Annotated in this window: 73 protein-coding genes (2 of these 73 only partly in view); 48 read left to right on the forward strand and 25 right to left on the reverse strand. The window is 48.9% G+C overall.

Annotated features, from left to right (window positions below):
* On the forward strand, nt 1–148 hold the 3' portion of the coding sequence (locus HCN83_RS08000; RefSeq protein ID WP_168006131.1) for a hypothetical protein. The gene continues 14 nt to the left of window position 1, outside the view; 148 of the gene's 162 nt are visible here — the last part of the coding sequence; its start codon lies off the left edge, out of view; it ends in the stop codon at nt 146–148.
* A gap of 135 nt (nt 149–283) precedes the next feature.
* On the opposite strand, the gene HCN83_RS08005 is transcribed toward HCN83_RS08000, so the two are convergent.
* Both HCN83_RS08005 and HCN83_RS08010 read right to left on the reverse strand, forming a co-directional pair.
* Entirely contained in the window at nt 284–829 is a 546-nt protein-coding gene (locus HCN83_RS08005; protein ID WP_168006132.1) for a hypothetical protein, read from the reverse strand.
* A gap of 68 nt (nt 830–897) precedes the next feature.
* The gene (locus tag HCN83_RS08010) at nt 898–1,272 is read right to left on the reverse strand and encodes a hypothetical protein (RefSeq protein WP_168006133.1); all 375 of its coding nucleotides are present in this window, start codon (nt 1,270–1,272) and stop codon (nt 898–900) included.
* A 171-nt stretch (nt 1,273–1,443) separates the two neighbouring features.
* On the opposite strand from HCN83_RS08010, the gene HCN83_RS08015 reads away from it, so the two are divergent.
* Nucleotides 1,444–2,538, forward strand: coding sequence for an MBL fold metallo-hydrolase (locus tag HCN83_RS08015; RefSeq protein ID WP_168006134.1), 1,095 nt, complete (start codon nt 1,444–1,446; stop codon nt 2,536–2,538).
* Nucleotides 2,539–2,553: 15 nt separating this feature from the next.
* Here the strand turns inward: HCN83_RS08015 and HCN83_RS08020 are convergent, their stop codons facing one another.
* Both HCN83_RS08020 and HCN83_RS08025 read right to left on the reverse strand, forming a co-directional pair.
* On the reverse strand, nt 2,554–2,775 hold the full coding sequence (locus HCN83_RS08020; RefSeq protein ID WP_168006135.1) for a hypothetical protein: 222 nt from the start codon (nt 2,773–2,775) through the stop codon (nt 2,554–2,556).
* Between the two features lie 57 nt (nt 2,776–2,832).
* Nucleotides 2,833–3,462: a hypothetical protein gene (locus tag HCN83_RS08025; protein WP_168006136.1), complete on the reverse strand. Its 630-nt coding sequence runs from the start codon at nt 3,460–3,462 to the stop codon at nt 2,833–2,835.
* Nucleotides 3,463–3,691: 229 nt separating this feature from the next.
* On the opposite strand from HCN83_RS08025, the gene HCN83_RS08030 reads away from it, so the two are divergent.
* From HCN83_RS08030 to HCN83_RS08065, 8 genes are all read left to right on the forward strand, one after another.
* Entirely contained in the window at nt 3,692–4,228 is a 537-nt protein-coding gene (locus HCN83_RS08030) for a hypothetical protein (RefSeq protein ID WP_168006137.1), read from the forward strand.
* A 241-nt stretch (nt 4,229–4,469) separates the two neighbouring features.
* Complete coding sequence (locus tag HCN83_RS08035; protein WP_168006138.1) at nt 4,470–5,492, forward strand: ArsR/SmtB family transcription factor; 1,023 nt, start codon at nt 4,470–4,472, stop codon at nt 5,490–5,492.
* Nucleotides 5,493–5,507: 15 nt separating this feature from the next.
* Complete coding sequence (locus tag HCN83_RS08040; RefSeq protein ID WP_168006140.1) at nt 5,508–6,725, forward strand: MFS transporter; 1,218 nt, start codon at nt 5,508–5,510, stop codon at nt 6,723–6,725.
* A 183-nt stretch (nt 6,726–6,908) separates the two neighbouring features.
* Complete coding sequence (locus tag HCN83_RS08045; protein ID WP_168006142.1) at nt 6,909–7,148, forward strand: hypothetical protein; 240 nt, start codon at nt 6,909–6,911, stop codon at nt 7,146–7,148.
* 34 nt (nt 7,149–7,182) lie between these two features.
* The gene (locus tag HCN83_RS08050; RefSeq protein WP_168006144.1) at nt 7,183–7,335 is read left to right on the forward strand and encodes a hypothetical protein; all 153 of its coding nucleotides are present in this window, start codon (nt 7,183–7,185) and stop codon (nt 7,333–7,335) included.
* 15 nt (nt 7,336–7,350) lie between these two features.
* A complete protein-coding gene (chrA, locus tag HCN83_RS08055; RefSeq protein ID WP_343033679.1) occupies nt 7,351–8,517 on the forward strand; it encodes a chromate efflux transporter in 1,167 nt (388 codons plus the stop codon).
* Nucleotides 8,518–8,599: 82 nt separating this feature from the next.
* A complete protein-coding gene (locus HCN83_RS08060; RefSeq protein ID WP_168006146.1) occupies nt 8,600–8,962 on the forward strand; it encodes a DUF4440 domain-containing protein in 363 nt (120 codons plus the stop codon).
* A gap of 14 nt (nt 8,963–8,976) precedes the next feature.
* Nucleotides 8,977–9,729 (forward strand): phosphotransferase, encoded by a 753-nt coding sequence (locus HCN83_RS08065; RefSeq protein WP_168006148.1) that lies wholly within the window; start codon nt 8,977–8,979, stop codon nt 9,727–9,729.
* 351 nt (nt 9,730–10,080) lie between these two features.
* Here the strand turns inward: HCN83_RS08065 and HCN83_RS08070 are convergent, their stop codons facing one another.
* From HCN83_RS08070 to HCN83_RS18605, 4 genes are all read right to left on the reverse strand, one after another.
* Nucleotides 10,081–10,314 (reverse strand): hypothetical protein, encoded by a 234-nt coding sequence (locus HCN83_RS08070; RefSeq protein ID WP_168006150.1) that lies wholly within the window; start codon nt 10,312–10,314, stop codon nt 10,081–10,083.
* 305 nt (nt 10,315–10,619) lie between these two features.
* Nucleotides 10,620–12,338 (reverse strand): ABC transporter ATP-binding protein, encoded by a 1,719-nt coding sequence (locus HCN83_RS08075; RefSeq protein ID WP_168006152.1) that lies wholly within the window; start codon nt 12,336–12,338, stop codon nt 10,620–10,622.
* Nucleotides 12,339–12,427: 89 nt separating this feature from the next.
* Entirely contained in the window at nt 12,428–13,225 is a 798-nt protein-coding gene (locus tag HCN83_RS08080) for a class I SAM-dependent methyltransferase (protein ID WP_168006154.1), read from the reverse strand.
* Nucleotides 13,226–13,237: 12 nt separating this feature from the next.
* Entirely contained in the window at nt 13,238–13,366 is a 129-nt protein-coding gene (locus tag HCN83_RS18605; protein ID WP_281351706.1) for a hypothetical protein, read from the reverse strand.
* A gap of 166 nt (nt 13,367–13,532) precedes the next feature.
* Between HCN83_RS18605 and HCN83_RS08085 the strand changes: the two genes are divergently transcribed.
* Genes HCN83_RS08085 through HCN83_RS08100 form a run of 4 tightly spaced genes read left to right on the forward strand, consistent with a single transcriptional unit; the run spans nt 13,533 to nt 16,134 of the window.
* A complete protein-coding gene (locus HCN83_RS08085; RefSeq protein WP_246238153.1) occupies nt 13,533–13,967 on the forward strand; it encodes a MarR family winged helix-turn-helix transcriptional regulator in 435 nt (144 codons plus the stop codon).
* A 57-nt stretch (nt 13,968–14,024) separates the two neighbouring features.
* Nucleotides 14,025–14,594, forward strand: coding sequence for an NADPH-dependent FMN reductase (locus tag HCN83_RS08090; RefSeq protein WP_168006156.1), 570 nt, complete (start codon nt 14,025–14,027; stop codon nt 14,592–14,594).
* Nucleotides 14,591–15,535, forward strand: coding sequence for a ring-cleaving dioxygenase (locus HCN83_RS08095; protein WP_168006158.1), 945 nt, complete (start codon nt 14,591–14,593; stop codon nt 15,533–15,535). Before HCN83_RS08090 ends, HCN83_RS08095 begins: the two co-directional genes overlap by 4 nt.
* Entirely contained in the window at nt 15,532–16,134 is a 603-nt protein-coding gene (locus HCN83_RS08100; RefSeq protein WP_168006160.1) for an alpha/beta hydrolase, read from the forward strand. Before HCN83_RS08095 ends, HCN83_RS08100 begins: the two co-directional genes overlap by 4 nt.
* Before the next feature lie 44 nt (nt 16,135–16,178).
* Here HCN83_RS08100 and HCN83_RS08105 read toward each other — a convergent pair whose 3' ends face one another.
* On the reverse strand, nt 16,179–17,789 hold the full coding sequence (locus HCN83_RS08105; RefSeq protein ID WP_246238154.1) for a glutathione ABC transporter substrate-binding protein: 1,611 nt from the start codon (nt 17,787–17,789) through the stop codon (nt 16,179–16,181).
* A gap of 195 nt (nt 17,790–17,984) precedes the next feature.
* On the opposite strand from HCN83_RS08105, the gene HCN83_RS08110 reads away from it, so the two are divergent.
* From HCN83_RS08110 to HCN83_RS18610, 7 genes are all read left to right on the forward strand, one after another.
* On the forward strand, nt 17,985–18,407 hold the full coding sequence (locus tag HCN83_RS08110) for a pyridoxamine 5'-phosphate oxidase family protein (RefSeq protein ID WP_168006164.1): 423 nt from the start codon (nt 17,985–17,987) through the stop codon (nt 18,405–18,407).
* 175 nt (nt 18,408–18,582) lie between these two features.
* Complete coding sequence (locus HCN83_RS08115; RefSeq protein WP_168006166.1) at nt 18,583–19,062, forward strand: GNAT family N-acetyltransferase; 480 nt, start codon at nt 18,583–18,585, stop codon at nt 19,060–19,062.
* 60 nt (nt 19,063–19,122) lie between these two features.
* On the forward strand, nt 19,123–19,368 hold the full coding sequence (locus tag HCN83_RS08120) for a hypothetical protein (RefSeq protein ID WP_168006168.1): 246 nt from the start codon (nt 19,123–19,125) through the stop codon (nt 19,366–19,368).
* Nucleotides 19,332–20,024 carry a phosphotransferase family protein gene (locus HCN83_RS08125; protein WP_168006170.1) on the forward strand — a complete coding sequence of 231 codons (693 nt, stop codon included), beginning with the start codon at nt 19,332–19,334 and terminating at the stop codon, nt 20,022–20,024. The genes HCN83_RS08120 and HCN83_RS08125 overlap by 37 nt, the downstream gene beginning before the upstream one ends.
* A 138-nt stretch (nt 20,025–20,162) precedes the next feature.
* Nucleotides 20,163–20,756, forward strand: a complete 594-nt coding sequence (locus HCN83_RS08130; RefSeq protein WP_168006172.1) for a CHRD domain-containing protein — start codon at nt 20,163–20,165, stop codon at nt 20,754–20,756.
* A gap of 163 nt (nt 20,757–20,919) precedes the next feature.
* Nucleotides 20,920–21,486 carry a DUF4256 domain-containing protein gene (locus tag HCN83_RS08135; RefSeq protein ID WP_168006174.1) on the forward strand — a complete coding sequence of 189 codons (567 nt, stop codon included), beginning with the start codon at nt 20,920–20,922 and terminating at the stop codon, nt 21,484–21,486.
* A gap of 308 nt (nt 21,487–21,794) precedes the next feature.
* The gene (locus tag HCN83_RS18610; protein ID WP_281351707.1) at nt 21,795–21,926 is read left to right on the forward strand and encodes a hypothetical protein; all 132 of its coding nucleotides are present in this window, start codon (nt 21,795–21,797) and stop codon (nt 21,924–21,926) included.
* 19 nt (nt 21,927–21,945) lie between these two features.
* On the opposite strand, the gene HCN83_RS08140 is transcribed toward HCN83_RS18610, so the two are convergent.
* The 5 genes from HCN83_RS08140 to HCN83_RS08160 are packed head-to-tail and all read right to left on the reverse strand — an operon-like array spanning nt 21,946 to nt 24,213.
* Nucleotides 21,946–22,428: a hypothetical protein gene (locus tag HCN83_RS08140; RefSeq protein ID WP_168006176.1), complete on the reverse strand. Its 483-nt coding sequence runs from the start codon at nt 22,426–22,428 to the stop codon at nt 21,946–21,948.
* Between the two features lie 13 nt (nt 22,429–22,441).
* On the reverse strand, nt 22,442–23,023 hold the full coding sequence (locus HCN83_RS08145; RefSeq protein ID WP_168006178.1) for a hypothetical protein: 582 nt from the start codon (nt 23,021–23,023) through the stop codon (nt 22,442–22,444).
* Nucleotides 23,024–23,073: 50 nt separating this feature from the next.
* Nucleotides 23,074–23,277, reverse strand: a complete 204-nt coding sequence (locus HCN83_RS08150) for a permease prefix domain 1-containing protein (protein ID WP_168006180.1) — start codon at nt 23,275–23,277, stop codon at nt 23,074–23,076.
* Nucleotides 23,274–23,681 (reverse strand): helix-turn-helix transcriptional regulator, encoded by a 408-nt coding sequence (locus tag HCN83_RS08155; RefSeq protein WP_168006182.1) that lies wholly within the window; start codon nt 23,679–23,681, stop codon nt 23,274–23,276. Before HCN83_RS08155 ends, HCN83_RS08150 begins: the two co-directional genes overlap by 4 nt.
* Nucleotides 23,671–24,213, reverse strand: coding sequence for a sigma-70 family RNA polymerase sigma factor (locus tag HCN83_RS08160; RefSeq protein ID WP_168006184.1), 543 nt, complete (start codon nt 24,211–24,213; stop codon nt 23,671–23,673). Before HCN83_RS08160 ends, HCN83_RS08155 begins: the two co-directional genes overlap by 11 nt.
* A 191-nt stretch (nt 24,214–24,404) precedes the next feature.
* Between HCN83_RS08160 and HCN83_RS08165 the strand changes: the two genes are divergently transcribed.
* The 11 genes from HCN83_RS08165 (at nt 24,405) to modB (ending at nt 35,125) form a co-directional block, all read left to right on the forward strand.
* Nucleotides 24,405–24,782 (forward strand): GntR family transcriptional regulator, encoded by a 378-nt coding sequence (locus tag HCN83_RS08165; protein ID WP_168006186.1) that lies wholly within the window; start codon nt 24,405–24,407, stop codon nt 24,780–24,782.
* Nucleotides 24,779–25,555 carry an ABC transporter ATP-binding protein gene (locus tag HCN83_RS08170; protein ID WP_343033681.1) on the forward strand — a complete coding sequence of 259 codons (777 nt, stop codon included), beginning with the start codon at nt 24,779–24,781 and terminating at the stop codon, nt 25,553–25,555. The genes HCN83_RS08165 and HCN83_RS08170 overlap by 4 nt, the downstream gene beginning before the upstream one ends.
* 98 nt (nt 25,556–25,653) lie before the next feature.
* Nucleotides 25,654–26,367, forward strand: a complete 714-nt coding sequence (locus tag HCN83_RS08175; RefSeq protein WP_168006188.1) for a hypothetical protein — start codon at nt 25,654–25,656, stop codon at nt 26,365–26,367.
* Between the two features lie 221 nt (nt 26,368–26,588).
* On the forward strand, nt 26,589–27,404 hold the full coding sequence (locus tag HCN83_RS08180) for a GGDEF domain-containing protein (protein WP_168006190.1): 816 nt from the start codon (nt 26,589–26,591) through the stop codon (nt 27,402–27,404).
* 210 nt (nt 27,405–27,614) lie between these two features.
* On the forward strand, nt 27,615–27,842 hold the full coding sequence (locus HCN83_RS08185; RefSeq protein WP_168006192.1) for a hypothetical protein: 228 nt from the start codon (nt 27,615–27,617) through the stop codon (nt 27,840–27,842).
* An 18-nt stretch (nt 27,843–27,860) separates the two neighbouring features.
* Nucleotides 27,861–28,358 (forward strand): hypothetical protein, encoded by a 498-nt coding sequence (locus tag HCN83_RS08190; RefSeq protein ID WP_168006194.1) that lies wholly within the window; start codon nt 27,861–27,863, stop codon nt 28,356–28,358.
* Nucleotides 28,359–28,453: 95 nt separating this feature from the next.
* Nucleotides 28,454–28,909, forward strand: coding sequence for a MarR family winged helix-turn-helix transcriptional regulator (locus tag HCN83_RS08195; protein WP_168006196.1), 456 nt, complete (start codon nt 28,454–28,456; stop codon nt 28,907–28,909).
* 330 nt (nt 28,910–29,239) lie between these two features.
* Nucleotides 29,240–29,902 carry an NAD(P)H:quinone oxidoreductase gene (wrbA, locus tag HCN83_RS08200; RefSeq protein ID WP_168006198.1) on the forward strand — a complete coding sequence of 221 codons (663 nt, stop codon included), beginning with the start codon at nt 29,240–29,242 and terminating at the stop codon, nt 29,900–29,902.
* A 672-nt stretch (nt 29,903–30,574) separates the two neighbouring features.
* Complete coding sequence (locus HCN83_RS08205; protein ID WP_168006200.1) at nt 30,575–33,637, forward strand: YhgE/Pip domain-containing protein; 3,063 nt, start codon at nt 30,575–30,577, stop codon at nt 33,635–33,637.
* A 97-nt stretch (nt 33,638–33,734) separates the two neighbouring features.
* Entirely contained in the window at nt 33,735–34,475 is a 741-nt protein-coding gene (gene modA / locus HCN83_RS08210; RefSeq protein WP_168006202.1) for a molybdate ABC transporter substrate-binding protein, read from the forward strand.
* The gene (modB, locus tag HCN83_RS08215) at nt 34,472–35,125 is read left to right on the forward strand and encodes a molybdate ABC transporter permease subunit (RefSeq protein ID WP_343033682.1); all 654 of its coding nucleotides are present in this window, start codon (nt 34,472–34,474) and stop codon (nt 35,123–35,125) included. Before modA ends, modB begins: the two co-directional genes overlap by 4 nt.
* 198 nt (nt 35,126–35,323) lie before the next feature.
* Here modB and HCN83_RS08220 read toward each other — a convergent pair whose 3' ends face one another.
* On the reverse strand, nt 35,324–35,536 hold the full coding sequence (locus HCN83_RS08220) for a hypothetical protein (RefSeq protein WP_168006204.1): 213 nt from the start codon (nt 35,534–35,536) through the stop codon (nt 35,324–35,326).
* 107 nt (nt 35,537–35,643) lie between these two features.
* On the opposite strand from HCN83_RS08220, the gene HCN83_RS08225 reads away from it, so the two are divergent.
* The 4 genes from HCN83_RS08225 (at nt 35,644) to HCN83_RS08240 (ending at nt 39,480) form a co-directional block, all read left to right on the forward strand.
* Complete coding sequence (locus HCN83_RS08225; RefSeq protein WP_168006205.1) at nt 35,644–35,841, forward strand: hypothetical protein; 198 nt, start codon at nt 35,644–35,646, stop codon at nt 35,839–35,841.
* A 2-nt stretch (nt 35,842–35,843) separates the two neighbouring features.
* Nucleotides 35,844–36,875 (forward strand): CdaR family transcriptional regulator, encoded by a 1,032-nt coding sequence (locus HCN83_RS08230; RefSeq protein ID WP_168006206.1) that lies wholly within the window; start codon nt 35,844–35,846, stop codon nt 36,873–36,875.
* Nucleotides 36,876–37,056: 181 nt separating this feature from the next.
* Nucleotides 37,057–38,316, forward strand: coding sequence for a GntP family permease (locus tag HCN83_RS08235; RefSeq protein ID WP_168006208.1), 1,260 nt, complete (start codon nt 37,057–37,059; stop codon nt 38,314–38,316).
* A gap of 27 nt (nt 38,317–38,343) precedes the next feature.
* Nucleotides 38,344–39,480 carry a glycerate kinase gene (locus tag HCN83_RS08240; RefSeq protein WP_168006210.1) on the forward strand — a complete coding sequence of 379 codons (1,137 nt, stop codon included), beginning with the start codon at nt 38,344–38,346 and terminating at the stop codon, nt 39,478–39,480.
* A 43-nt stretch (nt 39,481–39,523) separates the two neighbouring features.
* Here the strand turns inward: HCN83_RS08240 and HCN83_RS08245 are convergent, their stop codons facing one another.
* Entirely contained in the window at nt 39,524–39,799 is a 276-nt protein-coding gene (locus HCN83_RS08245; RefSeq protein WP_168006212.1) for a hypothetical protein, read from the reverse strand.
* A gap of 78 nt (nt 39,800–39,877) precedes the next feature.
* Entirely contained in the window at nt 39,878–40,156 is a 279-nt protein-coding gene (locus HCN83_RS08250; RefSeq protein ID WP_168006214.1) for a DUF4190 domain-containing protein, read from the reverse strand.
* 178 nt (nt 40,157–40,334) lie between these two features.
* Between HCN83_RS08250 and HCN83_RS08255 the strand changes: the two genes are divergently transcribed.
* From HCN83_RS08255 to HCN83_RS08265, 3 genes are all read left to right on the forward strand, one after another.
* Entirely contained in the window at nt 40,335–40,880 is a 546-nt protein-coding gene (locus tag HCN83_RS08255) for a cysteine hydrolase family protein (protein WP_168006216.1), read from the forward strand.
* 81 nt (nt 40,881–40,961) lie between these two features.
* The gene (locus HCN83_RS08260; protein ID WP_246238158.1) at nt 40,962–41,813 is read left to right on the forward strand and encodes an STAS domain-containing protein; all 852 of its coding nucleotides are present in this window, start codon (nt 40,962–40,964) and stop codon (nt 41,811–41,813) included.
* Nucleotides 41,810–42,007: a hypothetical protein gene (locus tag HCN83_RS08265; RefSeq protein ID WP_168006220.1), complete on the forward strand. Its 198-nt coding sequence runs from the start codon at nt 41,810–41,812 to the stop codon at nt 42,005–42,007. The genes HCN83_RS08260 and HCN83_RS08265 overlap by 4 nt, the downstream gene beginning before the upstream one ends.
* 98 nt (nt 42,008–42,105) lie before the next feature.
* Here the strand turns inward: HCN83_RS08265 and HCN83_RS08270 are convergent, their stop codons facing one another.
* Both HCN83_RS08270 and HCN83_RS08275 read right to left on the reverse strand, forming a co-directional pair.
* The gene (locus HCN83_RS08270) at nt 42,106–42,807 is read right to left on the reverse strand and encodes an NlpC/P60 family protein (protein WP_168006221.1); all 702 of its coding nucleotides are present in this window, start codon (nt 42,805–42,807) and stop codon (nt 42,106–42,108) included.
* Between the two features lie 150 nt (nt 42,808–42,957).
* The gene (locus HCN83_RS08275; protein WP_168006035.1) at nt 42,958–43,116 is read right to left on the reverse strand and encodes a hypothetical protein; all 159 of its coding nucleotides are present in this window, start codon (nt 43,114–43,116) and stop codon (nt 42,958–42,960) included.
* A 115-nt stretch (nt 43,117–43,231) separates the two neighbouring features.
* On the opposite strand from HCN83_RS08275, the gene HCN83_RS08280 reads away from it, so the two are divergent.
* Nucleotides 43,232–43,606 carry a DUF1801 domain-containing protein gene (locus tag HCN83_RS08280; RefSeq protein WP_168006222.1) on the forward strand — a complete coding sequence of 125 codons (375 nt, stop codon included), beginning with the start codon at nt 43,232–43,234 and terminating at the stop codon, nt 43,604–43,606.
* Nucleotides 43,607–43,652: 46 nt separating this feature from the next.
* Here HCN83_RS08280 and HCN83_RS08285 read toward each other — a convergent pair whose 3' ends face one another.
* A complete protein-coding gene (locus tag HCN83_RS08285) occupies nt 43,653–43,940 on the reverse strand; it encodes a YggT family protein (protein WP_168006223.1) in 288 nt (95 codons plus the stop codon).
* Between the two features lie 490 nt (nt 43,941–44,430).
* On the opposite strand from HCN83_RS08285, the gene HCN83_RS08290 reads away from it, so the two are divergent.
* Complete coding sequence (locus tag HCN83_RS08290) at nt 44,431–45,624, forward strand: MFS transporter (RefSeq protein WP_168006224.1); 1,194 nt, start codon at nt 44,431–44,433, stop codon at nt 45,622–45,624.
* 38 nt (nt 45,625–45,662) lie between these two features.
* Here the strand turns inward: HCN83_RS08290 and HCN83_RS08295 are convergent, their stop codons facing one another.
* The gene (locus tag HCN83_RS08295; RefSeq protein ID WP_168006225.1) at nt 45,663–45,959 is read right to left on the reverse strand and encodes a hypothetical protein; all 297 of its coding nucleotides are present in this window, start codon (nt 45,957–45,959) and stop codon (nt 45,663–45,665) included.
* A gap of 114 nt (nt 45,960–46,073) precedes the next feature.
* A complete protein-coding gene (locus HCN83_RS08300; protein ID WP_168006226.1) occupies nt 46,074–46,313 on the reverse strand; it encodes a hypothetical protein in 240 nt (79 codons plus the stop codon).
* 111 nt (nt 46,314–46,424) lie between these two features.
* On the opposite strand from HCN83_RS08300, the gene HCN83_RS08305 reads away from it, so the two are divergent.
* From HCN83_RS08305 to HCN83_RS08315, 3 genes are all read left to right on the forward strand, one after another.
* Nucleotides 46,425–46,598 carry a hypothetical protein gene (locus HCN83_RS08305; RefSeq protein ID WP_168006227.1) on the forward strand — a complete coding sequence of 58 codons (174 nt, stop codon included), beginning with the start codon at nt 46,425–46,427 and terminating at the stop codon, nt 46,596–46,598.
* A gap of 75 nt (nt 46,599–46,673) precedes the next feature.
* The gene (locus HCN83_RS08310) at nt 46,674–47,273 is read left to right on the forward strand and encodes a CHRD domain-containing protein (RefSeq protein WP_168006228.1); all 600 of its coding nucleotides are present in this window, start codon (nt 46,674–46,676) and stop codon (nt 47,271–47,273) included.
* A gap of 138 nt (nt 47,274–47,411) precedes the next feature.
* Complete coding sequence (locus tag HCN83_RS08315; protein WP_168006230.1) at nt 47,412–47,774, forward strand: hypothetical protein; 363 nt, start codon at nt 47,412–47,414, stop codon at nt 47,772–47,774.
* On the opposite strand, the gene HCN83_RS08320 is transcribed toward HCN83_RS08315, so the two are convergent.
* On the reverse strand, nt 47,771–48,019 hold the full coding sequence (locus HCN83_RS08320; RefSeq protein WP_168006232.1) for a hypothetical protein: 249 nt from the start codon (nt 48,017–48,019) through the stop codon (nt 47,771–47,773). The two genes, HCN83_RS08315 and HCN83_RS08320, sit on opposite strands and share 4 nt — an antisense overlap.
* A 126-nt stretch (nt 48,020–48,145) precedes the next feature.
* Here HCN83_RS08320 and HCN83_RS08325 point away from each other — a divergent pair, with 126 nt between their 5' ends.
* The 3 genes from HCN83_RS08325 to HCN83_RS08335 are packed head-to-tail and all read left to right on the forward strand — an operon-like array spanning nt 48,146 to nt 50,523.
* Entirely contained in the window at nt 48,146–48,706 is a 561-nt protein-coding gene (locus HCN83_RS08325; RefSeq protein ID WP_168006233.1) for an RNA polymerase sigma factor, read from the forward strand.
* Nucleotides 48,696–50,111 carry a hypothetical protein gene (locus tag HCN83_RS08330; protein ID WP_168006235.1) on the forward strand — a complete coding sequence of 472 codons (1,416 nt, stop codon included), beginning with the start codon at nt 48,696–48,698 and terminating at the stop codon, nt 50,109–50,111. The genes HCN83_RS08325 and HCN83_RS08330 overlap by 11 nt, the downstream gene beginning before the upstream one ends.
* Nucleotides 50,112–50,115: 4 nt before the next feature.
* The gene (locus HCN83_RS08335; protein ID WP_168006237.1) at nt 50,116–50,523 is read left to right on the forward strand and encodes a GNAT family N-acetyltransferase; all 408 of its coding nucleotides are present in this window, start codon (nt 50,116–50,118) and stop codon (nt 50,521–50,523) included.
* Between the two features lie 93 nt (nt 50,524–50,616).
* On the opposite strand, the gene HCN83_RS08340 is transcribed toward HCN83_RS08335, so the two are convergent.
* Nucleotides 50,617–50,754, reverse strand: coding sequence for a hypothetical protein (locus HCN83_RS08340; protein ID WP_168006239.1), 138 nt, complete (start codon nt 50,752–50,754; stop codon nt 50,617–50,619).
* Nucleotides 50,755–50,769: 15 nt separating this feature from the next.
* Nucleotides 50,770–52,044 (reverse strand): helix-turn-helix transcriptional regulator, encoded by a 1,275-nt coding sequence (locus tag HCN83_RS08345; RefSeq protein WP_168006241.1) that lies wholly within the window; start codon nt 52,042–52,044, stop codon nt 50,770–50,772.
* A gap of 456 nt (nt 52,045–52,500) precedes the next feature.
* On the opposite strand from HCN83_RS08345, the gene HCN83_RS08350 reads away from it, so the two are divergent.
* On the forward strand, nt 52,501–52,807 hold the 5' portion of the coding sequence (locus tag HCN83_RS08350; RefSeq protein ID WP_168006243.1) for a response regulator transcription factor. The gene runs 341 nt beyond the window's last position; only the first 307 of its 648 coding nucleotides appear in the window; its start codon is at nt 52,501–52,503; the stop codon falls past the right edge of the window.

Genomic DNA, 52,807 nt, shown 5'->3' on the forward strand with positions numbered 1-52,807 from the left:
TGCCTTTTTCATCGTAGCAGTGATAATGGCAGCCGGCGCAAATTTGGCTGCGACAAGAGTAGTAAAAAAGCGTGGGATCGATGAGGACGGGATCGCATCCAAAGGAAAAAACGGGCAAAGGCCCGTTTTTGGTATTGCATGGTGTTAGTAAGCCGTACTCGTTTTCGCTTATTTAGTACGTTTTTTCGCTTTGCGGTCTTTATCAAAAAAAGTATAAAAAGCCGGCTGAAGCGGCCATTCCGAGAACGATGATAACTGCCTGCATGGTAACCCTCCTTTTGTATCATCCAACGTGAAACGCAGACCAGAAGGCCATCGCGAGACCTGCGCAAAGGCCTGCATCCATGTTGTCCGGACAGTCTGTTTCAATCGTGTACGTCGGGTTCAGTAAAAATCCGCTTCGTTTTGTTTCTCCGATCTTTTCCCCGTCACAGCAAATGTCGCCGGAACCGTTCCAAGAAGCGACGATGGAAACGGCGGGAAGGTTTCGTCCGTGCAGCTCGACGCGGTATTTTTCTCTGGGGCTGTAAACGCTGATAACTCTGGCGATCGCACGCCGGTCCTTTGAGATACGCCAGGAATGACCTTTTCGCACCGAAAACGACTCTTGAAAAAACTCATAGCTCGTATCAGTCGACTTGACGAGAAAATTAACATCATAGCGGGGATTTACCGACGGCCTCGTTTCATTGCGGTGAAACCAGCGGTGAATGCGTCCCCGCTGACCGTTTTCAAGTTCAACTGCAATTGGTTTTGTTGATGAGCCTATGAGCGGCCGGTCCATGACGATTCTCATCTCTTCCAGTCCTTTCTGTATCTGCTGCTGCATCAAATTCTGGGAATTGTCAGTTTCTTCTACGGAAAGGAAGAAGGAGTGGTTTCACCATTTTGAAAAATTCATAATCTGCTGATGCTGAACAATAGCGCCGCAATAATGATAACCGCATCGCACAGCGTTAAAGCAGCAATGCGCGGCTGCCCGCTTTTGTTGATGTCCATGTACATCTGCACGGCTGCATCGATCATCACGGCGATGACAAGCGCACCGAGTGCATAGAGCAGCAGTGCTTCATTCCAGATGCCGCCGGCAAATACGAAGGCGATGACGATATAGAGAGCCGCGGATACGTACTTCCATTTTTGATGCACCGAATCATATGGTGAACTGAAAAAACCGTTATCCGCGTCTTCGATCCGGAAGATTTTTTTCACGAGTTGGCGGATGATGATCCACGCCCCGACAATTGCTACAAGAATAAACAATAAAAACATGTTGATACGCTCCTGTTTTTCTATTCTCTTCCCAAAGCATATTCAGGCTAAACTACGGGGAAGAGGCACTGTTCCTGCCTACAGGAGAGCACGAATCCACATCGCTTGCAGAAGCAATTGATTTCCAGATAAGATAACATTAACTCTGACTGCAGAAAGGAACATTCGCTTATGCTGAAAAAAACGCTCACGGTAGGACTGGCTGCTGCAACAGCTGCTGCCATTGCCATTAACATGCACCCTGGTTTCGGCCAGGCCCCGGGGAAAGCACACCGGGAGTCGCTTAAAGGAGCACCGAATCTTCATAACGGCAGATTTCACAACAGGCAGACAGCGCCTATGTCGGTCAATCCGTGCGACCTTTATACGATGACACGTGATTTGTTCCGCGATCGTGATACGAGAAGTCCCTTTGCTCCGCTAGCGGTTCAGACTCCGGAATGGGATAAAGAAGAAAGCGTGACGTGGTTTGGTCATTCCTCCTACTACATTCATATCGATGACATCCGTCTTCTGATCGATCCAATGTTTGGCCCTGCTGCGGCACCGCTGCCGGGAACCGGAAGCAGGCGCTTTACGGGCGATCTGCTGTCGATGATCCCGTCGATGCCGGATATCGATGCTGTCCTGATTACACATGACCACTATGATCATCTGGACTACCCGACGATCCAGGCGCTGCTTCCAAGAGTGAAGCGGTTTATCGTGCCCCTCGGTGTTGCGTCACATCTTGTGCGGTGGGGCATGAGCCAGGAACGAATTCAGGAGCTGAACTGGTGGGAAGAAACGTATGTGAAAGATGTGCAGGTGGCACTCACGCCTTCTCATCATTTTTCAGGCCGCACGATGGCAGCGAGAGACCGGACGCTCTGGGGCGGCTGGGTTATCGCTGGAAACGAAAGCCGCATTTACGTTAGCGGAGACGGCGGCTACGGGAGCCATTTCAAAGAAATCGGAGACGTATACGGGCCGTTTGATCTGGCCATCATCGAAGGCGGGCAGTACGACAGTCGCTGGGAAGGTGTGCATATGACACCGGAAGAAGCGGTTCAGGCTTTTGAAGATGTGAGAGGCCGCAGCATGATGCTCTCCCATTGGGCTGGATTTACGCTGTCCTTCCACAGCTGGGAAGAGCCGGCTGAACGTGCGCTCGCAGAAGCAGAGCGCAAGGGTGTCAACCTGCTCACTCCTCATATCGGAGAAACCACGGCCTGGCTCGCTCCCGCTCCACAGACAAACTGGTGGAGACGGCCGGCTTATCAATAAGAACGAGAAAAGGCTTCAGGAGCTTTTATCCTGAAGCCTTTTTGATTCGTTTTTCATGTTAACATTGCGAATGATTCCATACACAATCAGCCCGGAAAACAAGAGCGCGAGAAGTGCAAAGACAATGCCGTAGCCGGTTTCCTGAGCTGAAAACTGCTCAACTGCCAAGCGCACCATCGCGATAACACTAATTCCGAGCGACACGAGAATCAATGGGTGAATGCTTGCTTTTTCCATCCTATCAGTCCTTTTCGTAAACGTGTGAATCAGGCGGGTACCGGTCATCTGTTTCAGTTACCCGTCTATAGCATCGGAAGCAGCCTTCTCGCGAAGGTCATCCGGGCTCATCGTAAGAGACCATCCGTCGGCGACAAAAAAGGCCACTTCAATGTCCCCATAGAGAAAGTGGATCTTCCACCTGCCTTCATTCGAAAAAACGAGGTTTCCTTCTTCATCAATCATGGCAGCCCCGGTCATGGATTTCCATTCCTGAGCGTTGATGCCGGAACTTTCAAATACAAGGTTTTGGATCACTGCATTATCAGGGTGTATACCTGCTTGCTCATCCTCTATCCATATATGAAAGGCGACGTTGGCTGCAACGGTTTCACTGTCGGAATCAGAATCGTCGCGAGAGGTGAGCGTTATAGGCTCCGTTTCGACGAGAGCCTCTTCTTCATTTGGCTCAGGAAACCGTTCCGTTCCTTGCAGGGAATCGTTTTCCAGGGAGTTTCCGATGTCCTCAAACAGCTGTTCCACCTGCTCACGATTCAAGCAAGGAGGAGCTTCGCGCTCCAGATCACGTTCGATCGTAAGGACCTCGAGACCATGCTCTTCTCCTATCTCAACGACGTCTTCCTCGTTTGGTTCTGAGCACGCAGCCAGGAAAAGGGAGGCCGGCATAAGTAAAATCCGTTTTTTCACGTGACGCTCCTTTCATCCACATTCCATTATTGTGAACGACCTGTCCGATGTGTAACAACGGGCGGTCAGCGGGTACGGGAGTAGCAGCGGCTCGATGACTAAACGTACGGCCGTAAAGAAACTGTTCCTCCATTGTACATGATATGGAAAGAGATTTCCTTTATTTTGTTTGACATATGATGGGAAGTTTGGAAAACTTAAAGCAGAGGAGCATAGAAAGGATGGCATCATGGGGAAGAAATTTATCACCGGGATCCTGCTGCTGATGATTGCAATTCTTGCTGTGGCAGCTGTAGTGAATATGTTGCCGGGAAGAGGAGCTTCACCGGAAGAAGCATTTTACGACTTTTCGGAGGAAGAGGGCTTTCAGTCACCGGATCTTGTGTATCAGGAGTGGAAATTTGATGGGACGGCTATTTACGCCTACCGGGAAAACGACATGCCGAATCTTGCGGTCTTCACCGAGGGGCTGCTCGGCTGGAGGATCGAGGGAACGCGGGAAAGTATTCCGTCACATACAGTAGCCGTCCCGATGCAAGTAGGAGACAGTGATTTGCTGTACGGTAGGATTCCGTTGGATACAGAGCCGGCGCCAGCGGCAGTCCATATTGGTTCGGACATCGTGCAGCTTGATGATCGTGCGCGGGAGACCGGCGTTTGGATTGCGGAGCGCCCGGATCGTCACGGCTTATTTATGGATCTGCAGGTAGTCGACACGGAAGAAGACGTTCTGATTGAAGAGGAAATACGATTAGATATGTTTTAACTGCTGCTGGATACGATTAAGAATCGTCCTCAACCTTTTTGCGGAGTAAAGCACTCGTTTTATGTTGAGTTCGCACTGGTTCATATTTCGCTTATTAAAGCCGGCTTCGTGCAGCGGCTTTTTTAGTTGACTTTACATTCGATACATATCGAAATAAACATTTGACATACATGAATAATTATAGTTTAATATAAATTAAATAACACATTCGATATAAATCGAATAAGTGAGGTGTAGTTTTATGGAGCTGAAAGTACACGTGTCAGAAGCGGTTGATTTAACGGGCTTTATGTTTGTCATTCATAATAGCGGCAGAAAAGAAGATGAAGAGCTGATTGAAAGGATGCTGAAACATGATCCGGCGGAGCAAAAGCTGGACCAGATTCGGCAGCGGCTTTCGGCAGCGGAGCACGAGCGGCTGGAGGTGTTTATGAATGAAGACAGCGCGATTGTCCCGGCACTGCTGCCAATTTTGCTGGAGGAGGAGCCAGAGCTTTCGGCAAGTGCGTTCAGCGAAAAGCTGCGGAAGCTGGATAATAGCGTCATCCGCAGCAGCATGTTCAGCCGTGCCTTCACGGACACCACGTATGATGGAACTGATATCGAACAGGGCAAACGGCTCGTCGAGCAGCTCGCTGTTCCGGCGAAAGAAAAATGGAAGCTGTTTTACTACCTGGACCGGCCTGAAGCCTTAAAAGACGAGCTTGCTGCGCTGATAGAGGAGATGTACGCCACCTATTACAAGCCGATGCGTGAGGAAGCATTCTCTGCAGCCGCTGCGTACCGCGCGGAGCTGCTTGAGCAGCCGAACGATCCGGAGCACCCCGTTAGACGGCTGGTAGCAGACTATGTGGACGTAGACAACGTGGACGTCATTCACGTCTATCCGTCCTTTTCGCTGAATATCGGCTTTATGCTGGCGGATGTGTCTAAAGAGCGCACAGTGCATTTCAGCATCGGCATTCAGCGGTTTTCTCTGATGGAATCGAAGCTGAATGAAGAGGAACTGTTCGGTCTGCTGAAGGTATTGACGGATGAGCGGCGGTTTCGATTGCTGCGCCTGTTGAAAAAGCGCCCGCACTACGGCTATGAGCTGGCGGAAGCGCTCGGTGTGTCGAACTCGACGATTTCTCACCATCTGGCCATTTTACTAAGTCATCAGTTCGTCACTTCAGACCGGGCAGAAAACAGGGTGTACTACAAAGTGAATACCGCGGAAATTAAACGTGTCATGGCACAGGTTGAAAGCATGTTTGCTACCTAAAGGAGGAGAACGGCGATGGAGCAGAAAACCCTCTGGAGAAATCGAGCTTTTTTCTTGTACTTCCTTACCTTTCTAGCATCCGGGCTCAGCGTCTCGTTTTTTCTGTTTGCGGTAAACTGGTACGTCGTCGACTCACTCGGACTGGAAGCGATGCTCGGTCTCGTCTTTTTTGCGAGCTCCGTGCCGCGCCTGGTGTTTATGCTGATCGGCGGGGCGCTTGCAGACCGTGTTAACCGTGCGGTAATCATGCTCGTTTCAGACTTAACAAAGGCCATTCTGCTGATCGGGATCATTGTCCTGCTCGTCTTTCAGCTCGTGAACATTTGGGTGCTCGTTGTGCTCGCTCTTTTGTTCGGATTGCTGGATGCGTTTTTCTGGCCTGCAAGTCAAACCGTGCTGCCTGGAATTGTTGGTAAAAAACAGTTAACGCGAGCAAACTCCGTTGTTCAGCTGACGAACAACGCGACGTTAATAGCCGGTCCAATGCTCGCTGGCTTTCTGATCGGGTTCGGCAGCTATGAGCTGATGTTTTTGGTCGTTTCCATTATGCTGTTTGCAGCAGCTGCGATCGATTGGAGATTGAAGCGGGACATTGAAGTACCTGAAGAATCGAATCGAGAAGAATCTGTGCTGCATGCTATTAAAAGTGGATTCAGCTACATGCGAAGCCGGCCTTTTCTGCTGACGCTTATGATGACGTCCGTCTTTTTAAATCTGCTCTTAGTCGGACCGTTCGTCATGGGGCTGCCAATTTACGCGAACCTGATTTTAGGTGGGGACGAGCTGACCTACAGCTACTTAAACGCAACGAGCGGAGCCGGTATGCTCGCTGGAGCGCTGCTCGTCGGGGTGCTGAACATTCAGCGAAAGCGCGGGTTGGTAGCACTGTCTGGTATCCTGCTGCTGGCACTTGCATTCTTAGGCTTTGGACTTGCGCCTGGCTTACTGTGGAGTCTCGTCTTTATTGCTTTCGTCGGCATGCTGATTTCGGTAATCGATATACCGCTCATCTCTGCCATTCAGGCGAACACGCCCGATGACTACCTTGGCCGTGTCATGAGCATGCTTACGTTTGCAGCACTGGGGCTGGTGCCGGTCAGTTATTTACTGACATCGCTGCTGCTTTCTGCAGGTCTGGCAATTGATACGATTATGATCGGCGGGGCCATTCTGATGGGCGTACAGGCTCTGGTCGTCATCACGTTCGCCAAATCGATTCGCAGCATCGATTAATTCGTGCTCCAGCCCTGTAAAAGCTGTCTCCATTTACATTGGGAGGCAGCTTTTTTGGATAGACAACCTCCTGCAGGTAAAAAAAGCTTCCACATGCCAAAATGTTAACCGATTTTTACAAAAACGTTTATTCTCTCATGATAAACTGGATAAAGCACAACTATGCGTCAGGAGGCAAAAGGCATGAATGCAGAAGAACTTATGACCGGTTTAACGATGTGTGCTGCACCGGAAGCACCAAAGAAAATCGAGCATCTGCGTCCGGATGTCGTAATCGATTTGCGAGCGGAAGCACCCACAACGGAGGAATCTGTTTCCTTCTCCCTTGTAAACGGCGGACCGACTGATCCACAAGAGCTGAAGCGAGCTGTAGAATATACCGCTGACGTGCTGCAAATCGGGAACCGCGCGGTGCTTCACTGACAAGGCGGAAAAAGCCGCTTTAGGCACGAAGGTCGTGCCATGTTATGCGGCAGCGGGAGTTCTGCTGGAAACGGGACTCGCTGGTTCTGTGCAGGAAGCGCAGCAAATTGTCTTGCGCTACCGGCCTGAAGCGGTTATTCAGGAGGAAGCACTCGATGTGCTCAGAAAACTGTATGAATCAACGTAGAAGGGATGTTACATAGTGAGAACGTGGCTTGAGATATTTATCGTATCGCTGCGGCTCGGACTGACCTCATTTGGAGGACCGGTCGCACACTTAGGTTATTTTAAAGAAGAATACGTGAACCGCAGAAAGTGGCTCACCGACAAACAGTACGCCGATCTCGTCGCATTGTGCCAGTTCCTGCCTGGACCGGCCTCCAGCCAGGTGGGGATCGGCATCGGGATGGCACGAGGCGGAACGCTTGGAGGATTTATCTCCTTCATCGGCTTCACAACCCCATCCGTACTGCTGTTAATGGCTGTGGCCGTCGGTTTTCAGCAGCAGGGCCTGATCGATCTTGGCATCATTGACGGCTTAAAAATTGTTGCCGTTGCTGTCGTGGCGCACGCCTTGTTAGGGATGGGCAAAAATCTGGCTCCGGACAGCCAGCGCGCCTCGATTGCGGTGCTCGGGTTTGTGGCGGTTCTGCTCGTTCCTGCTGTCTGGATTCAGGTAACGGTGATCATTGCAGCCGGTCTTATTGGCTGGTGGCTTTACCGCGATCAGGATTTACCGAAGGCAGAAACATTGCCGTTGAAGCTCTCAGGTAAATTTTCTGCGATTTGCCTTTCGTTGTTTGCTGGACTGCTCGCACTGCTGCCGCTTTTGCGCGCAGCAACGGACAGCCTGCACATTCAGCTTGCCGACAGCTTTTACCGGGCCGGAGCGCTCGTATTTGGCGGTGGACACGTTGTCCTTCCGCTGCTCGAGCGTGAAGTCGTACCGACCGGCTTGATTTCAGAAAGTGATTTTCTCGCTGGATACGGCGCAGCTCAGGCCGTCCCGGGTCCGCTGTTCACTTTCGCCAGCTACCTCGGCATGGTGATTGACGGAGCGCCGGGGGCTCTGACGGCAACGATCGCCATTTTCACACCGGCTTTTCTGCTCCTGCTCGGAGTGCTGCCGCTTTGGCTGAAGGTGCAGCAGGCGCCAGGGATGCGTGCAGCTGCAGCCGGCATCAATGCCGCTGTCGTCGGCATTCTTGCTGCAGCACTGTACAGCCCGGTCTTCACATCAGCGGTCGAAAACGGCAGCGACCTTGCCTTTGCTGCCGTATTGTTCATGCTGCTCGTCTACTGGAAGCGGCCGGCCTGGCTGATTGTCATCATAGGGATCTTCGGCGGGTGGCTGTTTTACGGAGTATAAGCTAAATCTGCACAAATATGACATAGGCTATACGGGCTTAAAAGGAAGCACTTCAGCCAACATCTGATTGGAGGAGTCTGTAATGAATGTTCAGTTAAGCGCACACATTCGCGAGCTCGAGGAAACCCATATCCGGCCTGACGTCAGGCGCGATATGAAACAACTTGGCGAGCTGCTCGCCGATTCCTTTATCGAAATAGGCAGCTCTGGCCGAAAGTACGGAAAACGAGAGGTAATGGAAAGCGGGGTGCACGAAACCGAGATGACGATTCATGACTATCAGGTGCGAAAGCTTGCGGAGAATACTGTACTCGCCGTTTATTACCTCGTGGATCATACCCAGCTAAAACAGACGTACCGAAGTTCGATTTGGAGTAAAATCGAGGGGCGCTGGCAGCTCGCCTTTCATCAGGGTACGCCGTCGGCCAGTCATAAAGCTGATTGAAGGAGGAGGGCGACATGGATTCTCACGAGGAAGAACCGTTAACTGGCGGTAACGTGTCGGACGTCGTCCGGATCGGGCACACGGTACGCAGAAGCCTTCGAAGCGGAAGCCGTGATGTGCACCGGCTCCTGCTGCATCTGGAACGGAAGCAGGTGCCGTTTACGCCGCGCTTTTTAGGGATCGACGATCAGAATCGGGAAATTCTGACCTTCATAGAAGGTGATGCGGCGGACTATCCGGGAGCTTCCTGGATGTGGCGGGATGAGGCGCTTATCCGGATCGCCGGCATGCTCCGCCAGTATCATGATGCTGTAAGCGACTTTCCGCTTGAGGGCAATTGGGAAACCATGCCACTGTCACCAGATGAGCCGGATATCATTTGTCACCGTGATTTTGCCTTCTACAATCTGATTTTTCACAATCAGCAGCCGGCAGGCGTGATTGATTTTGATATGGCAGGTCCTGGTACAGCAATGTGGGATGCTTCGTATACGGCCTATACGTGTGTGCCGCTCGGCAGCAGAAGCAGGACAGATAATAGTTACGAACGAATCCGGCGGCTCGACCTCTTTTTTGAAGGTTACGGTTCTCCTAAACCGGATGATGTTTCGGATATCCTTGTGCGGCGCCTGGAAAGTCTGTGTGCGACGATCGAAGCAAAGGCAGCTGCCGGTGAAGCTGCGTTCCAGCACATGAAGAATGAAGGCCATATCGATTATTATCAACAGGAAATACGTATCGTGAGAGCCCAATTGCAGCGCGCGTAGGTAATGCGGAAGCACACAGCATTCTGGAAAGTATGCAGCTACCCCTGTAAAATCGCTCCTGAAATCATGAACCTTCGCTTCCATAACGAGAACCATGAGCGGAAAACATTTAAGCGGACCAGACTGAAACAGCTGTAACGAAAACACGATCTTTTATGAAGTCAACGTTCGCCGCAATAGGAGCAATCGCAGGTGAAGCATATTAACCTGAAAAAGTCTTTCCACTTACATGTTTATTCGTTTGATTGTATTTCCCATCTGCTTACCTAGCCTGCCGTGGGCTGGCCTTCAGCTATTTCTCAGGGTGACTCCTGTATGGAGGGAAGAAAGGCACGGGAGGATGGCGCGGCTTCACTCGGACACAGGCATCTCACGAGAAGCCTTCAAAAACCGGTCCGGCTCCGCTCGTGCGTGGATGCCGTTCGCAGATCTGAACGGCACGGAATCTTCAAACTGCGCGGCTTCCACGTGCACGCCGGACACATCGGGAAAACGGCTCTGATTCGTGGAGAACAATGTCACGACAGGAAGACGCGACTGCTTTTTACGTTTATCATAAATTCGATGAAGGACTGGCATCTCCACTTAACATCGAAACGTTTCATGGAGAAGTTTTATCTTGTATGGAACCTGATCGTGCGTTCATAACCAGCACATGAAACGCACTGCCAGCTGCCGGCATCGAAGGATCTCGACTCCGAGAGGATCAGAACGAGGCGAAGATCCAGCGCTTCCGACAGCAGGAGGAAGCGGTTAGCTGAGCCCGTTCCCTCCGGAAAGCGAGTGTCCGCAGATACAGGCAGATGCAATCTTATTCACCTAAAATGACTTTATCAACACGCTGAAAAAGACAGTAGTCCCGAAGCGGGATGCTGTCTTTTTTCTCATGCTTATACAAACACCGTCTGTACGTCGTGAAGGCGCGCGTAGTGACCGCCGCGCTCCAGCAGCTCGCTGTGGCTGCCTTCTTCCTCAATCCCGTTTTCCGTGACAACAACGATGCGGTCGGCGTGCCGGATCGTTGCCAGCCGGTGAGCGATAATCAGCGTCGTCCGGCCTTCAGCGAGCTCTGTAAGCGACCGCTGTATCGACGCTTCTGTTTCCGTATCCAGTGCGGACGTTGCCTCATCCAGAATAAGAATCGGCGGGTTCTTCAAAAACATTCTCGCGATCGATAGGCGCTGCTTTTGACCTCCTGAGAGCTTTACGCCACGTTCGCCGACAACCGTATCAAGTCCGTCAGGGAGCGCTCTGATAAAGCTTTCAAGCTCAGCTCGTCTCGCCGCTTCCCACACCGCTTCATCGTCAGCCATTAAATCACCGTAGCGGATGTTTTCCCGGAGCGTTCCGGAAAACATAAAAACATCCTGCTGGACGATGCCGATCTGGCGGCGCAGAGAAGCGAGCTGCATGTCGCGGATATCGATGCCGTCAACGGTGATGCTGCCATCCTGGATCTCATAAAAGCGGGGGAGCAGGCTGCAAAGCGTCGTTTTACCGGCTCCGGACGGACCGACAAACGCCACGGTTTCCCCAGCCCGTATGGAAAGATCAATGCCATCCAGCACCGGGCGGGTATCCGTATAGCCAAAGCGGACATCATTGTACGAAATATCGCCCTGCACCTCGTCTACGGCTCTTGCGTCCGGTTTATCTGAAATATCCGGATTCGTATCCAAAATGGCCAGAAATCGTTTGAAGCCGGAGTAGCCCTTTGGATAGCTTTCGATAATGGCGTTAATTTTTTCAATCGGACGGAAAAAGACGTTTGTCAGCAGGATGAAAGCCATAAAGTCACCAATCGATAATGTACCCTGCACGATAAAATAAGCGCCGCAAAGCAGCACAAACAGTGTCATCACCCGCATCATCATATAGCTGAGCGAGTTGTTGATTCCCATAATGCGGTACGACCAGATTTTCGCTTCTTTAAATTTCAGGTTATCCTGCTGAAACAGCCTGCGTTCATGTTTTTCATTCGCAAACGCCTGCACGAGGCGGATCCCGCCGATCGTATCCTCTACGCGCGCGTTAAAATCAGCCATACGAACGAACATAGACTTCATCGCATGCGCCATCTTCCGGTTGCAGTAAACGACGATAAACACGAGCAGCGGCACGACGAAGAACGTGAGCAGTGCCAGCTCGACGTTAATATAGAGCATGACTGCAAATGAGCCAATGAGCGTCATAAACGCAATGAATAAATCCTCCGGGCCGTGGTGCGCGACTTCGCCAATTTCGAACAGATCGTTCGTCAAGTTCGAGAGCAGATGCCCTGTTTTGTGGTTATCGTGGTAGGTAAACGACAGCCTCTGCACGTGCTCAAACAGCTCGGCCCGCATATCGGTTTCGATATTAATGCCGAGGCGGTGCCCCCAGTACGTAACGACGTAATGGGCTCCTGAATTGAATATGTAAATGACAAACAAGGCAGCGCTAGCCCACATAATGAGCGTTAAGTTGCCGGTCGGGAGCAGCGAGTCCACCACGTAGTTGACGATTAGTGGAAACGCAAGCTCAAGCAGTGCCACAAATACCGCGCAGATAAACGTCACCGTAAACAGCTTTCGATACGGTTTATAGTAACGGATAAACCGTTTTAACATAAAGAATCCCTCCAGTCATCGGTATATATCATACCAGAAAACGGAGGGGAATCCTATACTAATTGAAAACGATTATCAATTAAAGGTGGTCATTTCGTTATCGGTTTACGCAGCATGGCAACGCTGCACGTGTGCGGGATGTTGTGCACCGCTCCCGGATACTCGCTGACGAGCATTTCCGCAAGCTCTTCCATCACATTTGTGCGAACCTCTTCTTCCTGGGATACGAGCCAGGAGATGGAGCTGATTCGTCCGCACCACTCGGTGTTCGTAAACGAGACGGTGTAGTCGAGAGAATAAAGCTCTTTTAGTGCAAGATGATGCGACTGCCATTCCTCGAACCACTCAACCGGAAAACCAAGAATCCGCTGCGTTGATTCCGCTTTAGCACCAGCAGGGGAGACAGAGGCCTCCGGTAGACGCTCTTTTAAAAACGTAATCGTCTTTTCGACAATGTCTGTTCCTGTCTGAAAGCCAGCGTCCATGACGAGCAGGTGACCATCCGGTCTGAGCACACGGCTGATTTCCTGCAGCGCTTTATCCCGGTCAAACCAGTGCCAGGCACGCATAACCGTGATTATATCTGCATAGTCGTCTGCAGCAGGAAGCTCTTCCGCAGATCCGGAAGCATAAAAGAGGCTTGTTCCGGCTTGACGCTGCATTTTTTCCGCTTCATTCAACAGCTCCGCTGAAGGCTCAACGCCTGTTACGACCGCCCCTTCCCGGGCAAGCGCCCGGCTGAGCACACCCGTTCCGGCTCCGATGTCCACCGTTACGGCGTTTTGAAAAGTAACGCCCCGCTGTTTTAAACTGGCAAAGAGGTCACCTGGCAAATCGTTTCGGTATTTACTGTAGGCGGAAGCTTCTTTTCCAAAGTGCATATACATTTCGATACCCTCCTATTTCTCCAAAAGCTTTCCGGCGATAAGACCTAGCAGAAAGTTCTTGACGAGATAAACTCCGGCCCCTCCAAGAAGGAAGGTAACAATCGCGGCTGTGATTCCAAACGACACTGCCTGTGAAGACATAAGGAAAACCCTCCATCGCTGTCTAGCATTGCTACCAGTATAACCCAATCGGACTTTGTTTCATACAATCTAAAAACTTACATAAAGTAAGTTGACAACAAATATTAAGCGTGATATTATTATCTTAGATTCAAGATATACAAATTAAAGATAATGGACTGGAGGGATGGCGATGGAGCCTGCTGCCTGTTTAAAAGCAGTGGCTGTGCTCGTTAAAGCACACGATTCGGTGCATGCGTGTATTAAGCGCGATGCGGCGAATGCCGGATTGAATCCGACTGAGTTTTCGGTGATGGAACTTCTGCTGCATAAAGGAACACTGCCGACGCAGGAAATTGGCAGGCGAGTGCTCATCTCAAGCGGAAGCATCACGTACGTTGTCGATAAGCTGGAAGCAAAAAAGCTTGTGAGGCGCACCCCGTGCCCGACTGACAGGCGGATCACGTTCACTGAACTGACGGAAAGCGGACGTACATTGATCGACGACGCGTTCTTCCGGCATCGGAAAAACGTGGAAAACTTATTTGCTGAAGTAGAGGCTGATCAGTTGGAAACGATGATCAGTACATTGAAGCAAATCGGTCGAAAAGCAGAAGGATAGTATTTTTTTAATCAATTATCTCGAATTCGAGACAAAACCTTGAGGAGGAATACAACCATGGAAAAGCGTAAAATCGGCATTATTTTAGGATCAACGAGAGAAGGACGTGTCAGCCCGCAAGTAGGGGAATGGGTAAAGGCTATTGGAGACGAAAGAGGAGATGCGGAATACACCATTCTCGATCTCGCTGATTACAAGCTTCCGCTGCTTGGCGAGCCAGGGGGAGACGCATCAGGAGCCGCAAAATGGGCAGAGGAGGTCGCTGCTCAGGACGGATTTGTGTTTATCGTGCAGGAATACAATCATTCCATCAGCGGGGCATTAAAAAACGCAATGGATTACTTAAAAACAGAGTGGAACAACAAAGCAGCAGGCATCGTGTCGTATGGAGCGGCAGGCGGTGCAAGAGCAGCTGAACATTTGCGCGGGATTCTCGGAGAGCTGATGGTAGCAGACGTAAGAGCTCATCCGACGCTCTCGCTGTTCACCGATTTTGAAAACGGATCTGCATTTAAGCCAGCAGACGTGCAGCGGAAAACGGTCGGCCAAATGCTAGATCAGGTAAACGACTGGTCGGAAGCAATGCGGTCTGTCCGAGCCAAAAAGAAAGAGGTGAAGCAGACATGAGAACAGAGGGAATCCATCATATTACGGCTATTGTCGGGCACCCGCAGGAGAATGCAGATTTTTATGCCGGCGTTCTCGGGCTCAGGCTCGTTAAAAAAACGGTTAACTTTGATGATCCAGGTACCTACCACCTTTATTTCGGTAACAAAACAGGTGAACCGGGTACGATCATCACCTTTTTTCCTTGGGCGAATGCCTTTCCCGGTAAAATTGGGAGCGGACAGGTCGGCGTCACGACCTATGTTGTGCCAGAAGGCGCATTGTCCTTTTGGGAAAACAGGTTGACGAATCTGAATGTGCACGTACAAAAAGAAGAACGGTTTGGCGAGACTTTTCTTGCGTTTGAAGATCCGCACGGCCTGCAGCTGGAAATCGTAGCGCGTTCCCGCGGCAGTAAAAGTGACTGGGAGACGGAAGATATTTCGTCTAACGAAGCGATCAAAGGATTTGGCGGTGCGATTCTGCTTTCCTCCCGTCCTGAACAGACCGGAAAGCTGCTCACAGAAGGCATGGGCCTGCAGCTCATCGGGCAGGAAGGCGACTATATTCGCTACGAAGCGCCAGCTGCGCTCGGGAACATCATTGATATTAAACAAACGCCGGTCGGAAGCGGCGAAATGGGCGTCGGCATGGTCCATCATATCGCCTGGCGTGCTGCGGACGACGCTGAGCAGATCGAATGGCAGGAGCACATCCGCAACCTTGGCTATGGTGTAACTGACGTGCGCGACCGCCAGTACTTTAACGCGATTTACTTCCGCGAGCGCGGTCATCTCTTATTTGAGATCGCAACCGATCCACCGGGATTTATGCGAGACGAGCCAGTTGAAGCGCTTGGCGAAGAGCTGAAGCTGCCGGAGCAGTTCGAAGCGCAGCGTGAAAAAATTGAGCAGCATGTGCTGCCGTTTACAGTACCTGTTCAGAAGGGAGAAAAAGCATGAAGCATATTTATCAGCAAGGCAATGAAAACAAACCGGTTTTATTAATGCTGCACGGAACAGGAGGGACGGAGCACGATTTACTCTCGGTTGCCTCTATGATTGATAAAGAAGCTTCCGTGTTAAGCGTGCGCGGAAACGTATCAGAAAACGGGATGACACGGTATTTCAAACGTCACGCACCGGGGATTCTTGACCAGGAGGACCTCGCTTACCGTACCGATGAACTTTTTGAATTCATTAAGCAGGCAGCGGACGATTATGGATTCGATCCGTCCCGCGTGGTGGCCGTCGGTTATTCAAACGGAGCGAATATTGCCGCTAATCTGCTCTTGAAAATCAAAGGCAGCCTCGCTGGAGCCATACTGTACCATCCGATGATTCCGAACAAGGATGCGGTCGTACCGGACCTTTCAGAAGTGCCCGTTTTTATCGGCGCCGGTATCAACGATCAGATGGTTCCTATGGAAGAGACAGAAAAGCTCCGTGATATTTTACAGGAAAACGGAGCAAACGTGTCAATGAAAGTTGAAACGAACGGCCATCAGCTGACCGGCACAGAAATTGACGCTTCGAGAGAGTGGTACGAGCAATCATTTTAACGAAAAACGACGCCCGGGGGACCATGCCCCAGGGCGTCGTTTTTTTATTCAGATCGTGTAACGGGGAACATATCGTACAGACTGCTTGGATGAATCACAAAGTTTTCTACGTCTTCCTGCAGGCCGGCGAGGTGTTCAATGTGATAAAGCGGCACGAGCGGCAGGTCATCCATAATGAGCTCCTGTGCGTCGAAATAAAGCTGCTCGCGCTCCGCTTCGTCGCTTTCCTGACGGGCAGCTTCCAGCAGGTCATCGACTTCGCTGTTCTCATAGAACGTACGGTTTCCGGAAACGCCGCGGCTCTCGGAGTGGAAGACCGGATACAACCCATAGTCAGCATCACCGGTCACGGTACCCCAGGAGCTGATAAACATCGGTGCGTCTCCATCATTCAGGTGATCGCGGTGAACGCCTGATTCCATCGAGATGATGTCTACAGTGATTCCGATCGGAGCGAGCTGTGCCTGAATTATTTCCGCAGCGTCCTGCCAGGCACGGGAGTCATCGACCCACAGCTCTGTCTCAAAGCCTTCGTCGAATCCGGCTTCTGCCAGCAGATCCTGAGCTGTTTCCATGTCCTGTACGATCTGTTCCAGCTGATCGGATGCTCCAAATACAATAGGGGCAAGCGGTCCTTTTGCAGGCTGGGCAGTTCCATTCATCACTGAATTCACAATGTCTTCTTTATTTACTGCAAGTGCGATTGCTTCACGTACAAGCGGATCGTCGAACGGCTCTTCCTCGTTCTGAAATCCTAAGTAGGCAAGTGACGCACTCTCATAGCGGGCAACCTTTGTTTCCTCATTGTCTTCGACTCGCTGTACATCGTTTGGATTTAAGTGTCCAATGATCTGTGCGGAGTCTGTTTCCAACTGGCCAACGCGGGTTAAATCTTCCGGTACAATCTCAAACGTCAGCGTTTCTGCCCCGGGTTCCCCGTTCCAATAGTTCTCATTTTGAACTAACTCATAGGAAGACCCAGGTTCCTGCTCTTCCAAAACGTAAAAACCAGTTCCGGTCGGATTTTCGTTCACAACGCTTCCAGGATCTGCCCCATCCTCCATGGCAGCGTAGTCTTCTTCAATGACAAGCGGACTAATCTGCTGGCCGGCAGGATGCGCAAAGTGCGTGCGCAGCGGCGCGAATGGATACTCAGTATGAATAAGCAGGGAATAGTCATCGACCAACTCCACTTCTTCGATCATGTCAAACATGAATGCGACGGGGGAGGCAAGGTCCGGATCAAGCATTCGCTCAATGTTCAGCTTTACCGATTCTGCATTCAGTTCGGCACCATCATGAAATTCAATACCTTCTTGAAGCACAACCTCCCACGTCGTGTCATCCACCTGTTCAAATGATTCTGCAAGACTCATCTCCAGCTCCAAGTTTTCATCTGTTGATACGAGCGTATCGTAGATCGTCCGTTTCACGTTCAGTGACGGATGATCATTACCAAAATGCGGGTCAAGCGAGCTTACATCCGATGCCATATTAATCACAAGCGCGTCCGGATCTGCTTGCTCCTCATTCGAAGCATCAGCTTCGCTCGCTTCGTTGTTCTCAGGCGCCTCTTCCGTATTGTTAACAGGCTCTCCTTCACCAGCGCAAGCCCCAAGCAGCACCAGCGCACTAAGTCCAATCACCTTTTTCATCGTCATCTCTCCTCTCATCTGTTATCTAGATTACCGTTTAATATATACAAAGTAAATAGATTTTGTCGGGATTAAAATAGTCAGATTATTGGCAGCCTTTTCACACTCTTTTTTTACAGTCTGCCTGGTTTACCCGAATTAAAAAACAGGAATGGGTTCTTTAGCAGGTAAACTAATGGAAAAGGGGTTTTACACATGAACCAGGACCAGCTGAAACAACGCATTGCAGAAATCATGGATGAGAATAAAACTGGCGTTTTGTCGACGGTCGAAAATCACCAGTCTTACGCCCGCTACATGACGTTCGTGTATAAGGATATGACGCTTTACACGCCAACCAACAAAGAAACGTATAAAACAGAAGAAATCGAGAACAACAAAAATGTGCATGTCCTGCTCGGGTATCAGGGGGAAGGCTTCGGTGACGAGTACGTGGAAGTCACCGGCAACGCTGAGATTCGCGATGATAAAAACCTGATTGAAGAGCTGTGGTTTGACGATCTCGATAACTGGTTTGACGGCAAGGAAGATCCGAAGCTGGTTTTTCTTGAAATCAAGCCAGAGAGCATTCGCCTCATGAACGGTAAGGGAGAACCTCCACAGACGCTTGATCTTTAATTTCATGAAGTGATTAACAGGCACGGAGAAAGGGGAAAGAACCTTTTTCCGTGCTTTTTTTGTAGAAGAATAAGCAGTCCATTACCACTGTCACTATTTTCACCAGATCGATCCGAATGATTCTGTCGATTTTTGATAGGATAAAGGCAGGCACACTGAATAAAGGAGGGCTTCAATGAACGACGAACTTGTATTAACACAGTTAACGCCGGAATCGGAAGGGGTAGATCATCTCCGCGCGCTTAACCGGCTCTTTGCAGAAGCATTTAACGAGCCTGACATGTATCTTGCAGAGCCGCCGTCGGATGCTTATTTGCTGCGACAGCTAAAGAGTGAAGACATCCTCATTTGTACAGCCTGTATTCAAGAGCAAGTTGTGGCCGGCCTGACGGCATATGTGATGCACAAGCTGGAGCGGGAAACGTGTGAAGTGTACATTTATGATTTGGCCGTTGATGCGGCTTATCGCAGGAGAAAGATCGGAACAGAGCTGTTGCAGTATGCGGTCGAGCAAGCAAAACAGCGCGGGGCTTCCGCTGTGTTCATTCAGGCAGACGAAGGAGATGAACCGGCGGTGGCGCTTTACGACAAGCTGGGTAAACGGGAAGTAGCTTATCATTATGATATCTTCGTTCAACAGAATGCAGGATCCTAACAGCGGCGGTCGCAAATTGCACCTGATGCATGAGAAAAATAACAGAAGAGGAGGGACGTGATGACAATAGAGAAAACAGTGAAAGCAGTGTTTGGGAACGATTATCACGTGAAGTCTGTCATGCCGGTAAGCGGGGGCACCCAGAAAACGATTCATCGTGTCACCTGTTCAAACGGCTTTTCGGTTTTACAATATGTGTGGGATGACGACAAGAATCTGTTTCAGGAGGAAATGGAAACAAGTACGAATCTCTTCAGCATCGACAGCTTTTGGACAATGATAAGCAGATCCGCGCTGCAGGTATAGCTGTTCCGGACGTGTATTATGCGTCAAAAGAAACGAAAACGGCATTTGTTGAATGCCTATCAGGACCGGATTTTCAGGCTGAACTGGACGTGGGGACGGAAGCGGATCAACGGAGAATTACTGCTGAAGCCGCTGACATAGCTGCTGCTCTTCACGGCATGACCCGAAAAACGTGGGGCAGTGTCCGCTATCCTGAAACGGGAAGCTGTATCGAGCCCCATGAAGAGGAAGCATCCGCCAACCTGCAGTTTATTTCCTCAAGAAGAAACATTCCATATGATACGATTCAATCCCGTCTTCGTCAGCTGGCTGCAGATATAGAACCTCGAAACGACTACGCGTTTGTGCACGGGGAGCTGGGACCGAACCATCTGCTGCGCTCTTCGTCAGGTGAGGCCGTATTAATTGATTTAGAAGGAGCGCGCTTTTTTGACCGTGAATACGAATTGTCCTTCATGTCATTTCGATACCCGTATTGGGAAACACCAGCTACCTGCGATCAGAGCAGATGCCGCTATTATTTGTTTGGACATCACTTGTCCCTGGCTGCTGGTGCCATTAAGCTTCAGGAGCGCGGATTTGAGGATCAGCACTTCGCTCGAACTCTCGAAGCATTTCATCTGAAGCGCCTGCAGCATTTCCCTGTTATTCCATAATGACAGACGAAAAAGGGAAGTAAATGGAAAAAAAGATTAAATTGGATACCTCTTCCTTTGAAAGCGTTTCATTTATCCGGTAAAGGATATAGTAGAAGCAGCCGGAGTTGTGCGGCAAATTGAAGAGGAGTGAAGAAGATGAAAAAAGCACTGATTGTGTCAACTGCTTCTGTTGTAGTATTTACCGGGTTTGCAGGGGCAGCATCTGCAGCTCACGAAGGAAAGTCGTTTATGGGAGAAATGACTCCTGAGCAGGAGGTACACGAAGTAGAGAGCGATGCCACCGGACACATTCATGTTGATGTAAGCGAAGACGGAGATTCCATCTACTTCGAAGTAGAGGCGTATGACCTGACAGATACGCTGGAGGGCCATCTACATAGCGGTCCGGCTGGAGAAAATGGACCTGTGGAATTGTTCCTCTTTGAAAACGATGAGCCGATGGATTATGACGGTGAAATCGCATCAGGCACACTGACAGAGGCCGATCTCGTTGGCGATCTCAGCTGGGAAGAGTTTTCAATGGAGCTCGTAGCTGGAAACATTTACGCAAACCTTCATACGGAAACATTTCCTGACGGTGAAATTCGTGGTCAGCTGGAAACAGCAGAAGAAGGCGATGCAATGCCGGATACTGCGACAAACGGGCTCCTCTATACGATGCTTGGACTTTCTGCCGCTGCAGGCGGGGGAATGCTTCTCGCAGGCCACAGAAAAAAGACGGCTCAATAAGCAGCCGTTAACGTTCCTTTTGAACCCTCGAGTTAGTCGCGAGGGTTTTTTACATAGGCGGGTAGTACGTGATAAATCGTATCCTCATTCTGGTCTACGACTTTTTATGAAAACGGTGTATACTTAAATGTGACACAAATCGACATGGCAGGAGGAGAAACAGATGGCTGACTATTCAACAGAACTGACAGAAGAAGCTCGCTCCGTTTTACTGGAAAAGCTGAAGCAGCGCTTTGATGAAAACATGCATCGCCATGAAGGACTGAAGTGGGAAGGGGTTCAGCAGAAGCTTGAACTGGATCCACAGAAATGCTTTGCACTCTCAGAAATGGAACGAACCGGCGGAGAGCCGGACGTCCTTTGCTACGTACCGGAACGCGGCACGTATTTATTCATGGACTTTGTCCCGGAAAGCCCGAAAGGCAGGCGCAGCGTCTGCTACGACAGGGAAGCCCTGGAGTCCAGAAAAAAATACAAGCCGGAAACCAGTGCCGTCGATCTCGTCCGCGAAATGGGCGTAACGCTGCTGACGGAAAACCAGTACCGGCAGCTGCAGGAGAAAGAACAGGTAGATCAGAAAACATCCAGCTGGCTCGATACTCCGGCAGATATCCGCAGCAGGGGGGGAGCTCTGTTTGGCGACCGCCGCTACGGCCATGTGTTTGTGTATCATAACGGGGCGGATTCCTACTATGCTGCCAGGGGATTTCGGACAGCCTTAGAAGTATAAAACAGTTTGCCAGTTTTTTCTAAGGGGTACGGTAGTGAATAAACGGATCAATCGTACTTATTTTCATCATTGAGCCGTTAGCCTGAGAGGAGAGGTCCAGCATGAAAGGAAAACCGGTTTTCTTTTACGTTGTTGTCTTTTTTATAGGTTTAATTGTCGGCCTGCTCTTAATTGGCCCCTTAATTCCTTGGTAACCATCACAATCTTACACAAGAAATAGGACCTCGGCGTCTGTTTCTAATTGGCGCTTCGTTGTTTATTTAAAGAAACAGCACTTTCCCATTTTAACGGGAGAGGAGGGGAAAAGCGTGGGCAAAAAACGAACGGAAGAGGAAGAAACGGTCAGAGAAGCGTTCACAGGTCTTTTTGGCGGCTTTGGCATGATGATCATCGTCTTTCTCATCGTGCATTTTGTCATCGGTTTTCCAGCATTTCAATAATGACGATGTAACCAGAGCTTCAGAGAATGCTTTTATTCTCCGAAGCTCTTTTACTTTTCTTGTCACAAAAAATGGTGAATCTTCTGCGATGCAGACTAACCAATATACCAAATAGGGTGGCATAATAAAGCTGCATCGTTGAGGCGGGAGTAAGAAAGGGCATTGGTAAAAATACGGCATTCACGAGCCCCAAGCTAGCGAATAAATTCCATAGCACAGGATAGATAAGCAGTATGGAGACTCCGTAGGACAACAGTTTTGATGGTTGGTGGTTGATAGCTTTCGTATTCCAAATGAACTTCCATGCTAGCAGCAGTAAAAAAATACAAGTAAGAATCGCAAAAACTATCCCGCCGTAATGCATAATAAATAAAAATGTATAGTCAAAGGGTAATAAATAAAACGTGTCGCTGTTAACAGTAATGTTAACGTTGGTGCCGAACCATTCAGCCTGTGATAAAACTGCTGAGATGTGCTCCTTATGGTAAGTATCTCCACTCAATGAAAATACTCCACTAAATCGGGAAAAGGCATGAGCGCCGGATTGAGAAAAAAGTAGAATAAGCAAAAATAAATGGTGCCAGCGTAACAATGAGCGCTGTAAGCCGGTACCTGAATTTATTTTGTGTAAAAGCAATGCCGATAGCTGAGATGAGAAGAAATATAACCGCGAATTTTAAATTAGGGAGGATCATAAATGCCAGAGTAGTGATCCAGGCCAGGAAAACACAGAAAATAAGCTGTTTTTTATTGGCTGACTGAAATTTAGCTAGCAAACCTGCCCATCCGATGATAAAAAGTAATGACATCGTTGCTGGAACATTCACATAAAACAACTCGCCAACAGATAACGAGGTAATCGTGCCCCTGGTATAAACTCCATACGAGAGTGCAAGAAGGAGCAACGTGAACGAAGCTGCGAAAAACAGTGGCCACGTTTGAAGCATCCTGTGAAGAGGCAGAAGTGCAGCAGCAATAATGATAAGAATCATTAATCCATATAGATCTGCCTGATGGAAGAACGCATAGTAGTCAGGATAGGAATTTATCCAAAATGGTATATTATAAGCTGTTACGAGTCCGATTCCGAGCAACATAAGCAGTATGCCAATAAGAAACCAGTCGGTTCTAGGTCGATGAATGTTATTCAGGCTTTTCCTGCGCGTTCTGGGTTTCCCATCTCAAAGACAGCTTTTTCGACAGCTTCTTGTTCTGTATATCCTCGCAGCCGATAAGTCCGGGCAAGTCCGTTAATATGAGCCTCTAACTCTGCCTGAATCCCATAATGGGCGTCTTTGGAACGGACATGCTTCAGAACAGAATCAATGTATGAACGAATGTGACTGCTCATAGCTGCATCCTGATGAGCTGTTTGATCTCAGTGCGTGTTTTGGCCTTACCTTTAACAAGTCGGTCTGCTGTTAATTTCCCCATAAATGTTAAACGATATATTCGAATATGGTCGTCCCATCTTCCTTTAATCCAGCCTTTCTCTTCAAGAAGATGTAGCAATGTATAGATGTCAGCTTCCTGATGGCGGAAGGGACTTTCAAGATCCTTTAATAACGAGGTAGATAGAGCGAACCCATCCTTAGGTTCCTGTTTGAGTGAGAGCAAAATGTTTCTGATGCATGTCGTTTGAAAGTCCTCCCATTCTAACGTCTGCTTTTGTTTGATAGCCGATTTCACAGCCAGCCTGCGATTTTCCGAGAAAGAAAGCCGGCTCATGTAAGATTGATGCAGTTTATTCTTCATCACGCAGCCCCCCTGCCGTCACTCTTAATTTTTCGCGTGCCTTTTTTAATCGTGATTTGATAGTATTGACGTTCCCATTCGTTAAAGCAGCAATCTCACTCACCGATAATCCTTCATAATAATATAAATAGATAGCCTCTCTCATAGGCAGAGGAAGCTGTAAGACGGCTGTCGCCAGTCTATCAGACTCTTCACGCCTGACGACCTCGTTTTCCAACGGTGCTGTGTGACCAGGTCGCAGCTTATCAAATAAGGTAACCTTACGAAAATGCCAGCTGCGTACATGGTCTTTGCAATGATTTATGGCGACCTTAAATAGCCATGTTTTAATAGAAGCCTGTTGATTGAACGTCGGAAGCTTTTCGTAACATTTGATAAAAATCTCCTGAGCAAGATCCTCTGCAGTCACAGTGTCTTTCGTGTATGTATAGCTGAGACGTACAATGGCATCCCCATAGGTCTCCATTAACTCCTCTAATACTTCCTCCCGCTGCATCGGTAAAGTTAAATCAGCTGCATCCACATATTCCATTTTTTCACCTCCTCTACAGTGTAGACGAAGCTGGCAGTCATTTGGTTGATCATTATTGCTATTTCCTGCGATTTTTTCTATTTCATTAGCTCCCCATTCATGTGCAGCAGATGTGGACAAACATGGTGATTTGTCATATACTTATATACATAACTATATAACCTTATAGGTTAGCGGAGGCGGTGACATGCATGAGCGGATCGCTGGATGATTCCCGTCCAATCTTTTTGCAGATCAAGGAACGGCTTGCAGATCAAATCGTTAACGAACAGCTGAAGGAGCATGACCAGGTGCCGTCAACGAATAAACTGGTTCAGTTTTACCGTGTCAACCACCTGACAGTGGCAAAAGGGGTGAACCAGCTTGTTGAAGAAGGCATACTCTATAAGAAAAGAGGGGTCGGCATGTTTGTGGAAAAAGGAGCACGAACAAAGCTGATACAGCAGCGAAAACAGGCTTTTCAGGATGCGTTTATAGAACCAATGATTAAGGAGGCCGATATGCTTGGCTTATCCGAGCAGGAGCTGGTTGAACTGATCCGGCAGCGGCGGGGAGGAGTTGACAAATGACGATTTTGCAGGCAGATAACGTGAAAGTCTCTTTTAAGAGGGAAGAGGTGCTGAAGGGTGTCAGCTTTCAGCTGGAGCAGGGTAACATTTACGGACTGATCGGTCGGAACGGTGCAGGCAAGACGACGCTATTGTCGGTGCTGGCCTCGTATCGTCAGGCCGATGACGGGAAGGTTCTTATCGACGGCGAGGAGCCGTTTGAACATGAAATGCTGATGCCGAAGGTGGCCTTCCTGTATGAAACCGATTATTCCGATGAAACGGAAACGGCTCTCGTACTTCTGAAGCTTGCCGCGAGGTATCAGGAGCAGTTTGATCTGGACTATGCGCAGGAACTGGCGGCAAAGCTGGAGCTGCCGCTTGATAAACCAGTGCATAAGCTGTCAACAGGCAAGCAGGCTGCGCTGAACGTTACCCTTGGACTTGCATCCAGAGCGCCAGTAACTATATTTGATGAAGTATACAGCGGAATGGATGCCCCAACGAGAGATACGTTTTATAAGGAACTTCTCGAAGAACAGGAGCGCGTTCCAAGGATTATCATTTTATCCACGCACCTCGTATCAGAGATGGACTATTTGTTTGATCACGTGATTATGATCCACGAAGGCAGACTGCTCCTGAATGAGCCGGTGGATGCGCTTCTGGAACGTGGATTCTCTGTCACTGGGTCACAGGAGAAAGTGGCTGCTTTTGCTGCGGGTCGTAACGTAATCAGCGAACAAAGTCTCGGTGGTACATTATCAGTAATGATTTTTGAAGAGCTGACATGAGCGGATACAGCGAGAGCGTATGAGGAAGGACTGGAGATAGGTCAGGTGGGGTTACAGGATCTGTTTATTCAGCTGACAGGGAAAGGAGGCGAAGCATCATGACCGGAAAATGGAAAAAAGCGGCACGGGATTTAAGCATTATGCAGGGAACGTGGGCAGCATGGCTTTTAGCAGCTGTACTGATCGGCTATGTTGGAGCACATGTGATGCTGCGGATCCCTGCTTTAGCCGGCTTTATCAATGAGACCGGACTCATTGTGTTTGGATTCCATGAACTCGTGTGGAATGCGATCAACATATTTATGCTCGTAATTGGCATTATGTCCTGCTACGCGTTTTTAGAAATGTTTGTTGGCTTCGGTGTCACGAGAAGAAGCTATTACAAAGCCTCAATCGTTTCGGCGCTTCTGCTCGCAGCGGCCGTAAACGCAGCTGGATTTGCTTTCAGCCCTCTTCTTTCCGTTTTCTTCGGTTTAGGAGGACCGTTCAGCTGGGGAATGGAAGCGGCGCTGCTTCCCGCATATATAATGACGGCGTTTATATACTATCTGGCAGGGTGGATCATCAGCGTCGGCTTTTACCGCTGGCAAATGAGCGGTGGTTTCATAGCGATTGCAGCAGCACTCCTGATGCTGACCCTTACCGACCGTTTTTGGAACTTCGACATGCCAGTGCCGTTCTTCTCGTCATTAATGGAACTGAACTTTACACAGGGAGCCTGGGCTGCCGCTGTATTCAGCCTGATTCTCACCGCATTGGCATTAGCAGTAATCCAGAAAGCGGTATATGATATACCAGTAAAAATAAAATAAAGCTTCTTTTAAGAAAGCGTCCTTATGCAAGGACGCTTTTCTCTATGGGAATAAAGATATAATAAATGTAGGTAATTTGGCATGAATTTTGTTTAGCTAACTGAAAAACGGGTAAAATTAGTACATAAGCGTTATAAATACATGATACAAAAGTTTTGCGATAGTATGTCGTATGAGCTATACTATTTTTACTGAAGGAAGTTAGCCAGCAGGAAAGGACCATGCATATGCGACTCCAAAGCTATGTTACAAAACTGTTTATTGCCTACATGATGCTCGGTGTTGCTGTCGGAATTGCGTTCTCGATCCTTGTGCCGGCAATCATTGCAATTCCTGATGAATCACGAGTTTTCTTCACCGTTTTCGCCGTTTCAGCCGGTGTACTGCTTGGCCTGCTGAATTTTCTTGTGGCAAGGCAATTTATTGTGAGATGCACATCTATGTTTCAGGACGTGCTCGACCGTGTGCGTAACGGCGATTACACAGCCCGTTCCTTATATGCCGGGTCCGATGTGGTCCGGAGTATGTCAGATGCTCTTAATCGTACCATCACGTCGTTGGAACAAAAAGATTTCAGCATGCTCCACGACAGGCTGACAGGCCTTCCAAACCGTGAAGCACTGGATCGCATGTTTGCGGAAAAGGCAGGAAGACGGAAGCTGTTCTTTATTGATCTCGATCAGTTCAAAAAAGTGAATGATTCGTACGGTCATGCAGCAGGCGATCAGCTGCTGCAGGATATCGCAAAGCGGCTTCAGCAGCTTGACAGCAGATTAACCACCCGATCCTTCCGCTACGGTGGAGATGAATTTATAGTGATAGCTGATGAGCAAATGACAGAAGAGAGGCTGAACCAACAGCTGGTAAATAGTTTTGCTGAACCGTTCTATATAGGAGATATCCCGTATCAGCTGAAATGGAGCCTCGGATCACATTCGTTTGAAGGCAGTCTTTCCAGCTATGCTGCGATCCTGGAAGTGGCTGATCAGCGGATGTATCAGGCGAAGCAGACCGGCGCCCGTCATACGATCAGTTGAAATCACCTGTGTCATTAGAGAATGCGCAGAAAAGGAGCTCCTTTTCTGCGTACCTCTAAATATGGCAGGTGATTTTTTTATTGTCTGCCACGTAAACGTTTTTCAGGGCGTTAGCTGAAGCTCTTACAACGCTGCGGCATGAAAAATCCCACATTTTCTCATGATGGAAGATGACTTCCATATGATACGCTATGTTGAGGAGGGGAACCGATGCAGCTTCGAACAATCGTGTCATTAGCAGCAGGCCTGTTTCTGCTGATTTATATCGTAATGGACGTACCGTTTACGGCGGGATATTTCGTCCTGGCTTTGCTTTTTACCGTGTTAGCTGCAGCACCTGCGCGAGAGGGAAAAGAGCAGCTTACATTCGTGAGATGGCTTTATGGTTTTTTTGCTGCTGTTTGGCTTACGCTCGGTATACTTAATATCGTTGGATAAAAAGGGGGAGGATGGAACATGAGAGCGACCGTTTTTCTAGTTGCAGCTGTTTCCGTGTCTGTAACGGGCTGTGCGATGCAGGAAGAAAATCAGATACAGGCTTACGCAGAAGACAGCGGCGAAACGGTTTATGTCCTTGCCACCGACAATTTTGAGAAAACTGAAATGGATATTCAGGCGAGAGGTATGACACAAACGTATGAAGAAGTCGACGGGCTTCGGAAGCTTGATCTCCAACACGGATACGGAGAACTCCTGCCGGATCACTTCCGCATGTATATAGAAGACGACGTCGACGTTTACTCAGATTCCCCAGAACTTTCGATCGTCGAAGCAGGTCCTTTCATCGGGAGGTATCATGTCAATCACACGGATGGATATCATTCTTATCATTTCATCGAAAAGAATGATCTGCCAGATTTAACGGAAGACAGCAGCGGGACTCGTATTGCTGTATCGAGAATGGAGGAAGAAGAGTTCTGGCAGCTGGTGGATGAGCTGAAACCAGCAGAGTGAGAGACCTGCGGTATAATGCAGGTTTACTCCTGAATTGACGGGAAGACAGTAACAGGATATACTTACCTCGAATTCGAGATAAAGGACTGATCACCATGACGGAGCAGAATGAACGAATCGAGGAAGAACTGTCACTGAAGCTGTTTGTCGTGCTTACAAGGGCGAATCAGTCTATAAAGAAGAGAGTAGAAGAAGACATTAAGCGTCACGGTCTCAATACGACTGAATTTGCTGTGCTTGAACTTTTATATAACAAAGGAGAGCAGCCGATTCAAAAAATTGGAGATAAAGTGCTGATCGCCAGCAGCAGTATCACTTACGTCGTAGATAAGCTGGAGCAAAAAAAGCTTTTAAAGCGAAAGCCTTGTCCGGCAGACCGCCGTGTCACATTTGCAGTTCTGACTGAATCAGGCGGAGAGTTGATGGACCGTGTGTTTCCAAAGCACCGGGAAGCGATCGACGGAATTTGCAGCAGCTTGGAACAGGGTGAAAAAGAACAGCTGATTACACTGTTGAAAAAAGTCGGCTTCAGTGCAGAATCCTACAGCTGAATTGGCAGCGGGACAAAATAGTCCTGCTGCTATTTTTTATACAGGTTTAACAATCTGGTTCCAGTGGTATAACTTATAATGTTGCTCAAGAATCCTTTGTCACTATCTTTTAGAAAGTTATTTAAATTTTTTTAGAGAAATATCTTGAATTCGGAATATATTTAGTGGTAAGATGAAACTCGTAGACAACATGACTAAGTCATAAGCAAGCGGGCAGCTTGAAGCCGCCCTGAGACAGTGATGGTAAGTGCCGAAGGATCTTTTAACCTGTTTTTCTCACATGAGGAAAACAAGAGAGTGACGCATTCGGCGTAAGGAAGGATGACGAGCATGGGATTGATGGACAAACTATTTGGAAAATCAAAGGAGATGGATCACATGGAAAACGTAAAAGTAGCAGTTGTATATTACAGCATGGGTGGTACGAACTACCAGCTTGCACAGTGGGCTAAAGAAGGCGCAGAGAGCGCTGGAGCAGAAGTAAAGCTCCTGAAAGTAAAGGAGCTTGCTCCGGAAGAAGTTATTAAGCAGAACGAAGGCTGGCAGCAGCACGTTGACGAAACTCAACACGTTCCGGAAGCGTCCAATGATGATCTCGAATGGGCTGACGCGATTATTTTCAGCGCGCCGACTCGTTTCGGTAATGTACCATCCCAAATGAAGCAGTTCATCGATACGACTGGTCCGCTCTGGGGTCAGGGAAAGCTTGTCAATAAGGTTGTCAGTGCAATGACGTCCGCTCAAAACCCTCACGGGGGCCAGGAATCCACGCTATTGAACCTTTATACGACGATGCACCACTGGGGCGCAATCATCGCTTCTCCAGGGTACTCTGATCCGGTTCAGTTTGCATCCGGCGGAAACCCTTACGGCGTCAGTGTTACAGTCGGCCAGGACGGTAAAATGGCAGACGATGTAGCAGACGGCGTCAAGTACCAGGCAAAGCGCACTGTACAAGTTGCTGGCTGGGTAAAAGCCGGAATGAACAGCTAATCTATCAATAACGGACCCTTCCGGAACTTCCGGAAGGGTTTTTTAGTTGTATTTTTTGGAAACGCGATTCTGAATGACTTTATCAACGAGGGATAGCGCTTGCTGATATCAGACGCTGGGGTGCAGATAAAGGCACTGTTGCTATTGAACGTTTTAAAGTAGCGTTTGAGAAAAGGTTTGTGCAGCTTTATTCGTTATAACGGCCTGTTAAGTAGCTTAAATCGCTTTCACGGAGTCTTAAGTTGCTTTTGACCACCCTAGAGTTACTTTTGGACGACGTTGTATTCCGTTTGCCTTTTGCTAAGCAGGTATTGTCCGACGCATTAATTGAATGCGGCAGTTGAGCTTATCTGGATCAGCCGTCGAGATTAAGTAAAAAAACGAGCGTGCCTAAGTAGCCTAGTCCGCTTAATATGTACACAACAGTCATGAAAAAACCTCCTTTACGTGAATATTCGTATGAAAACTATTCCCAAAAGGTATTTTCATAAAACATTTAATCACGTTACAAGGTTGTTACATAAGAATTTACCTGCAATTATTGGGCATTATTGATAGTCTGATAAAACAATCAATGTGACAACGTTCACAAATTCGTCACGTGAAAAGTGAATCGTCAGGCCGGTTTCTCCCGTATAATGAACTATCATTCATTTACGCAGGAGGATATCAATGAAGCATGCAAAGCAGATTATGATACAGGATTTTAAAAACATTAAGCGGGTGCCGCTTGTCGGTATATTGCTAATTGGGCTTGCCGTACTACCCGCGCTTTACGCCTGGTTCAACCTGGGGGCAGCGTGGGATCCGTACTCCAATACAGGTGACGTCTCCATCGCTGTTGTCAACGAAGACGAGGGGGCAGAGTATGAAGGGGAACCGATACATATTGGGCGGGAGCTGACCGAAGAGCTTCAGAAAAATGACGATTTGGACTGGCAGTTTATGTCCCGGCAGGAGGCACACGATCAAGTGCGCCGGGGGGATGTGTATGCAAGTGTCTATTTAGATTCCACCTTTTCAGAGGAGACCGTACGGGTGTTTGAAGAGGGGGATACGAATGCTGCCGTCCGCTATGAAGTCAACGAGAAAATTAATGCAATTGCACCTACCATGACGGAGACAGGTGCTACAACGATTACGCAGCAGATTAATGACAGCTTTGTTGAAGCGTCATCAGCTGCTCTATTGGAAGAGTTCGACAGACTCGGACTCAGGCTGGAGGACGAGCTTCCTACGCTGCGGGTAATGGCTGATACGGTATACGATATGGAAGAAGCACTGCCGGAGCTGCGGGAACTCGCAGAAGTGCTGATCACGATTGATGATGATTGGGAGAATGTTGAGGACGTTGCCAGTACATTTCTTGAGCTTGAAAACATAGGGCCGGAAGTAGAGCAGGCGTTCTCACAGCTCTATTACTTAGAAGAGCAGCTCCCCCGTCTCTATGAGGCAGCCGACACTGCAGAAGAAGCTAAAGCTATGCTGCCGCAGCTGGAGCGCGTAATTCAATCGATGGAGCGAATAGACAGCAGGCTCCCGCAGGCAGAAGAAGAACTGCAGGCCGCCTCTCAGAACGTAAGCGGATTGGAAACCGTGATCGAAAGCGGGAATGCGTTGGTCCCTGAGTTGGAAGCGGAGCTCGCGGCTGCGGAGGAAACGCTCCATGAGCTGGAGATACGAGCTTCTCTGCTTGAACAGCAGGCTGAGTCTGTACAGCAAAGCTCAGTGACCATCCTTTCTGGCGTCGGTTCGCTGCTCGAACAGGCGCTGGAAACGTCCGCTGATGTCGATGACCAGCTGGCAGCGCTTGAAGCTCTGGAGCTGGATGTGCTTCCTGAAGAAGCTGCAGCTTTAGCGGAAGAAGCGATTGCACTGCTCGAGGATGTTCAGGCGGCTGGAGAATGGACGGAAGAAAAAAGGGCAGAAGCAGAAAACCTGATCCAAGATATAGAGAATGTCTCTATTCCGCTCCCGGAGCTGGAACCGGATCTATCCGGAAATGCCCTGACCGAACGGCTTGATGAGCTGGAAGCTGTCATACAGCAGACGGCCGACAGCCTGCGAGAGGCCGAGGAAGAAAACGAGCAACCATTTTTGACGGCGCTCGCAGACGAAGCAGAACAAACGCTTGAATCCTTTAAAGAGAGCAGAGCTTCCCTTCCCCAGGAAGAGGATCTGGAACAAGCCGTGCTGGAAGCGGTCGACGTTCTGGAGAAGCAGGCAGAACAGCTGCTGATAGTTCCGGAACAGGCATTGGCGGATTTTATGCAGGTCGCATCGAGTGGTTCAGCCGCTGAGGTTGTGCAGCGAGCAGAAGAAACCGAGCGGATTTTGGAAGATACAATACGCTGGCTGGAGGAAACGGATGGTGCTTCTTTCGGCCCGTTAGAGGAAGCAAAAGCTTCCTTGCAAGCTGTTCAACAGGCGGGGGATGACGCTGCAGAGCGCGCAAATGAGGAGCTGGACCGAATTCAGGAAGCGGAACGATTTGCAGCTGAAGAGGCACCAGGACAGATCGCTGCGGGCTTTGAGAATGTACGGGGTGCGCTTGATCAGGAGGATCGCTTTCGGGAAGCGGAGGATTATCTGGAACAGGCGGTTATTGGATTATCCACTGCTGAAGATGTCGTGGAAACTGCAGGATCCGCACTGACCACTGCCGAGGAGGAGTTTCCTGCCGCAGCTGAAAGCTGGGGACAGGCCACGCAGACGGCGGCCGACGCCTATCCGGAAATTGAGCAGGCAGTCAGTGAGTTTGCCTCCTTTTTATCGGTGCAGCTGCCGGTTGTCGAAGAGCGGATCGATCGCATGATCCGGTTTGTCGAAGAAGACTGGCCGGAAATAGAGGATGGCTATGCCCATGCCGCTTCCCTTTTGGAAACGAATATGCCAAAAGTTGAAGAAACGATTGGGGAGGCTGCGGCATTGGCAAGGGAGGATTTTCCTGAAGCAGAGGATGGACTGACAGAAGCGGCTGAACGTCTTCGTGCTTTAGAAGAAAATGAAACCGTGCAGGAAATGATCGATGCGCTTCGAAACGATTTATATGAACAGGCAGAGCTGCTTGCAAATCCGGTATCGATGGAAGAAGAGAGTCTCTTTCCGATTCCGAACTATGGATCGGCGAACGCTCCTTTTTATACGGCGCTGAGCCTGTGGGTCGGGGCACTGCTGCTCGTCAATCTGGTCAGTACAAACTTGCACGGGCCGGACCGCCGACCGGAATATTCGGAAAGGGATATTTACCTTGGCCGTATGGGCATTTTCCTGATCACTGCTGTGCTGCAAGGTCTCGTTGTCAGTATTGGAAATATGACGATTCTGGGCATGTACAGTGCACACAGCATTTGGTTTACCGTTTTCTCTGTTCTCATTGCCGTTATCTTTATGCTGATGGTATATACGCTTGCGTCTATGCTTGGAAATATCGGAAAGGCGCTTGCGATCGTGCTGCTCGTGCTGCAGCTTTCCGGAGGGGGAGGAACATTTCCTATCGAAGTGACGCCTTCCTTTTTCCAGACGATTCATCCGTTTCTTCCGTTTACGTACGCCATTGATCTGCTGCGTGAAGCTGTCGGCGGTATCGTTTGGTCTGCAGCCGGTTTTAGCCTGATCATTTTGGCCGGCTGCGGAATTCTCACAGTTGGAGTCGGGTTGCTGCTGAAGCCAAAGCTCGCAAAGCGGATTCAGGCGACGACAGACAAATCAAAAGCCAGCAGAATGATTGACTGATTCGCAGGCAGCTCGACGAAAGGATTCGGCAATCAGTTTCCCCTGAAGGTATTTTCCGGTAAACTAACGGAAGAAGACGAGAACTGAAGGTGAAGCTATGAAACGAATGTTTTTGTGGGGAGTGATTCCCCTGCTGGCTGCTTGCGGAGAAGCACAAGAGGAAATTCACGTGGCAGCAGCCTCCGGGCTCTACCACGTGCTGTCAGACGCGGGTGCTGTATATGAATCGGAAACGGGCGTCGCAGTTACGTTCAGCTTTGGTGCCACAGGCCAATTGACACAGCAAATTGAGCAGGGGGCGGATTTTGAGCTGTTTCTGGCAGGTGACGAATCGTACATAGAGCGGCTTGAAGAAGGAGGATACGTAACAAATAGGACACGCATCGCTGAGGGAATTGTGACGCTTCTCTCCGCTGATGGAAGCGGACCGTTCGAGTCACTGGACGACTTAACAGAAGATAAGCTGCGCATTGCCATGCCGAATCCGGAGCATGCCCCTTACGGCAGAGCAGCTTATGAAGTGCTTCAAACCGAAAGCGTATGGGAGGTGCTCAGCGAATCGATGATTTATGCCAACGATGTGCGCACATCTCTGCAGTACGTGGAAAGTGGAGAAGTAGATGCAGGCTTTGCGGCGCTAAGTCTGATGCAGGAAAGCGAACTGTTTTATGTTGAATTGGATACAGAGCTGCATGAGCCAATCGTGCAGACGGCTGCGATTCCGGTGCAATCGCAGAAGCAGGAGGAAGCAGAGCAGTTTCTCGATTATTTACGTTCGGATGAGGTACAGGACGTGTTCGCTGAGTACGGATTTTTGGCGGGAGAGCGTGAATCGTGATCGGGCCGCTGTTTCTATCCCTGCAAGTTGCTGCTGCGGCAACTGCTTTGGCGTTTGCAGCCGGAGTGCTGCTCGCCTGGTGGTTTGCCGTTCGACAATCAAAGCTGACAGAATTGGCCTCGCTAATCGTGACACTCCCGCTCGTGCTGCCGCCGACAGTGCTCGGATATTATCTGCTTGTCTTTTTGGGACGCAACAGCTGGATCGGCAGGACGTTTGAAGCGTTGTTCGGTTCTCCGATTGTGTTTACGTGGTATGCGGCGGTTGCCGCCGCAGCTGTTGCAGCGCTGCCGCTGATTGTCCGCCCGATGCAGCAGGCGTTTGAATCTGTCAACCGGAACAGCCTCGAGGCAGCGATGCTTGACGGGGCAGGCAGATGGCAGCTGTTCCGCCATATTATGGTGCCGCTCTCCTATCGCGGTATGCTTGCCGGCCTCGTGCTCGGTTTTGCAAGGGCGATGGGAGAGTTCGGAGCAACGCTGATGGTGGCAGGCAATATACCAGGGAGAACCCAGACTCTATCGATCGCCGTTTATGACGCTGTTCAGGCTAACCGGATGCAGGAGGCTCATCTCATGGTGCTCGTTCTGAGTGCAGTAACCATTGCTATTTTGTTCATGACGACAGTCGTGCTGAAAAAGCGTGTTTAAGCCAGGCAGCCTTCAAGCCTGAACAAATAGACATTTTCCATCCAAAAAAAAGCCGGCAGCAAGCCAGCTTCAGGCACGCTAGCGTCGGCGCCGGACAAGATAAATACTAAGAATGATAAGACCGATGAAGCCCGCGATAATAAGGGGGCCGCTTAAGACAAACGTAGACAATCAGCGTCTCCTCCTTTCAGGGACAAGTTAATCCTGCTTCTTGTTCGTACCGGGGAATAAGTGCCAAAACTTGATGATCATAAACAAGCATGCACCGATCACGGAAAAACCGATATTTTGCACGATATTAACCGGCTGATTGAAAATAAGCAGGTCCAGCACTACAAGTGCAGTAAAGAATAATACGGATAAATAAACGAAATATCCTGCAGGCTGACTGGAAAGCCGCTTCATAGTCATCGCTCCATTTCTCAAAAGATGGTTCTGCTTCTATGATAAGCATTCCGATCAAAAAGGTAAAGGTATCTTCCGGAATGATTCCGATTTTGTGAGAGGGGGTAACAGCAATGACAGATATCATGATGATCATCGCTGCGGCTGCGGGAGGCCTGCTGCTGCTCTATAAAACGATTGAGCTTGCTGTTAAGAGCGGCATCGAGCGCTCCAACGTCGGTCGCTACATACATCATGTTAAAGGTTTTGACCCGATTGAACGCAAAGGTACCGACTTTTCAGAGGAAGAAAACAACCACAAGGGAGATTAGCGATGATTACATCGGAAACGGCACAGCAGATCGTGGCACGGACGATGGAAATTCTGCCTTACAACATTAACGTGATCCGCCCGGACGGCACAATTATCGGCTCCGGCAATGCATCGCGGATCGGGACCATTCATGAGGCAGCGAGAGTTGTCCGTGAGAAAGGTACAGTTGTAGAGATTACCAAGGAGGAAGAAGGCCTTTGGGAAGGAGCTGTGCAGGGCATTAATCTGCCGGCGTTTCAAAACGGGGCCCTCGCAGCTGTCATCGGCATCACCGGGCCTCCTGACGATGTCAGAAGCTTCGGCAGGCTCGTCGTGATGACAGCGGAGATGATGATGGAGCAGGCGGTACTGCTGCGGGAAATGCAGGTCGACGAGCGGATGAGAGAAGAAACAGCGCTGCAGCTGATTGATCCTGATCAGACGGCAGGACGGACAGCGGAACGACTGAAGCAGCTTAATATTGAATTGGTTGGCAAACGGACAGTCGTCTGCTTCGCTGACCCGGAGCCGGAACAAGTGAAGCAGGCGGTTCAGCCGATGTTATACGAGGATGAGCTGCTCTGCCTGCGGCAGGGCCGGCTTCTCCTAATCGTACGAGCCGAGTCGGATCGGGAAATAACTATCCGGTTCCGCTCTGTATCCAGCAGCCAGGCTGCTGCTGGACCACCGGTGGGCTTGAATGAGCTGCCGAAAGCAGCGGAACTCGCCTGGACTGCCGCTTCTCTTCCTGAGCAGAACGAACGTTTTTTATTGTACCGGGACGTGGATTTGGAAGTATTGCTGTACCAAAGCGGCAGACAAGACATGAACGTGCCGCCGTGGCCGCTTGATCATGAGCTGACAGAAACGCTTAAAGCGTACATCTTTCAAAATGGACGCCTGCAGGACACAGCTCGTGTGCTGCACATACACCGCAATACGCTGCAGTACCGGCTGGGACGCATCCGGGACATCAGCGGACGTGATCCAAGACAGCTGAAAGAACTGCTGTATCTGTATGCAGCGATGCTTCGCAGCCGGCATGAGTTATAAAAATGTGAACCTCCGTGGTGTATGAAGGCGGAGGTTTTGTTATAACCTATTGCAGACAAATAACACATGTGACTAAATAATACGTCAATAAATCGCATATATTTAGTCTGATGACCAATGACAGCGTTTTCGCAACCGCTTACAATTAGTCATAGACTGATTACGAAGGAGTGGAAGCACGATGCCAGTTACTGCATTGGGAGCCATCATCGGATTGGTGCTTGCGATCGTACTGATTTTAAGAAAGGTGCCGCCTGTTTATGCCCTCGTCGCCGGAGCACTTGTCGGCGGGCTGACAGGGGGAGCAGGATTAGGACAGACCGTTGACTTGATGATTTCAGGTGCTGAAGGAATTATCCCCGCTGTTCTGCGTATTCTTGCTGCCGGTATTCTTGCCGGCATGCTGATCGAATCTGGCGCAGCAGCGTCAATTGCAAAAGCAGTTGTCAATAAACTTGGAGAAAAAAAGGCGCTGCTTGCACTTATTTTAGCGACGATGGCGCTCACCGCTGTCGGGGTATTCGTCGACATCGCCGTTATCACAGTAGCATCTATTGCACTTGTCATTGCACATAAAGCGCAGCTGTCGAAAACAGCCGTGCTCCTCGCCATGGTCGGGGGCGGTAAGGCAGGGAACATCATGTCGCCAAACCCGAATACGATTGCAGTATCGGAGGCCTTTAACGTACCGCTGACGTCTGTCATGGCAGCGGGGATCATACCAGCCGTATTCGGTGTACTCGTTACCTATTTGATTGCCAATCGATTGAAGCAAAAAGGAACGTTCGTTCAATTTGAAGATATTCAAGAAGGTGAAGATAAAGTACTGCCCCCGGTCGGATTGGCCATTATCGCTCCGGCAGTTGCCATTTTGCTGCTCGTGCTGCGGCCGGTCGCCGGGATTGAAATTGATCCAATGCTCGCCCTGCCGGCAGGCGGTCTCGCCGGAGCGATTGCAATGGGGAAAGCGCGGGAAATTAACTCCTTTATTGTCACCGGCCTCAGCAAAATGTCCGCGGTGGCAGTACTGCTTCTCGGTACAGGAGCTATTGCCGGTATTATTTCCAACTCCGGACTCCAGTACGTGTTAATTTCAGGGATTGAAACACTCGGTCTGCCCAGCTATGCGCTTGCGCCGGTATCCGGTATCTTCATGTCCGGAGCCACGGCGTCGACAACCGCGGGCTCTGTCGTTGCTGCGGAAGTGTTCAGCGGAACCTTGCTGGAGCTTGGTGTATCAGGACTAGCCGCTGCTGCTATGCTGCATGCCGGTGCCACCGTGCTTGACCATATGCCGCACGGAAGCTTCTTCCATGCGACTGCTGGAAGCGTGCTGATGTCCATTCAGGAGCGGCTGAAGCTTATTCCTTACGAGTCTCTCGTAGGCTTGACGCTCGCAGCTGTATCCACATTAATATTCGGGGTTTTCTCCCTCTTTTAAACGGTAAAACCGGAAGGAGCCAAATGTATGAATATCGTAATAGCATCTGATTCCTATAAAGGATCATTGAGTTCGATGGAGGCCGGCGAAGCATGCAAAGAAGGTATTTTGCGCGTCATGCCGGAAGCGTCTGTAACGGTGAAGCCGATGGCAGATGGAGGGGAAGGAACGGTCACGGCTCTCGTAGACGCACTTGGAGGCAGCTGGCATTCGAAAGCCGTACACGACCCGTTCGGGAACATGACCGAAGCGACATACGCTGTCTCCTCTGACGGCGGAACCGCCGTCATGGAAATGGCGGAGGCGTCCGGTATCCACTACTCGGACTGCGTTCCCCAAAGTGTGCTCCGTGCCTCCACTTACGGAACCGGAGAGCTGATATTGGACGCGCTTGATCAGGGCGTTCGGGAATTTATCGTCGGCATCGGAGGCAGTGCGACGAATGACGCGGGTACTGGCATGCTTCGTGCGCTCGGCGTTTCCTTTCTCGACACACAAGGGAAAGAGCTCCCGGAAGGCGGAGCAGCGCTGACAAAACTCGCAGCTATTGAACTGGAAGGGATGGATGTAAGGCTGAAAGAGTGCCGCTTCCGGATCGCCTGTGACGTGGAAAATCCGCTGACAGGACCAAATGGGGCATCCGCTGTTTACGGGCCTCAAAAAGGAGCCGGCGAAGAAGAAGTGGCTTTGCTTGACCGAGCGTTGAAGCAGTTTGCCGAAGTGGCAGAGGATACGCTTAAGATGGATCTCGATCGACCTGCTGGAGCCGGAGCAGCCGGAGGACTAGGGGCAGCGTTTCTCGGATTTTTACCGTCAGACCTCGAAAAAGGAGCTGTCATCGTCTCAGACGTGACGAACCTTGCTGAAAGTCTCAAGGAAGCCGATCTCGTTATTACCGGAGAAGGCGGCATCAACCATCAGACTGTTTACGGTAAAACGCCGATCCACGTGGCGAAGCTCGCAAAAGAACTGCGAAACGATGTGCCGGTCATTGCGCTTTGCGGGTGTATCGAACCTGGTTATGAAACGGTGTTTGATGGAGGCATCGATGCAGTGTTCAGCACGGTAGACAGACCGGGCCGGCTTCAAGATCTTCAGAAAACAGCTGCAGAAAATGTTGCCCGCACAGCTGAAAACGTCGCCCGACTGATGAAATTTTGCTGAAAAAAAGCTCCGCTGCACATACACGCAGCGGAGCTTTTCGTTCTTAATAGGTAATGGAGCTTGACATGACGGCACCGAGCAGCATAACCGTTAATACGATCGCAGAAGCACCGCATACAGCACCTGCCACGGCCGTGCCGGCTCCTTTCTGTGTAAGGTCACGAGCTTCTTTTCGTCCGGATAATCCTAGAAAAATAGACAATGTCCCAAGTGTCAGTGCGACGACCGGCATAAAAAACATCAGCAGGGAGAAGACACCGAGATAAATCGACATCAGAGCTTTGCTGTTCATCGAATTACGAAGTTCGATTGTATTCATGTGAGACCTCCTCTTTCAACCGGGACGTTTCCCTTATTATACATGAGACGTCGTTGCCGATAAATGAATCTGCTTCTGTCAGACCGGCAGCTGGCCGCTAAAAAACAATAGTGCGAGAACGCCCATTAAGACTGGAATAATCAGACCAACGATTCCGCAAATGATCCCGGCAAGCGCGTAGCCGCTGCCTTTTTCCATGTTAGCTCTTGCTTCGCGTCTGCCGATAATGCCAAGCACGATTCCCAGAAGCGCGAAAATAATACCACCGATCGGAAGCAGAAACAAAACAATTGATAAGATACCAAAAATCAGTGCCATCAGTGCGCGGCTGTTTGTCTGCTGCTGGTCAATACCCATGAAAAAGCCTCCCCGTTTCTCCTTGAACAGCTGTGACATTCACTCTCTTCTGTGTCAGCTGCTGCTTCTCTATACCGATCTTATTCCCCCAGGCGTCAGGAGTGAAACAGACAGAAAAGAGGAAAAGACGGTTAAAAGCTCGAAAGCTATTAAGAGAGAAGATAGAGGAGGAAACATTATGCAGGCACTTATGTTAGTTGACGCTCAGTGTGCGTTCCACGATGAGTCATGGGGGAAGCGGAACAATCATCACGCAGAAGATAACATGCGGACGCTGCTAGCCGTATGGAGAGATATGGCACGACCCGTTATTCATGTCCATCATACGTCTGAAAGTCCGGACTCTTTGTTTTACGTACATGGGGAAGGTGTAACGGTTCAGGAAGGTCTGGAGCCGCAGGAAAATGAAACCGTCTTTCAAAAAACGGTCAACAGCGCCTTTATCGGAACGGATCTGGAGCGGTGGCTGCGGGCGAATGGCATCGGCACCGTCGTGATTGCCGGATTGACTACCCAGCACTGTATATCGACAACGGCCAGAATGAGCGGAAACCTGGGCTTTCATACGTACGTTGTGTCAGATGCAACTGCTGCGTTTGAACTTCGAGGTGCGGATGGTACTTTGTATGACCCGCACACCGTCCACACAGTATCACTGGCGACTCTTCATCATGAATTCGCACGTGTAATAACAACGGAGGAGCTGTTGACAAACGTCTTCTAGATGGAATGGTTTGCCTTTCCCTTCATAAAGAACCTATAATGGGGAAAGACTAGTAAGAGATGAGGGATCAGCGTGACCGTAATGAACAATTTGACGCAGGGAGAGTTTTCATCTCTTCATGTTGTATCGCAGCGTGTGTTCAAGCTGATTGCGCAGGAGCTGGACATGAACTCTGTCTATATCGTAAAAAAGAACGGCAGCCAGATGCACGTATTCAGCGTGTATAATCGGTACGACGTAATCGTTCCAGAAGGCTTTAATGTGCCGTATCAGGAAGCATACTGCTCTCATGTGCTATCGAGTGAAACCGGGGACTTTCAGGCGGATGATCTGCGGGGACATGATTCGACGAAAGAAATGCATATTACGGAGGAGCTGGGAGCAAAAGGATTTATCGGTGTTCCGCTTTGCAACCGCACCGGTGAGGTATTTGGCACACTATGCGCGCTGGACAAACAGGAAAAGCGCTTCTCCAATAAAGATATCTCCTACCTAAAAGCAATGGCAGAGCTGTTATCTCATATCATTGAGCTTGACGAAACGAAAGTAAACTTGTCTTATTTAAATCTGCCGGTAATTCCGATCACAGATGGTGTCGCGATTCTGCCTGTTCAAGGCGTCATCGATGAGAAGAGGGCTGAAACACTGATGGAGGAAATGCTGAAGGAAACAGCGGAACGCCAGCTTGATTACGTCATTCTCGATTTGTCAGGACTGGTGACGATCAACGAGCAGTTCCCTGATGTACTGATCCGTTTAATTCAGGCGGTAAATCTGATGGGAGCGGGTACCGTGTTGACTGGTATCAGCCCGCAGACAGCGATGCATCAGCGTGATAATGATATGCTTAAAGACACGAAAGCAGCTCCGAATTTAGAAGCTGCGCTAAAAATGGCAGGCTTATATATTTCAAAAGAGGCGAACGAAGCGTGAAGAATTCTACAAAATATAAGAGCTGGTGCGCACTCATGGCCGCATCCGTTCCAATTGCAGTTCTGGCAGGACTGGACAGCTGGGTTCACGTATTGTTCCGCGGCGGAGAGGTCGATTGGCAGCTGGCGGTCTTTCCCGTCTTTTTCAGCATAGGAGCATTCAGTTGCCTGAAAGCAACGTTGATAACCCTCTAAGTGCAACTTAACATCATTAACAGCCCGCTGTAGGATAAACGCTATTTAAACATGAAGAAGCCGGTGATCCCATGATCACCGGCTTCTTCACGAATTCATTACATGCTTTTTGCACCAAGGTAACGCTGTTTCCAGTAGCTGTTGTCCATATTTGTGACGGTTACGCCGGTCGAGGAGCCGGAGTGAAGGAATTTATTGTTGCCAAGGTATATACCGGCGTGAGAGGGCCCGGTACGCGTCTCAAAAAAGACAAGATCTCCTTTTTGAGGCTGATCGACACGCGTTCCGGCATCCCACATCTGGGCGACCGTTCGCGGCAGGTTTTTCCCGTTTTCTTTAAACGCATATTGAATAAATCCGCTGCAGTCAAATCCAGAAGGGGTGTCGCCTCCCCAAACGTAACGGGTCCCCATATGCTCCTTGCCAGAGGCAATCACACGGTCAGCAAAACTGCTATCAGAGCTTTCTCGTACAGAAGCGGTCTCTGTTTGAGGGGCAGATGTCTCCGTTTTAGAAGCAGATCCAGCTTGAAACAATCCGAGGGAGCCAAGCGTTTTAGGTCCTGCCGTACCGAAAAAATTGCCGTTTGCATGCGAGATACCTGCAGACTGCTGGTACTTCTGCACGGCTCGTTTCGTAATCGGACCAAAAATACCGTCCACGTTGGAACGCTTGTTATAGCCTTTATCTGCAAGCAGCTGCTGCAGTTCCTTTACAAAATCACTGCGATCACCGTAGGAAGTGGAACGAATCGTTGTTTGTGGCGGTGTCATCGGCCCGCCGGAGGATATAATCGTCATGCTCGTACGTCCTTTCTCCCGCTGCAAAAACGGTCTTTTCCTTCTTATCGTCAGAGAACCGCAGCTCGTACAGCTTCTCTGGAAAAATAAGTCGAATAGACTAGCAGTAAAAAGCCGACCGGATGTTATCCGGTCGGCCGTTAACAGCTGTTAATGATGAAAGACAGAAGCGAGCGCTTTAATAAATTCGATCCCCTGGAAAAATAAAATGCTTAGTCCGGCTGCGCCTGCCAGAGCTATCATTGCCTGTCTGATCAACACCATCACATGAACCGAAGCCATCATCACCATCTCCTTTTTTATGATCATACTCCTCTTTTGCTGAAATAACAGCGTAAAATTGTGAGAGACAATGGATAATATTGGGGGATGCGCTTACGTCTATGATAGAATAAGAGCACATACGAAAAGGGGGCCTCCCGACATGAGATTGGAAGCAGAAAGCCCGGAAGAATATGTCGACAAGCTGCCTGCTGACTGGAGGCGGGACCAGCTGCTCGCAGTGAGAGAGAAATTGCTCGCTCATAAAGCAGTGAAAGAAGAGATGGAGCACGGGATGCTGATGTATAGAATCGGAATGACCCGGTTGTTTCATGTTAGCGTGCAGAAGGCTTATGTCAGCGTTTATGCAGGCTGTATTGCGAAGGTCGATCCAGAGAAAAAGCTACTGCAGGATTTTTCTGTTGGAAAAAGCTGTATCCGTATCGGGCGTTCGATTCAATTGGATGAAACAGGTTTGCCTCAGTTTATTGCAGCCGCTGTCGCAAAAGCGAGACGCGGTGAAGATGTCGGATGCTGATAATGCAATAAGCTGGCCTCCAGGAAGGAGACCAGCTTATTTTTTGTTAAATACCCAGCGTGCTGAGAACGGTTGCCAACCCATTTAAGGCAAGCATTTGAATAAACCGGAACGCAATCAACGCAAAAATGACGCTGATATCGATCATGCCGAGCGGTGGTATGATTTTACGGAACACTTCCACGTACGGATTGACGATCTTGTGCACGAATTCCCCAACAGCATTTTCACCGAGTGCAGGCACCCATGACATGATAACGTAATAGAAAATAGCGATATAATAGGCAGTAAATGCATATTGGAAAAGTTGAAAGATAGTCTGGCCTATTCCCATGGTGTTCATCCTCTCATCTGTTATTCTTTCTTCCTCGAAAGGAAGGATTCTCCCCACCTTTATGGTATCAGACCAGAGCGTAAAATGCTTCCGCAGCGTCCGAAATATTGGTGAACTTTTTTCGTCTCGGGATGAGCACTGCGTAATAGTTGGTTGTATTTAGCATAAAAACCACTTTACAATTCCTTCCTGTTGACGTAAGATTTTTGATACATGCTGAGAACGGACCAACAGGCGGCCCCCGTTTTTACAGAGAGCTTTCCAACTGCTGAGAGGAAAGGAAACAGGACCGCTGAATCAACTCCGGGAGCAGCGCACAGGATTCTAAAAGGGATGATTGTGCGCCGGCAGCCGCCGTTAGCAGGCTACGGTATAACCGGTGAATCACCGGCGTACCGGATAAGGTTTTTCAGGTGACTGAGAAATAAAAATGAGGTGGCACCGCGGAGTATTTCCGCCCTCTTTTCCGTGATGGAAGGGAGGGCTTTTTATGTCCGTTCAAGCAAAGCTATTAACCGTAACCAGTCTTTCAGCGGTCGGCAGCTGGACCTCATTTATTGCCGTTAATCTGTATGTACTGATGGAGACCTCCTCCGCCTTCGCCGTCGCACTGCTATACATTGTCCGGCCGCTTGCGGGCATGGCGGCGAGTCTGCCGGCAGGTGCTCTGGCCGACAGGATGCCATCGCGCAGCCTGCTTGCCAAAATGGATGTGTTTCAGGGCGCTGCTTTATTCCTGCTCTTTTTCAGCATGATGCAAGGGACAGCACTGTGTGTAGTCTATCTGCTCGTATTTTTATCAAGTGGTATTCAGGCTGCGTATGATCCGGTTGGGGCTTCTTCTGTTGTGCGCTATGTACCGGGGGCAAGGCTTCAGCGGTATCATGCGATCCGCGCGGTCTTTGATTCAGGAGCCTTCGTTATTGGTCCTGCAGCTGCCGGCATTTTTGCTGCAGCTGGGTGGACAGAGGGAGCGATTCTCGCGCATGGTCTGATGATGATTCTTTCGTTTCTGCTGACGTGCCAGCTGCCGCCAGGCAATGTTCCATACGCTGCTGCGGAAATTAAATCATTCTCACAAGCCAAGGCGCTCAAATTTACGGTAATCATCAGTCTGTTTTATACGCTGTTTATCGTGATGCAGACAGTAACGGATTCTCTCGAAGCTGCTTTTTCAATTAGCATGATTGGGTTAAGTGAAGCAGAATACGGTGTTCTCGTCGGATCGGCAGGGATCGGTCTTTTCGCAGGGGCCGTCTGTAATAGAATCTGGGGCGTCCGCTTCACTTCGCTGCAGCAGTTTTTAGGCGGAGCGGTGGGTGTTTCAGCAGGATATCTGCTGTATGCCGTTCCGGTGGATCCCGCAGCTGCTCTGGCTGGATTTATCGTCATTGGTTTTTTCACCGCTCCTGCAGGCTCCGGCTATCACGCCTTTTACCAAGCTCGCATCGATGCGGCATGGACTGGTCGTTTCCGTGCAAAGTGGAAGGCGGTTGAGTCAATATCCGTTCTTTCGTTAACTGCTGTAGCTGGGCTTTTAGCTGATTTATGGTCGATGCATGCAGCTGTGCTGCTGCCAGTTGTACTAATGTTCCTGTTCATAGTAGCAGCATGCCTCTTTACCTATCTCTACACAGATACCGATCAGCGTGGCTGCCGACTACCAAAACAATCTTCCGCATAAAAAAAAGCCGCCTGGGTGGGCGGCACCGTCTAAAACAGTTACGCGGTTCTTACAAACCGGGAGTATGCATAAGAGGCGGATGCTGCAACCAGATAAACTCCTGTGACCAATGCTGCAATGGAAACAAGTGCTAGAGGAAACGTTGTAAACGAGTAAATCACGACGTCAACTGCATACACCTCATTGCAGGCAGCGGTATCTGGCGTGAACACAAAATAATTCCTGCAGTCCGGCATGACAGCCAGCTGATTTGCAAAGAAAAAACTGAAAAATGCTGTCGGCAGAAACAGCAGAAAAGCAGATAGAAATAGTGGGAAGCTCCGCAGGAAAAACATAGCAGCACCTCATTTCATTGAATTAGGTTCTACTATTATCATTCCCCAAGGCTTTCCAAAAAAACATCCAGTTTACTAAAACTAGAAAAAAAGCTGCTGCATCGAAAAATGCATTTAAAGCGGCAGCAAAATGCGGATCAGTACGGCAAACGAAACAAATGCCAGCACCGCGAGCAGCCATCCGAAAAAGGAGGTACGGTCCCGCTTCAGCTTGGTATACGCATATAGTCCGCTGAACAAAAAGAGAATAAAAAAGTAGACGCTGTCCGGCAAATAGAACGGAGTCAGCATGCTGAGCAGTACAAGTATAATCATGATTCCTGCCAGTATCGTTACGATTCGATCCAGTGTCATCACCTGCTTTACTAATCTGGGAAAGTGCCTGTTTCTGATCATATCACAACGTGCAGGCCAGGTGTTTCTGACAACTAATAAATGATAGTATATGGAATTGGAGGTGGGTAGATGGAATGGATTAACGCACTTTATCAGCTAGCCGCATTTATAGTACTGGCAATGCTCCTGATCGTGCCCGTGGTTGCGCTCATTCTGCTGGTTAAATGGCGAAAGAAATCTGCCGCTCAGCTGGATCGTATCGAACATGAGCTGGCACAACTAAAAAAAAGTGAAAAAAAGTGATCCAAATAGAAAACGCCTTCGTTTACTTAAGCAGGGAAGCTTGCTTCTCAACTTTTAAACAGGAGGCGTTATGGAATGAAAAAAGGATTACTTATGTCGACAGCCGCATTGTTTGCTTTTAGTGCTGCAGCAGGTTCAGCATCGGCCGCGCACGAGGGACGCACGTTTACAGCAGATTTGACACCTGAAGCGGAAACGATGGAGGTTAACAGTGAGGCAGAAGGATCGGCAGTAGTCAATGTCAGTGAAGACGGTGAATCACTTGACTTCAGCCTGAGCGCTTATGAGCTGGAGGGTGCAGTAGCAGGGCACTTGCACAGCGGACCGGAAGGGGAAGATGGACCGGTGGAACTCTTCCTGTTTGAAAATGACGAAGCAATGGATTACGACGGTGAGATCGCTTCCGGCACGCTCACTGAAGATGATCTAGTCGGTGACTTGTCGTGGGAAGAGTTTTCGATGGCACTTGTAGCCGGAGATATTTATGTAAATGTACACACCGAAGCATTTCCGGATGGTGAAATTCGCGGCCAGCTGATGGATGAAGAAGAGGAAGAAGGAGACATGATGCCTGATACTGCAGGGTCCGGTCCTCTTTATGCCATGATTGGTCTCCTGACCGCAGCAGCAGGCGGCGGCCTGATGCTTAGCCGTTGTAAAAAAGCAGAGGCGTAATGCCAGACAGCTCCGGCTATGTCAGCCCGGAGCTGTTTTTTATTATTTCTTCTGATGCAGAAGCAGCAAAAACATGCGAAAATAGAAGAAGAATGCGGGAGAGTATGAACCGATTACTACCTGAAGGAGGAACGTAAGATGGGAACCATTCTGCTTCTGTTTATCGTTTATATGCTGCTGAGCTTTGCCGTTATTTATCCATTCATCCTGCTCAGGAAGCGCTGGTATCTCTTTATTCCAAGCTTTATGGCTGTCATTGCCGCCTCCATTTTTTACATCACGGGCCGAACTAGACGGCTGGCACTGGAGGCGGACCGGGAAGCGGCGAGCTCTGTCGCAGATGCTGCTCCTCTCAGCAACGTCTACATGGTAACAGAGGAAATGTATGCGCTTCTTATCCTTCCTTTTATCGTCACGACTGCCGTAGCGGCGGGGCTCGTGCTCGTGTTTAGTAAACGACGGCCTCCTGAAGCGCCTCCGGAAAAGCACCCGCAGTTTTAAGGAGCAGGAAGCATGCCAATCAGCGTTACCGCGGACACGAATCCGATCACGGCAAGAGTAAGCCAGGCTAAATCCCAGAGAAGATTCGAACGGGACCATTTCGTATAGCAGAACAGCCCGGCTGCAGCTGCAGCGAGTGTGAGCAAAATCCATTCATGGTGAATGGCACTGTCCGCCTGTTCCAGAATTAGTGTGAGTACGACAGCGGCTGACAGCCACGTGCCAAGGATCCAAAGCAGTCGCACGTAAACCACCGCCTTTACTATTTGCTGAACGCATCATACCATATTCAACTAATTTGCGCCCGGAGCGGACCTGTCTGCCTCCGGGTTTCGTCTGTATACATAAAGAGACAATAGGGGGGGAGAGCTATGACAGATGAAGAACTGGTCCAGCGGATTTTGCAGGGGGAACAGGAGGCGCTGGAGAACCTGCATGAACGACATGCTGATGGCCTGTACCGATACATATATGCAAAAACGTCTAATCGTATGGATGCAGAGGAGCTGCTCCAGGATGTCTTTTTCAAGGCAGCGAAGCACTTGCCGTCGTTTCAGGAGAAAGCATCGTTTAAGACGTGGCTGTACCGGATTGCACGCAACGCACTGACAGATTACTACAGGTCGCGTACCGTAAAGCATCGTGCGGTACCGACAGAAGCGCAAGTGCTGGAAGCGGCCTCCGGCTTTGCTGACAGCCCGGAGGAAACAGTGGTTCAGCAAAGCGCTGTTGCGGATATTGCCGAGCTGATAAACGGACTGCCATCTGACTATCAGGAAGTACTGCATCTTAGGCTGATGGAAGATTTCTCAACGAAAGAGACTGCCGCGGTTATGGGAAAATCAATGCTCTCTGTGAAAGCATTGTACCGTCGAGCCAAAAAGAAGCTTGCCGCAGAGCTCAGGGAAGGAGGGGAAGCGCATGGATCATGAACTACGCCAGGCATTGAAAGAGCATCAGCCTGAACTTCGTGACGAAGCAAAAAAGCAGAGCCTGCAAGCATTCAAATCAGGAACGATAGAATCGGAACCTCCAGCAAAGCCTTCTCGTTTTCTAACCGGTGCGGTCTTTACAGGGGCCGTTGCCGCTGCGAGCATCTCGGCCGTTTTGCTGCTTCCGGTCATCGACCTTCAGCCCGCTCCCGTTGATACGAATGACGAGCAGGAAACGCCCGTTCCGGATGAAAATTCAGAAATGCCGGAAGATGATCTGGAGTCATTGCCGTATGATGGACCGCCGGTGGATCTATCCTTAATTGGAGAAAATGACGCGATGCTCGGGAGCATATTTAATCGCGGGATTGATCGAAGAGATACGGAAAGCTATTCAGTAGACATGGAAGGAGGGAATGATCTTTTATTCTCCCTGCCAGACGAAGAACCATTTCAGGTTGAGCAGGCAGGACCGCTTTCCAAGCTCACGCACGAAGTAGACGGCGGCAAACTGGAATTACTCGTGATTCATCCCGACGCGGATCAAGCGGAAGCAGAAGAGCAGAAGCAGGAGATGCTCTCCTTTCGCTACTCCGAGTCAACTTCCTATACCCTTTCTCAAGTGTTAAGAAAGCTTCATGATGAAGATGTCCGCTCGCCTCATGCAGGTATTATCCCGATTGAAGAGGAAGAGGCATCGTTTTACAGCTTTATCAGCGAAACAGACAACGAATTTATCGATATTGTGGAGACAGAGCTCTATGGACATGACATTTTTCTTAAGGCAGTGTATGAACTAGATCAGCCGGAACTCAGAAAAAATACCTGGTACACGCTCATGTTTTTTGGATTTAATGATGTGGGATTCGTGATTCCAGGATCAGAAGGAGCAGTTCATCCTGATATAGACAGGCCTGAATCGGTGGACATGGCTAGGCGGTCAGGGGCATCCGACTATCAGGAGCAGACTTTTCGTTTAATGGCCAGTGAAGAACTTGGTCTTTCCACTTATATTCCGGAAGATGCTGAGTATGAACTGTTCTCGCATGAATCGATGACGGAAAAGAGAATCACGTTACCTGCTCAATCCGAATACAGCTTCCTCTCGCTGATAAAACTGAATGAGAATTTTCCTGAGAGCGATCCCTCTGACATTTTTGAAGAAACGTTTCCAGTAGAAGAAGAACATCGTGAAGCGTTGGAGGTGGATGATGGCAAAAGTTTCTCTTATTATAGTGAAGCTTCTGAAGGGAACTATCACGCATACTTTTTACTGTACGAATTGGACGGAGAAAGATATATGACGCTGTCTTATTCTGACTACGAAGATTATAATGGAGGAACTTTTTTCAGTCTTGCCGAAATAATTACAGATCAGGCAAAATTAATTTCCGAGCAGGAGTGATGAAATGAAGCAACAGAAGATTAGCTACGAAGTAAATGGAACTATAAACCCGGAAGACATGGCGGACGTGTTCCGCTCTTCCGGCATTCGCCGCCCGGTAAACGATTTAGAAAGAATGGGGAGGATGCTGGAAGAAGCACAGCTTACGGTAAGCGCAAGAGTCGGGGGAGAGTTAGTAGGGATTGCGAGGTGCTTGACCGATTTTTCCTATGCCTGCTACTTGTCCGATCTCGCCGTGAAGAAGGACCATCAAAGCAGCGGAATAGGCAAAGAACTGATCGACCGTGTCAAACAAGCCATTGGCCCACAGACCGCACTGGTTCTTTTATCCGCCCCCGAAGCCATGGACTATTATCCAAAAGCAGGATTCGAGAAAGTAGAAAACGGATTTATTGTGAAGAGGGAATACTAGAAAAGGGCCTGCGACATTAAATCGCAGGCCCTTTTCTAGTAAAAATAAATACCCTCTCCAATAAGTAAATCAGAGAGGATAGTTGAAGTAGTTTTACCAATCTGGATGTGCTGCAGTTGGAGAGAAGTCGTTATTAGTTTGATTTAGTTCAACTGCAGAAGCAGGCATAGCGGTGAATAGTAGAGCAAACGAAACTGCTACTCCTAAAAGAAACTTTTGTCCTTTTTTCATTATACACTCACCTCCTTAAAATAATTCAATATCAGAATATAAGTCGATTGCCTTTTTATAAAACTGGCTGCTCGCTTTGTACTTAAACAGCTTCTCATAAGCTTCACCAATCTGCAAACAAGCTTCGGTCATAAGTTTAGAATTAGGTTTCGTTTCTAAGAATGGAAAGACGATTTCTTCGATATAATGAACAGAAGATTCAGGATTGTTTCCAATTTTTCTTCGCAGCATTTCCATTTGAAGTTTAATTTCGGATAATGGTTCATTAAGCCTCTCACGGTCACTATCGATAACCTCTTTAGCTTTTTCAATATTATTGGATTTAATATATTCTTTAGCCATAAAAAACAAAGTATTAAAATATTTATCCGAATGTTCAACTTGATATTTTAAACTTTTCTCGTAATATTGAATTGCTAATTCGGAGTCACCCTTGTGTGAGTAAAGATACCCTTTATTATGAAACGTCATACTGAGTAGACTATCAGACTCTTTTTCTGCTGAGAGATCAAGCACTTTGTCAAAGATATCTTCAGCTTGTTTATACTGTCTAAGGCGAATGTAACAAATCCCCAATAATGAAAAGGTATCTATCACCCGTTCTTGTTCTAAATTCTCCTGAAAGATTACTAATCCTTCTTTAGCATAAAATAGAGCAAGAGATGAAGAGCCTAATAAACTGTATGAAAGTGCTATGTGATAAAAAAGAAATTCGTCTTTAATATTGAGACTTTTACCAATGGCAAGTGAGTGCTCCATTGTTCGAACACCTTCTACTAAATTGTAATTCATAGAAGCATATAGTCCAATAAAGTAGTTGAAGTAAAACTGCTGCAATTCACTGAGGGTTTTACTCAGTTCATCAAGCCTTTTTTTCGTTTTGTCAGCAGCTTTCATGTCCCACTTGAATAATTCATAGCGAAACTGAATTAATAGAAAATCAGCATTTACTGCAAGCAGTGGATGCTCTTTTGCGTATTGTGAGAGTGTTTCCCACTGTTTCTCAGCGGTTTTCATACGCTTATTGTTTATGCTTTTGTAAAGCTTCTGGATGGTGCGGACAGAATCTGCCTGTACTCGCCGGAAATAGTCGTAATCAACATCCAGACGTTCCAGCAGCAGTTCGACAGTTTCAGGATTAGGATTGGTCAGTTTATTATTCTCCAGCTTGCTCAAATAAGGAATGGAGCAAATGCCAGAGGCTAGTTCCTCCTGCGTGACTGACGTTTGAATACGCCGGGAGGCCACCATGCGTCCAATATCCTGGTCCATATTTATGTCTATTCTCATTTTAGTATAATCCTCCCCCATACTCCATTGAGAAAATAGGTCCTTAAGCTTCGCTTATACGAGCTGTTTTTCCTCAAAGTTGAGAAATATACCTATTAAGACGGCATATGCTCTTCTACTATACTACGTTACTCTAATTGTTCGTTCGAGTCGACTGCTTTTCTGCCGGATTTTTCTCCCTATTTTATAGATAATACCAGTATTTTTCTGGGATAATCAGGGATTATCACACTATTACATTCATTTTACTGAACTATCCTCCGTTTATGTTCAATATAATGGATAATGCATTCAATTTAAATGCTGTTTCTCAAAAAGGTTGAAAAAGGGTGCTTTAAAAAGACCTATCTGACTGAAAACTTCCCGTGACTTTCTCAATACCGGAAACCGGCAGGATACGGTACATTTAAATATACAGACAGGCGTTTCTATTTCGCCGCAGGAGGAGGATGTATCATGATTGAAACGGTTTCCCCAATAAAGGTGACGTATTTGCAGTCCGTTCACGAAGACAGACAGGTGCATGTTTGCCAGCAGACGGTGACACCAGTGCTTGAACAACTTGCAAGACCGGTTCATGTCATTTATCTGCTTCATCCGTCCGGTTTGACAGACGAAGAGCGAGACGTTCTCAAGGCCGGTTACCCTGGTGAACAAAAGATGATTATTTTAACTTCCCCGGTAACCCCTGACCAAATACTGGATATGCAAAACTACGCTCCGATCGTACTGTCTGCGAAGTACGCTATGTCATTTCCATCGG

It is taken from the genome of Alkalicoccus luteus (genome assembly GCF_012034335.1).
GTDB classification, from domain to species: domain Bacteria; phylum Bacillota; class Bacilli; order Bacillales; family Salisediminibacteriaceae; genus Alkalicoccus; species Alkalicoccus luteus_A.

Excerpts from the sequence above, each read along its gene's own strand:
- HCN83_RS08005 (WP_168006132.1), bottom strand. The coding sequence starts at position 829 with ATGCAGCAGCAGATACAGAAAGGACTGGAAGAGATGAGAATCGTCATG.
- HCN83_RS08010 (WP_168006133.1), bottom strand. The coding sequence starts at position 1,272 with ATGTTTTTATTGTTTATTCTTGTAGCAATTGTCGGGGCGTGGATCATC.
- HCN83_RS08015 (WP_168006134.1), top strand. The coding sequence starts at position 1,444 with ATGCTGAAAAAAACGCTCACGGTAGGACTGGCTGCTGCAACAGCTGCT.
- HCN83_RS08020 (WP_168006135.1), bottom strand. The coding sequence starts at position 2,775 with ATGGAAAAAGCAAGCATTCACCCATTGATTCTCGTGTCGCTCGGAATT.
- HCN83_RS08030 (WP_168006137.1), top strand. The coding sequence starts at position 3,692 with ATGGGGAAGAAATTTATCACCGGGATCCTGCTGCTGATGATTGCAATT.
- HCN83_RS08035 (WP_168006138.1), top strand. The coding sequence starts at position 4,470 with ATGGAGCTGAAAGTACACGTGTCAGAAGCGGTTGATTTAACGGGCTTT.
- HCN83_RS08040 (WP_168006140.1), top strand. The coding sequence starts at position 5,508 with ATGGAGCAGAAAACCCTCTGGAGAAATCGAGCTTTTTTCTTGTACTTC.
- HCN83_RS08045 (WP_168006142.1), top strand. The coding sequence starts at position 6,909 with ATGAATGCAGAAGAACTTATGACCGGTTTAACGATGTGTGCTGCACCG.
- HCN83_RS08060 (WP_168006146.1), top strand. The coding sequence starts at position 8,600 with ATGAATGTTCAGTTAAGCGCACACATTCGCGAGCTCGAGGAAACCCAT.
- HCN83_RS08065 (WP_168006148.1), top strand. The coding sequence starts at position 8,977 with ATGGATTCTCACGAGGAAGAACCGTTAACTGGCGGTAACGTGTCGGAC.
- HCN83_RS08075 (WP_168006152.1), bottom strand. The coding sequence starts at position 12,338 with ATGTTAAAACGGTTTATCCGTTACTATAAACCGTATCGAAAGCTGTTT.
- HCN83_RS08080 (WP_168006154.1), bottom strand. The coding sequence starts at position 13,225 with ATGTATATGCACTTTGGAAAAGAAGCTTCCGCCTACAGTAAATACCGA.
- HCN83_RS18605 (WP_281351706.1), bottom strand. The coding sequence starts at position 13,366 with ATGTCTTCACAGGCAGTGTCGTTTGGAATCACAGCCGCGATTGTTACC.
- HCN83_RS08085 (WP_246238153.1), top strand. The coding sequence starts at position 13,533 with ATGGCGATGGAGCCTGCTGCCTGTTTAAAAGCAGTGGCTGTGCTCGTT.
- HCN83_RS08090 (WP_168006156.1), top strand. The coding sequence starts at position 14,025 with ATGGAAAAGCGTAAAATCGGCATTATTTTAGGATCAACGAGAGAAGGA.
- HCN83_RS08095 (WP_168006158.1), top strand. The coding sequence starts at position 14,591 with ATGAGAACAGAGGGAATCCATCATATTACGGCTATTGTCGGGCACCCG.
- HCN83_RS08100 (WP_168006160.1), top strand. The coding sequence starts at position 15,532 with ATGAAGCATATTTATCAGCAAGGCAATGAAAACAAACCGGTTTTATTA.
- HCN83_RS08105 (WP_246238154.1), bottom strand. The coding sequence starts at position 17,789 with ATGAAAAAGGTGATTGGACTTAGTGCGCTGGTGCTGCTTGGGGCTTGC.
- HCN83_RS08110 (WP_168006164.1), top strand. The coding sequence starts at position 17,985 with ATGAACCAGGACCAGCTGAAACAACGCATTGCAGAAATCATGGATGAG.
- HCN83_RS08115 (WP_168006166.1), top strand. The coding sequence starts at position 18,583 with ATGAACGACGAACTTGTATTAACACAGTTAACGCCGGAATCGGAAGGG.
- HCN83_RS08120 (WP_168006168.1), top strand. The coding sequence starts at position 19,123 with ATGACAATAGAGAAAACAGTGAAAGCAGTGTTTGGGAACGATTATCAC.
- HCN83_RS08130 (WP_168006172.1), top strand. The coding sequence starts at position 20,163 with ATGAAAAAAGCACTGATTGTGTCAACTGCTTCTGTTGTAGTATTTACC.
- HCN83_RS08135 (WP_168006174.1), top strand. The coding sequence starts at position 20,920 with ATGGCTGACTATTCAACAGAACTGACAGAAGAAGCTCGCTCCGTTTTA.
- HCN83_RS08145 (WP_168006178.1), bottom strand. The coding sequence starts at position 23,023 with ATGTTGCTCGGAATCGGACTCGTAACAGCTTATAATATACCATTTTGG.
- HCN83_RS08150 (WP_168006180.1), bottom strand. The coding sequence starts at position 23,277 with ATGAGCAGTCACATTCGTTCATACATTGATTCTGTTCTGAAGCATGTC.
- HCN83_RS08155 (WP_168006182.1), bottom strand. The coding sequence starts at position 23,681 with ATGAAGAATAAACTGCATCAATCTTACATGAGCCGGCTTTCTTTCTCG.
- HCN83_RS08160 (WP_168006184.1), bottom strand. The coding sequence starts at position 24,213 with ATGGAATATGTGGATGCAGCTGATTTAACTTTACCGATGCAGCGGGAG.
- HCN83_RS08165 (WP_168006186.1), top strand. The coding sequence starts at position 24,405 with ATGAGCGGATCGCTGGATGATTCCCGTCCAATCTTTTTGCAGATCAAG.
- HCN83_RS08170 (WP_343033681.1), top strand. The coding sequence starts at position 24,779 with ATGACGATTTTGCAGGCAGATAACGTGAAAGTCTCTTTTAAGAGGGAA.
- HCN83_RS08175 (WP_168006188.1), top strand. The coding sequence starts at position 25,654 with ATGACCGGAAAATGGAAAAAAGCGGCACGGGATTTAAGCATTATGCAG.
- HCN83_RS08180 (WP_168006190.1), top strand. The coding sequence starts at position 26,589 with ATGCATATGCGACTCCAAAGCTATGTTACAAAACTGTTTATTGCCTAC.
- HCN83_RS08185 (WP_168006192.1), top strand. The coding sequence starts at position 27,615 with ATGCAGCTTCGAACAATCGTGTCATTAGCAGCAGGCCTGTTTCTGCTG.
- HCN83_RS08190 (WP_168006194.1), top strand. The coding sequence starts at position 27,861 with ATGAGAGCGACCGTTTTTCTAGTTGCAGCTGTTTCCGTGTCTGTAACG.
- HCN83_RS08195 (WP_168006196.1), top strand. The coding sequence starts at position 28,454 with ATGACGGAGCAGAATGAACGAATCGAGGAAGAACTGTCACTGAAGCTG.
- wrbA (WP_168006198.1), top strand. The coding sequence starts at position 29,240 with ATGGGATTGATGGACAAACTATTTGGAAAATCAAAGGAGATGGATCAC.
- HCN83_RS08205 (WP_168006200.1), top strand. The coding sequence starts at position 30,575 with ATGAAGCATGCAAAGCAGATTATGATACAGGATTTTAAAAACATTAAG.
- modA (WP_168006202.1), top strand. The coding sequence starts at position 33,735 with ATGAAACGAATGTTTTTGTGGGGAGTGATTCCCCTGCTGGCTGCTTGC.
- HCN83_RS08220 (WP_168006204.1), bottom strand. The coding sequence starts at position 35,536 with ATGACTATGAAGCGGCTTTCCAGTCAGCCTGCAGGATATTTCGTTTAT.
- HCN83_RS08225 (WP_168006205.1), top strand. The coding sequence starts at position 35,644 with ATGACAGATATCATGATGATCATCGCTGCGGCTGCGGGAGGCCTGCTG.
- HCN83_RS08230 (WP_168006206.1), top strand. The coding sequence starts at position 35,844 with ATGATTACATCGGAAACGGCACAGCAGATCGTGGCACGGACGATGGAA.
- HCN83_RS08235 (WP_168006208.1), top strand. The coding sequence starts at position 37,057 with ATGCCAGTTACTGCATTGGGAGCCATCATCGGATTGGTGCTTGCGATC.
- HCN83_RS08240 (WP_168006210.1), top strand. The coding sequence starts at position 38,344 with ATGAATATCGTAATAGCATCTGATTCCTATAAAGGATCATTGAGTTCG.
- HCN83_RS08245 (WP_168006212.1), bottom strand. The coding sequence starts at position 39,799 with ATGAATACAATCGAACTTCGTAATTCGATGAACAGCAAAGCTCTGATG.
- HCN83_RS08250 (WP_168006214.1), bottom strand. The coding sequence starts at position 40,156 with ATGGGTATTGACCAGCAGCAGACAAACAGCCGCGCACTGATGGCACTG.
- HCN83_RS08255 (WP_168006216.1), top strand. The coding sequence starts at position 40,335 with ATGCAGGCACTTATGTTAGTTGACGCTCAGTGTGCGTTCCACGATGAG.
- HCN83_RS08260 (WP_246238158.1), top strand. The coding sequence starts at position 40,962 with ATGAACAATTTGACGCAGGGAGAGTTTTCATCTCTTCATGTTGTATCG.
- HCN83_RS08270 (WP_168006221.1), bottom strand. The coding sequence starts at position 42,807 with ATGACGATTATATCCTCCGGCGGGCCGATGACACCGCCACAAACAACG.
- HCN83_RS08275 (WP_168006035.1), bottom strand. The coding sequence starts at position 43,116 with ATGATCATAAAAAAGGAGATGGTGATGATGGCTTCGGTTCATGTGATG.
- HCN83_RS08280 (WP_168006222.1), top strand. The coding sequence starts at position 43,232 with ATGAGATTGGAAGCAGAAAGCCCGGAAGAATATGTCGACAAGCTGCCT.
- HCN83_RS08285 (WP_168006223.1), bottom strand. The coding sequence starts at position 43,940 with ATGGGAATAGGCCAGACTATCTTTCAACTTTTCCAATATGCATTTACT.
- HCN83_RS08290 (WP_168006224.1), top strand. The coding sequence starts at position 44,431 with ATGTCCGTTCAAGCAAAGCTATTAACCGTAACCAGTCTTTCAGCGGTC.
- HCN83_RS08295 (WP_168006225.1), bottom strand. The coding sequence starts at position 45,959 with ATGTTTTTCCTGCGGAGCTTCCCACTATTTCTATCTGCTTTTCTGCTG.
- HCN83_RS08300 (WP_168006226.1), bottom strand. The coding sequence starts at position 46,313 with ATGACACTGGATCGAATCGTAACGATACTGGCAGGAATCATGATTATA.
- HCN83_RS08305 (WP_168006227.1), top strand. The coding sequence starts at position 46,425 with ATGGAATGGATTAACGCACTTTATCAGCTAGCCGCATTTATAGTACTG.
- HCN83_RS08310 (WP_168006228.1), top strand. The coding sequence starts at position 46,674 with ATGAAAAAAGGATTACTTATGTCGACAGCCGCATTGTTTGCTTTTAGT.
- HCN83_RS08315 (WP_168006230.1), top strand. The coding sequence starts at position 47,412 with ATGGGAACCATTCTGCTTCTGTTTATCGTTTATATGCTGCTGAGCTTT.
- HCN83_RS08325 (WP_168006233.1), top strand. The coding sequence starts at position 48,146 with ATGACAGATGAAGAACTGGTCCAGCGGATTTTGCAGGGGGAACAGGAG.
- HCN83_RS08330 (WP_168006235.1), top strand. The coding sequence starts at position 48,696 with ATGGATCATGAACTACGCCAGGCATTGAAAGAGCATCAGCCTGAACTT.
- HCN83_RS08335 (WP_168006237.1), top strand. The coding sequence starts at position 50,116 with ATGAAGCAACAGAAGATTAGCTACGAAGTAAATGGAACTATAAACCCG.
- HCN83_RS08340 (WP_168006239.1), bottom strand. The coding sequence starts at position 50,754 with ATGAAAAAAGGACAAAAGTTTCTTTTAGGAGTAGCAGTTTCGTTTGCT.
- HCN83_RS08345 (WP_168006241.1), bottom strand. The coding sequence starts at position 52,044 with ATGAGAATAGACATAAATATGGACCAGGATATTGGACGCATGGTGGCC.